The organism is Streptomyces sp. NPDC004732 (assembly GCF_040609235.1).
Classification (GTDB): domain Bacteria; phylum Actinomycetota; class Actinomycetes; order Streptomycetales; family Streptomycetaceae; genus Streptomyces.
Genome location: NZ_JBEXJR010000005.1, coordinates 536,253 through 592,706 on the forward strand (window position 1 = coordinate 536,253; position 56,454 = coordinate 592,706).

Annotated in this window: 53 protein-coding genes and 1 riboswitch (2 of these 54 running past the window's edge); of the genes, 43 read left to right on the forward strand and 10 right to left on the reverse strand. The window is 70.6% G+C overall.

Features of this window, described 5'->3' with window-relative positions; all coding sequences use genetic code 11:
* Together rnc and mutM are read left to right on the forward strand one after the other, a co-directional pair.
* Window positions 1–686 carry the 3' portion of a ribonuclease III gene (rnc, locus tag ABZV77_RS17880; RefSeq protein WP_055564478.1) on the forward strand. The gene continues 133 nt to the left of window position 1, outside the view, so only the last 686 of its 819 coding nucleotides appear in the window; its start codon lies beyond the left edge, outside the window; its stop codon occupies window positions 684–686.
* A 72-nt stretch (window positions 687–758) separates the two neighbouring features.
* Window positions 759–1,619 (forward strand): bifunctional DNA-formamidopyrimidine glycosylase/DNA-(apurinic or apyrimidinic site) lyase, encoded by an 861-nt coding sequence (gene mutM / locus ABZV77_RS17885; protein ID WP_356257184.1) that lies wholly within the window; start codon window positions 759–761, stop codon window positions 1,617–1,619.
* Here the strand turns inward: mutM and ABZV77_RS17890 are convergent.
* Both ABZV77_RS17890 and ABZV77_RS17895 read right to left on the reverse strand, forming a co-directional pair.
* Window positions 1,592–1,972, reverse strand: coding sequence for a helix-turn-helix domain-containing protein (locus tag ABZV77_RS17890; RefSeq protein WP_356257187.1), 381 nt, complete (start codon window positions 1,970–1,972; stop codon window positions 1,592–1,594). The two genes, mutM and ABZV77_RS17890, sit on opposite strands and share 28 nt — an antisense overlap.
* Window positions 1,973–2,033: 61 nt before the next feature.
* On the reverse strand, window positions 2,034–2,957 hold the full coding sequence (locus tag ABZV77_RS17895) for a CAP domain-containing protein (protein ID WP_356257190.1): 924 nt from the start codon (window positions 2,955–2,957) through the stop codon (window positions 2,034–2,036).
* Between the two features lie 128 nt (window positions 2,958–3,085).
* Between ABZV77_RS17895 and ABZV77_RS17900 the strand changes: the two genes are divergently transcribed.
* From ABZV77_RS17900 to ABZV77_RS17915, 4 genes are all read left to right on the forward strand, one after another.
* Window positions 3,086–3,367, forward strand: a complete 282-nt coding sequence (locus tag ABZV77_RS17900) for an acylphosphatase (protein WP_356257193.1) — start codon at window positions 3,086–3,088, stop codon at window positions 3,365–3,367.
* A 402-nt stretch (window positions 3,368–3,769) separates the two neighbouring features.
* A complete protein-coding gene (locus ABZV77_RS17905) occupies window positions 3,770–3,973 on the forward strand; it encodes a hypothetical protein (RefSeq protein ID WP_055551056.1) in 204 nt (67 codons plus the stop codon).
* 277 nt (window positions 3,974–4,250) lie between these two features.
* Window positions 4,251–7,835: a chromosome segregation protein SMC gene (gene smc, locus ABZV77_RS17910; RefSeq protein WP_356257197.1), complete on the forward strand. Its 3,585-nt coding sequence runs from the start codon at window positions 4,251–4,253 to the stop codon at window positions 7,833–7,835.
* Window positions 7,836–8,077: 242 nt separating this feature from the next.
* Window positions 8,078–9,502 (forward strand): sugar porter family MFS transporter, encoded by a 1,425-nt coding sequence (locus ABZV77_RS17915; RefSeq protein ID WP_356257200.1) that lies wholly within the window; start codon window positions 8,078–8,080, stop codon window positions 9,500–9,502.
* 53 nt (window positions 9,503–9,555) lie between these two features.
* Here the strand turns inward: ABZV77_RS17915 and ABZV77_RS17920 are convergent, their stop codons facing one another.
* Entirely contained in the window at window positions 9,556–10,539 is a 984-nt protein-coding gene (locus ABZV77_RS17920; protein WP_356257203.1) for an LLM class flavin-dependent oxidoreductase, read from the reverse strand.
* 114 nt (window positions 10,540–10,653) lie between these two features.
* On the reverse strand, window positions 10,654–12,108 hold the full coding sequence (locus tag ABZV77_RS17925; protein ID WP_356257206.1) for a cytosine permease: 1,455 nt from the start codon (window positions 12,106–12,108) through the stop codon (window positions 10,654–10,656).
* Between the two features lie 198 nt (window positions 12,109–12,306).
* On the opposite strand from ABZV77_RS17925, the gene ftsY reads away from it, so the two are divergent.
* Window positions 12,307–13,527, forward strand: a complete 1,221-nt coding sequence (ftsY, locus tag ABZV77_RS17930) for a signal recognition particle-docking protein FtsY (RefSeq protein WP_356257209.1) — start codon at window positions 12,307–12,309, stop codon at window positions 13,525–13,527.
* Between the two features lie 150 nt (window positions 13,528–13,677).
* On the opposite strand, the gene ABZV77_RS17935 is transcribed toward ftsY, so the two are convergent.
* Window positions 13,678–14,340 carry a bifunctional DNA primase/polymerase gene (locus ABZV77_RS17935; RefSeq protein ID WP_356257212.1) on the reverse strand — a complete coding sequence of 221 codons (663 nt, stop codon included), beginning with the start codon at window positions 14,338–14,340 and terminating at the stop codon, window positions 13,678–13,680.
* A gap of 420 nt (window positions 14,341–14,760) precedes the next feature.
* Here ABZV77_RS17935 and ABZV77_RS17940 point away from each other — a divergent pair, with 420 nt between their 5' ends.
* From ABZV77_RS17940 to ftsH, 7 genes are all read left to right on the forward strand, one after another.
* On the forward strand, window positions 14,761–16,233 hold the full coding sequence (locus ABZV77_RS17940) for a hypothetical protein (RefSeq protein WP_356257215.1): 1,473 nt from the start codon (window positions 14,761–14,763) through the stop codon (window positions 16,231–16,233).
* 267 nt (window positions 16,234–16,500) lie between these two features.
* On the forward strand, window positions 16,501–17,880 hold the full coding sequence (locus ABZV77_RS17945; protein ID WP_356257218.1) for an ammonium transporter: 1,380 nt from the start codon (window positions 16,501–16,503) through the stop codon (window positions 17,878–17,880).
* Window positions 17,877–18,215, forward strand: a complete 339-nt coding sequence (locus tag ABZV77_RS17950) for a P-II family nitrogen regulator (RefSeq protein WP_356257221.1) — start codon at window positions 17,877–17,879, stop codon at window positions 18,213–18,215. Before ABZV77_RS17945 ends, ABZV77_RS17950 begins: the two co-directional genes overlap by 4 nt.
* A gap of 56 nt (window positions 18,216–18,271) precedes the next feature.
* Window positions 18,272–20,818: a [protein-PII] uridylyltransferase gene (locus tag ABZV77_RS17955; protein ID WP_356257224.1), complete on the forward strand. Its 2,547-nt coding sequence runs from the start codon at window positions 18,272–18,274 to the stop codon at window positions 20,816–20,818.
* A 115-nt stretch (window positions 20,819–20,933) separates the two neighbouring features.
* Window positions 20,934–21,146, forward strand: a complete 213-nt coding sequence (locus tag ABZV77_RS17960) for a hypothetical protein (RefSeq protein WP_356257227.1) — start codon at window positions 20,934–20,936, stop codon at window positions 21,144–21,146.
* 88 nt (window positions 21,147–21,234) lie between these two features.
* Window positions 21,235–22,788, forward strand: coding sequence for a signal recognition particle protein (gene ffh / locus ABZV77_RS17965; RefSeq protein WP_356257230.1), 1,554 nt, complete (start codon window positions 21,235–21,237; stop codon window positions 22,786–22,788).
* Window positions 22,789–22,940: 152 nt separating this feature from the next.
* Window positions 22,941–24,875 carry an ATP-dependent zinc metalloprotease FtsH gene (gene ftsH, locus ABZV77_RS17970; RefSeq protein ID WP_356257232.1) on the forward strand — a complete coding sequence of 645 codons (1,935 nt, stop codon included), beginning with the start codon at window positions 22,941–22,943 and terminating at the stop codon, window positions 24,873–24,875.
* Between the two features lie 65 nt (window positions 24,876–24,940).
* On the opposite strand, the gene ABZV77_RS17975 is transcribed toward ftsH, so the two are convergent.
* Window positions 24,941–25,801 (reverse strand): SAM-dependent methyltransferase, encoded by an 861-nt coding sequence (locus tag ABZV77_RS17975; RefSeq protein WP_356257235.1) that lies wholly within the window; start codon window positions 25,799–25,801, stop codon window positions 24,941–24,943.
* Between the two features lie 215 nt (window positions 25,802–26,016).
* Between ABZV77_RS17975 and proS the strand changes: the two genes are divergently transcribed.
* From proS to ABZV77_RS18065, 18 genes are all read left to right on the forward strand, one after another.
* Window positions 26,017–27,447, forward strand: coding sequence for a proline--tRNA ligase (proS, locus tag ABZV77_RS17980; protein WP_356257238.1), 1,431 nt, complete (start codon window positions 26,017–26,019; stop codon window positions 27,445–27,447).
* A 270-nt stretch (window positions 27,448–27,717) separates the two neighbouring features.
* Entirely contained in the window at window positions 27,718–28,314 is a 597-nt protein-coding gene (locus ABZV77_RS17985; RefSeq protein ID WP_055569034.1) for a hypothetical protein, read from the forward strand.
* Between the two features lie 191 nt (window positions 28,315–28,505).
* The gene (gene rpsP / locus ABZV77_RS17990) at window positions 28,506–28,943 is read left to right on the forward strand and encodes a 30S ribosomal protein S16 (RefSeq protein WP_356257241.1); all 438 of its coding nucleotides are present in this window, start codon (window positions 28,506–28,508) and stop codon (window positions 28,941–28,943) included.
* 2 nt (window positions 28,944–28,945) lie between these two features.
* Complete coding sequence (locus ABZV77_RS17995; RefSeq protein ID WP_014176063.1) at window positions 28,946–29,185, forward strand: RNA-binding protein; 240 nt, start codon at window positions 28,946–28,948, stop codon at window positions 29,183–29,185.
* Between the two features lie 92 nt (window positions 29,186–29,277).
* Entirely contained in the window at window positions 29,278–29,820 is a 543-nt protein-coding gene (rimM, locus tag ABZV77_RS18000; RefSeq protein WP_356257244.1) for a ribosome maturation factor RimM, read from the forward strand.
* Window positions 29,820–30,641: a tRNA (guanosine(37)-N1)-methyltransferase TrmD gene (trmD, locus tag ABZV77_RS18005; RefSeq protein WP_356257247.1), complete on the forward strand. Its 822-nt coding sequence runs from the start codon at window positions 29,820–29,822 to the stop codon at window positions 30,639–30,641. Before rimM ends, trmD begins: the two co-directional genes overlap by 1 nt.
* 131 nt (window positions 30,642–30,772) lie before the next feature.
* Window positions 30,773–31,123, forward strand: a complete 351-nt coding sequence (gene rplS, locus ABZV77_RS18010) for a 50S ribosomal protein L19 (protein ID WP_356257250.1) — start codon at window positions 30,773–30,775, stop codon at window positions 31,121–31,123.
* Window positions 31,124–31,168: 45 nt separating this feature from the next.
* Window positions 31,169–31,891, forward strand: a complete 723-nt coding sequence (gene lepB, locus ABZV77_RS18015) for a signal peptidase I (RefSeq protein ID WP_356257253.1) — start codon at window positions 31,169–31,171, stop codon at window positions 31,889–31,891.
* Window positions 31,884–32,969, forward strand: a complete 1,086-nt coding sequence (gene lepB / locus ABZV77_RS18020) for a signal peptidase I (RefSeq protein WP_356257256.1) — start codon at window positions 31,884–31,886, stop codon at window positions 32,967–32,969. Before lepB (ABZV77_RS18015) ends, lepB (ABZV77_RS18020) begins: the two co-directional genes overlap by 8 nt.
* Window positions 32,854–33,831 carry a signal peptidase I gene (gene lepB / locus ABZV77_RS18025; RefSeq protein WP_356257259.1) on the forward strand — a complete coding sequence of 326 codons (978 nt, stop codon included), beginning with the start codon at window positions 32,854–32,856 and terminating at the stop codon, window positions 33,829–33,831. The genes lepB (ABZV77_RS18020) and lepB (ABZV77_RS18025) overlap by 116 nt, the downstream gene beginning before the upstream one ends.
* An 80-nt stretch (window positions 33,832–33,911) precedes the next feature.
* A complete protein-coding gene (gene lepB, locus ABZV77_RS18030) occupies window positions 33,912–34,667 on the forward strand; it encodes a signal peptidase I (RefSeq protein ID WP_356257262.1) in 756 nt (251 codons plus the stop codon).
* The gene (locus tag ABZV77_RS18035) at window positions 34,657–35,145 is read left to right on the forward strand and encodes an NUDIX hydrolase (protein ID WP_356257264.1); all 489 of its coding nucleotides are present in this window, start codon (window positions 34,657–34,659) and stop codon (window positions 35,143–35,145) included. Before lepB (ABZV77_RS18030) ends, ABZV77_RS18035 begins: the two co-directional genes overlap by 11 nt.
* A 55-nt stretch (window positions 35,146–35,200) precedes the next feature.
* Window positions 35,201–35,509: a DUF2469 domain-containing protein gene (locus tag ABZV77_RS18040; RefSeq protein WP_005311352.1), complete on the forward strand. Its 309-nt coding sequence runs from the start codon at window positions 35,201–35,203 to the stop codon at window positions 35,507–35,509.
* A 129-nt stretch (window positions 35,510–35,638) separates the two neighbouring features.
* A complete protein-coding gene (locus ABZV77_RS18045; protein ID WP_356257267.1) occupies window positions 35,639–36,034 on the forward strand; it encodes a YraN family protein in 396 nt (131 codons plus the stop codon).
* Between the two features lie 11 nt (window positions 36,035–36,045).
* A complete protein-coding gene (locus ABZV77_RS18050) occupies window positions 36,046–37,665 on the forward strand; it encodes a YifB family Mg chelatase-like AAA ATPase (protein WP_356257269.1) in 1,620 nt (539 codons plus the stop codon).
* On the forward strand, window positions 37,662–38,828 hold the full coding sequence (gene dprA / locus ABZV77_RS18055; RefSeq protein ID WP_356257271.1) for a DNA-processing protein DprA: 1,167 nt from the start codon (window positions 37,662–37,664) through the stop codon (window positions 38,826–38,828). Before ABZV77_RS18050 ends, dprA begins: the two co-directional genes overlap by 4 nt.
* A 325-nt stretch (window positions 38,829–39,153) precedes the next feature.
* Entirely contained in the window at window positions 39,154–39,996 is an 843-nt protein-coding gene (gene whiG / locus ABZV77_RS18060; RefSeq protein ID WP_356257273.1) for an RNA polymerase sigma factor WhiG, read from the forward strand.
* A gap of 105 nt (window positions 39,997–40,101) precedes the next feature.
* Window positions 40,102–40,659: a helix-turn-helix domain-containing protein gene (locus tag ABZV77_RS18065; RefSeq protein WP_356257662.1), complete on the forward strand. Its 558-nt coding sequence runs from the start codon at window positions 40,102–40,104 to the stop codon at window positions 40,657–40,659.
* Here ABZV77_RS18065 and ABZV77_RS18070 read toward each other — a convergent pair.
* On the reverse strand, window positions 40,613–41,242 hold the full coding sequence (locus ABZV77_RS18070) for a M23 family metallopeptidase (RefSeq protein WP_356257275.1): 630 nt from the start codon (window positions 41,240–41,242) through the stop codon (window positions 40,613–40,615). The genes ABZV77_RS18065 and ABZV77_RS18070 overlap by 47 nt on opposite strands.
* 394 nt (window positions 41,243–41,636) lie before the next feature.
* Between ABZV77_RS18070 and rpsB the strand changes: the two genes are divergently transcribed.
* The 10 genes from rpsB to ABZV77_RS18120 all read left to right on the forward strand — a co-directional run bounded on the left by rpsB (window position 41,637) and on the right by ABZV77_RS18120 (window position 52,445).
* Entirely contained in the window at window positions 41,637–42,572 is a 936-nt protein-coding gene (gene rpsB, locus ABZV77_RS18075) for a 30S ribosomal protein S2 (protein ID WP_356257277.1), read from the forward strand.
* Between the two features lie 101 nt (window positions 42,573–42,673).
* Window positions 42,674–43,510, forward strand: a complete 837-nt coding sequence (gene tsf, locus ABZV77_RS18080; protein WP_356257279.1) for a translation elongation factor Ts — start codon at window positions 42,674–42,676, stop codon at window positions 43,508–43,510.
* Window positions 43,511–43,695: 185 nt separating this feature from the next.
* Window positions 43,696–44,457: a UMP kinase gene (pyrH, locus tag ABZV77_RS18085; RefSeq protein WP_150215952.1), complete on the forward strand. Its 762-nt coding sequence runs from the start codon at window positions 43,696–43,698 to the stop codon at window positions 44,455–44,457.
* A 156-nt stretch (window positions 44,458–44,613) separates the two neighbouring features.
* Window positions 44,614–45,171, forward strand: a complete 558-nt coding sequence (frr, locus tag ABZV77_RS18090) for a ribosome recycling factor (protein WP_055565944.1) — start codon at window positions 44,614–44,616, stop codon at window positions 45,169–45,171.
* Between the two features lie 37 nt (window positions 45,172–45,208).
* The gene (locus ABZV77_RS18095; protein WP_356257282.1) at window positions 45,209–46,318 is read left to right on the forward strand and encodes a phosphatidate cytidylyltransferase; all 1,110 of its coding nucleotides are present in this window, start codon (window positions 45,209–45,211) and stop codon (window positions 46,316–46,318) included.
* 92 nt (window positions 46,319–46,410) lie between these two features.
* Window positions 46,411–47,517 (forward strand): 23S rRNA (adenine(2503)-C(2))-methyltransferase RlmN, encoded by a 1,107-nt coding sequence (gene rlmN, locus ABZV77_RS18100; protein ID WP_356257284.1) that lies wholly within the window; start codon window positions 46,411–46,413, stop codon window positions 47,515–47,517.
* A 62-nt stretch (window positions 47,518–47,579) separates the two neighbouring features.
* Window positions 47,580–47,696: riboswitch (TPP riboswitch) on the forward strand.
* 76 nt (window positions 47,697–47,772) lie between these two features.
* Complete coding sequence (locus tag ABZV77_RS18105; RefSeq protein ID WP_356257287.1) at window positions 47,773–48,858, forward strand: thiamine ABC transporter substrate-binding protein; 1,086 nt, start codon at window positions 47,773–47,775, stop codon at window positions 48,856–48,858.
* A gap of 77 nt (window positions 48,859–48,935) precedes the next feature.
* Window positions 48,936–50,546: an iron ABC transporter permease gene (locus tag ABZV77_RS18110; protein WP_356257664.1), complete on the forward strand. Its 1,611-nt coding sequence runs from the start codon at window positions 48,936–48,938 to the stop codon at window positions 50,544–50,546.
* On the forward strand, window positions 50,546–51,574 hold the full coding sequence (locus ABZV77_RS18115; RefSeq protein WP_356257290.1) for an ABC transporter ATP-binding protein: 1,029 nt from the start codon (window positions 50,546–50,548) through the stop codon (window positions 51,572–51,574). Before ABZV77_RS18110 ends, ABZV77_RS18115 begins: the two co-directional genes overlap by 1 nt.
* 70 nt (window positions 51,575–51,644) lie before the next feature.
* Entirely contained in the window at window positions 51,645–52,445 is an 801-nt protein-coding gene (locus ABZV77_RS18120) for a maleylpyruvate isomerase family mycothiol-dependent enzyme (protein WP_356257293.1), read from the forward strand.
* 36 nt (window positions 52,446–52,481) lie between these two features.
* Here ABZV77_RS18120 and ABZV77_RS18125 read toward each other — a convergent pair whose 3' ends face one another.
* Entirely contained in the window at window positions 52,482–53,153 is a 672-nt protein-coding gene (locus ABZV77_RS18125; protein ID WP_356257296.1) for a response regulator transcription factor, read from the reverse strand.
* A complete protein-coding gene (locus ABZV77_RS18130; RefSeq protein WP_356257299.1) occupies window positions 53,147–54,355 on the reverse strand; it encodes a histidine kinase in 1,209 nt (402 codons plus the stop codon). Before ABZV77_RS18130 ends, ABZV77_RS18125 begins: the two co-directional genes overlap by 7 nt.
* A gap of 142 nt (window positions 54,356–54,497) precedes the next feature.
* Between ABZV77_RS18130 and ABZV77_RS18135 the strand changes: the two genes are divergently transcribed.
* Complete coding sequence (locus ABZV77_RS18135) at window positions 54,498–55,652, forward strand: glycosyltransferase family 4 protein (RefSeq protein ID WP_356257302.1); 1,155 nt, start codon at window positions 54,498–54,500, stop codon at window positions 55,650–55,652.
* Between the two features lie 10 nt (window positions 55,653–55,662).
* On the opposite strand, the gene ABZV77_RS18140 is transcribed toward ABZV77_RS18135, so the two are convergent.
* A protein-coding gene (locus tag ABZV77_RS18140) for a Rossmann fold nucleotide-binding protein (protein ID WP_356257305.1) crosses the window boundary here: on the reverse strand, window positions 55,663–56,454 show its 3' portion. It continues 357 nt past the right edge of the window; 792 of the gene's 1,149 nt are visible here — the last part of the coding sequence; its start codon lies beyond the right edge, outside the window — the gene reads right to left on this strand; it ends in the stop codon at window positions 55,663–55,665.

Consider the following 56,454-nt stretch of genomic DNA (forward strand, 5'->3'; position numbering starts at 1 on the left):
TGACCCACCGTTCGTACGCGTACGAGAACGGCGGTCTGCCGACGAATGAGCGTCTGGAGTTCCTCGGGGACTCGGTGCTCGGTCTCGTCGTCACGGACACGCTGTACCGCACCCACCCCGACCTGCCCGAAGGCCAACTGGCCAAGTTGCGGGCCGCGGTGGTCAATTCGCGTGCGCTGGCGGAGGTCAGCCGTGGCCTCGAACTGGGCTCCTTCATCCGGCTCGGCCGTGGTGAAGAGGGCACGGGAGGCCGGGACAAGGCATCCATCCTCGCCGACACCCTCGAAGCGGTGATCGGCGCGGTCTATCTGGACCAGGGCCTGGACGCCGCGGGTGAGCTGGTGCACCGGCTCTTCGACCCGTTGATCGAAAAGTCCTCGAATCTGGGAGCGGGCCTGGACTGGAAGACCAGTCTCCAGGAGCTCACCGCGACGGAGAGCCTCGGCGTGCCCGAGTATCTCGTCACGGAGAGCGGCCCCGACCACGAGAAGACATTCACTGCTGCCGCCCGCGTCGGAGGCGTCTCGTACGGCACCGGCACCGGCCGCAGCAAGAAGGAAGCGGAGCAGCAGGCCGCAGAGTCCGCGTGGCGTGCGATTCGCGCCGCCGCGGACGAGCGGATCAAGGCGGCCGAGGCCGCCGCTGCCGCACAGTCCGAGGGGACCGCCGACACCCCCTCGGTCTGACCGCCGCCTATCCTTTGATGCCGGTCGTCCCCACTGGGGGCGACCGGCATCGTGCTGTGCCGAAGGAGACCCATGCCCGAGTTGCCCGAAGTCGAAGTCGTCCGGCGCGGTCTGGAGCGCTGGGTCAGTGGGCGCGTCGTCGCCGACGTGGAGGTGCTGCATCCGCGTGCGGTGAGACGGCACGTGGCGGGCGGCGAGGACTTCGGGAGCCGGCTGACGGGGCACCGGATCGGTCTCGTCCAGCGGCGCGGCAAGTACCTGTGGCTGCCGCTCGCCGATTCGGGGCAGTCCGTCCTGGCGCACCTGGGCATGAGCGGCCAGCTCCTGGTGCAGCCCCAGGCGGCGCCGGACGAGAAGCACCTGAGGATCCGGATGCGCTTCGCGGACGTGCAGGGCACCGAGCTCCGCTTCGTCGACCAGCGCACCTTCGGCGGTCTCTCGCTCCACGACAACACCCCGGACGGGCTGCCGGACGTCATCGCGCACATCGCGCGCGACCCGCTCGACACCGTGTTCGACGACGACGCCTTCCACCTCGCGCTGCGCCGTCGGCGTACGACGATCAAGCGGGCGCTGCTCGACCAGTCGCTGATCAGCGGCGTCGGCAACATCTACGCGGACGAGGCGCTGTGGCGCGCGAAGCTGCACTACGAGCGGCCCACCGGGGCGTTCACGCGCCCGCGCACGGCCGAACTCCTCGGCCACGTACGGGACGTGATGAACGCGGCCCTCGCCGTCGGAGGCACCAGCTTCGACAGTCTCTACGTCAACGTGAACGGCGAATCGGGCTACTTCGACCGGTCGTTGGACGCCTACGGCCGGGAGAACGAGCCGTGCCGCCGCTGTGGCGCCGCGATCCGCAGGCGCCCTTGGATGAACAGGTCCAGCTACTTCTGCCCGCGCTGTCAGCGGCCGCCGCGCGCCGCGTCGTAACGCTCCTGGGCCTTCACCACGTCGTCCTGTCGGCCCTCCACGAAGTGGATCAGGGCCAGCAGGCGCTCGGCGACCTCCCGCCCCAGCGGGGTGAGCGCATAGTCCACGCGCGGCGGGTTGGTCGGCTGTGCGTCACGGTGCACCAGGCCGTCGCGCTCCAGCGCGTGCAGGGTCTGGGACAGCATCTTCTCGCTCACGCCGTCGACACGGCGGCGCAGTTCGTTGAAGCGCAGCGTGCCGTCGTGCAGCGCGCCCAGCGTGAGCGCCCCCCAGCGTCCGGTGACGTGCTCCAGCGTGCCCCGCGACGGGCACTGGCGGGAGAACACGTCGTACGCCAGGTCCTTGGATTCCATCTTGACACCATACTCCCGCACAGCGCTTTCGAATAGTTAGCGCCGAGCTCGGGCGGCGGTCTCAGAAGCCGAAGTCCTGCGTCCACCACGGGCCGCCCGGCGCGAAGTGCGCCCCGACGCCGAGGGTCTTGTAGTCGCAGTTGAGGATGTTGGCGCGGTGGCCCGCGCTGTTCATCCAGGCGTCCATCACCGACTGCGCGTTGGCCTGGCCGCGGGCGATGTTCTCGCCGCCCAGGTTCTTGATGCCCGCCTTCTCGGCGCGGTCCCACGGCGTCGCGCCGTCCGGGTCGGTGTGGTCGAAGAAGTCGCGCGCCGCCATGTCGGCGCTGAAGTCACCGGCCAGCGCGGCGAGCCGGTCGTCGGCCCGCAGCGGACGGCAGCCCGCCTTGGCCCGCTCCTGGTTGACGAGCGTGAGCACCGCGGCCTCGGCTGTGCTCTCGTCGCTCTCGCCGGACGACGACGTGGAGCTCGCCGGGGGAGCCTTGGGCTTCTCCTCGGGCGTACGGGACGGGCTCGGCGTCGACTTGCCGTCCTTGTCACCCTTGCCGCCGTTGCCGGGCTTGTCGGCATCCTTCTTCGGCGCGGCGGGCGCCGACGACTTCTCGGACGGCGTCTTCGAAGGCTTCGGGTCGGCCTTGGAGGGAGTGGGCTCCGGCGCGTCGGAGCGGCCGGTGCCGCGGCTCGGCGACGGCTCGCCCCGGTCGGCGCTGTCGCCCTTGCCGCCCTGGGCGTCCACCTCGGTCGGCGCGGCCGCGGACCGCACCTTGCCGGGGTCGCCCCCGCCGCCCAGCTGGTAGTTGTCACTGCCAGGGAGCACGCCCGCGGCGACCGCGACGGCCCCCATCGCGACGGCGGCGGAAACACCGAGCAGGCCCGTGCGCACAGGGGTGGCGGCGCGGCCCTTGCGGCGGTGCGACACGGTCCCCGGGTGCTGCTCAGGGGTGGCGGCGGCCTGTCCAGCGCCGGAGCGTCGGTGGCGTCCCATCTCCTGGCCTTTCGTCCTAAGATCAGCGTGACTCACCCATATGAGTGAGGCTCATCGATTCGCGACTGTACGCGATGGCGCATGGGGACGAAGTGCTCACTGAGCAATTGGCCGGTTAGCGTGCACCCATGAACGAAGACGTACGACTCACCGCCTGGGTGCGCGGACGCGTGCAGGCCGTGGGATTCCGCTGGTTCACGCGGGCCAGGGCGCTGGAGATCGGCGGCCTGAGTGGTTTTGCTCTCAATCTGGAGGACGGCCGCGTGCAGGTCGTCGCCGAGGGGTCCAGGAAAGGCTGTCAGGAGCTGCTCGACTGGCTCCGTGACGGCGACACACCCGGCCGCGTCGACGGAGTCACCGAGATCTGGGACACACCACGTGGCATATACGAGACGTTCGCCATTCGCTGACCCTGACCCGGGCGAACGCGGTGGGACGGGTGCGCCGGGCCGCCGGACGCGTGTCCCAGGCAACTGCCTGAGGCAGAAAAGGCCTGGTGGTTGCCAAGAACCACTTGCCGTGGCAGGCTCCGCAAGTAAGGATGATCTCCACGCCCCCAGGGCCCCGAAGGAGTAGCAGCGCCGCCCGTTTCCGGGCCGCGTGCCCCCGGGTCGCCCGCCAATACGGGGTGTGATCGTGTTGACCGTCAAACTTTTTGGTGAGACTCTGGAAGCCCCGCGCACCTTAGCTGTTTGGCATGTGAGAACGGCCAGCAAGACCAAGCGAAACAAAGAGTGCCAAGCACCGCGGGTGCGATTCCCTCACGACCCACACCGCTTCGGTCGGTCACTCAGTGTGGAGGACCATCCATCATGGCAAAGGCGCTTCTCGGTTACGTCGGCGGCAGCGACCCGCGACTTCTCGCCGAGATGCGACGGCTCCAGCAGCGCGTCCAGGACCTGGAATCCGAGCTCGGCCGGATCCAGGCCGAGAACGACGCGCTCGCGGCTGCCGCTTCTCACGAATCGCTCCTGGAGAGCATCGACGTACCCCAGGCGGAGCCTGCGCTCACCTGACCCCTACCCGATCACGAACACAAGGGCCTCGCTCATGGGCCCGCGGTAAGCACAAGTGGTCAGGCTGTCAGTGTCAGCCGCTTGTCTTCAGATAGGCATCAGATATGCAAGGGACGCTTCGGCGTCCCTTCTTTCTTGCCCCCGCGTACGCTGTCGCCTTTACCGTCTGATGTGCCCTGCACCTTCATGGGTGAAACGGTCGAATCAAAAGGTGCGGCGCGCAGCGCCACCTACAAGGGCGGCGGTGGGAGGCGGGCGGGAGGTAGAGTCCGACGGCGTGCATCTCAAGGCCCTGACCCTGCGCGGCTTCAAGTCCTTCGCGTCGGCGACGACGCTGAAGTTCGAGCCGGGCATCACCTGCGTCGTCGGACCCAACGGCTCCGGCAAGTCCAACGTCGTGGACGCGCTGAGCTGGGTCATGGGCGAGCAGGGCGCCAAATCCCTGCGCGGCGGCAAGATGGAGGACGTCATCTTCGCCGGCACCACCGGGCGGCCCCCGCTCGGCCGCGCCGAGGTCTCGCTCACCATCGACAACTCCGACGGCGCGCTGCCCATCGAGTACGCCGAGGTCACCATCACGCGGATCATGTTCCGCAACGGCGGCAGTGAGTACCAGATCAACGGCGACACCTGCCGCCTCCTCGACATCCAGGAACTGCTCTCCGACTCCGGCATCGGCCGCGAGATGCACGTCATCGTCGGGCAGGGGCAGCTCGACGGGGTGCTGCACGCCGACCCGATGGGGCGGCGCGCGTTCATCGAGGAGGCCGCGGGCGTCCTCAAGCACCGCAAGCGCAAAGAGAAGGCGCTGCGCAAGCTCGACGCGATGCAGGCCAACCTGGCACGCGTCCAGGACCTGACGGACGAGCTGCGACGCCAGCTCAAGCCCCTCGGCCGCCAGGCCGCCGTGGCACGCAGGGCCGCCGTCATCCAGGCCGACCTGCGCGACACCCGCCTGCGACTGCTCGCCGACGACCTGGTGCGCCTGCGCACGGCGCTGAACGCCGAGGTCGCCGACGAAGCCGCGCTGAAGGAGCGCAAGGAGAGCGCCGAGGCCGAGCTGAAGGCCGCCCTGCACCGCGAGGCCCAGCTCGAAGAAGAGGTACGCCGCCTCACGCCACGGCTGCAGCGCGCCCAGCAGACCTGGTACGAGCTGTCGCAGCTGGCCGAGCGGGTGCGCGGCACCGTCTCGCTGGCCGACGCCCGGATCAAGAGCGCCACCGCCGCGCCGCCCGACGAGCGGCGCGGCCGCGACCCCGAGGACCTGGAGCGCGAGGCCGCCCGGATCCGCGAACAGGAGGCCGAGCTCGAAGCCGCGCTGGAGGCCGCCGAACACGCCCTGGACGACACGGTCACCCACCGCTCCGACCTCGAACGCCAACTGGCCGTCGAGGAACGCCGCCTCAAGGACGTGGCACGGGCCATCGCCGACCGGCGCGAAGGGCTCGCCCGGCTGACCGGGCAGGTCAACGCGGCCCGGTCGCGGGCGGCGTCCGCCCAGGCCGAGATCGACCGGCTCGCCGTCGCACGGGACGAGGCCGCCGAGCGCGCGGTCACGGCCCAGGAGGCGTACGAGCAGCTCAAGGCCGAGGTCGACGGGCTCGACGCGGACGACGCCGAGCTCGGCGAGCGGCACGACACGGCGAAGCGGCAGCTCACCGAGGCCGAGGCCGCGCTCACCGCGGCGCGGGAGGAAGCGACCGCCGCCGAGCGCAAGCGGGCCGCGGTCGCCGCCCGGCACGAGGCGCTCGCGCTCGGCCTGCGGCGCAAGGACGGCACGGGCGCGCTGCTCGCCGCCAAGGACCAGCTCACCGGGGTGCTCGGCCCGGCCGCCACCCTGCTCACCGTCGCCCCGGGCCACGAGGTGGCGGTCGCCGCCGCGCTCGGTGCCGCGGCCGACGCCGTCGCCGTGAACGGTCCCGGCACGGCCGCCGAAGCCATCCGGCTGCTGCGCAAGCAGGACGCGGGGCGTGCGGCGCTGCTGCTCGGCGGCGCCTGTGACGATGCACACGGGGCACGCGACGTACGAGACGTACAGCAGGAGCGTCCCGGCGGGCCGCCGTACGTCGCCGATCTCGTGCGGGGACCCGACGAGCTGATGCCCGGTGTGCGGCGGCTGCTGCGCGGGATCGTCGCCGTGGGCACGCTGGAGGACGCCGAGGACCTCATCCACGCGCGCCCCGAGCTGACCGCCGTCACCGCCGAAGGGGATCTGCTCGGGGCGCACTTCGCGCAGGGCGGGTCCGCGGGGGCGCCGAGCCTGCTCGAAGTGCAGGCGTCCGTCGACGAGGCCGCCGAGGAGCTCGAGCGGCTCGCCGCCCAGTGCGAGGAGCTGGCGCAGGCGCAGGAGCGTGCGGGGGAGCGGCGCAAGGAATGCGCGGCGCTCGTCGAGGAGCTGGGGGAGCGGCGCAGGGCCGCCGACCGGGAGAAGTCCTCCGTGGCGCAGCAGTTGGGGGCGCTCGCCGGACAGGCGCGGGGCGCCGCGGGCGAGGCCGAGCGCAGCACCGCCGCCGCGGCCAAGGCGCAGGACGCCCTTGACCAGGCCGTTCAGGACGCCGAGGAGCTCGCAGAGCGGCTCGTCGTCGCCGAGGAGGCGTCTCCCGACGGCGAGGAGGAGCCCGACACTTCCGTGCGCGACCGGCTCGCCGCCGACGGGGCCAACGCCAGGCAGACCGAGATGGAGGCCAGGCTCCAGGCGCGTACGCACGAGGAGCGGGTGAAGGCGCTCGCGGGCCGCGCCGACTCCCTGGACCGGGCCGCCCGCGCCGAACGTGAGGCACGCGCGCGTGCCGAGCAGCGCAGGGCGCGGCTGCGCCACGAGGCCGCGGTCGCCGAGGCCGTCGCGTCCGGCGGGCGTCAGCTGCTCGCCCACGTCGAGGTCTCGCTCGTCCGCGCGGACGAGGAGCGCACCGCCGCCGAGCGGGCCAAGGAGGTGCGGGAGCGGGATCTGCTCGCCGCGCGGGGCCAGGGCCGCGACCTCAAGGCCGAGCTCGACAAATTGACGGATTCAGTCCACCGGGGCGAGGTACTCGGAGCTGAGAAGCGGCTGCGGATCGAGCAGCTGGAGACCAAGGCACTGGAGGAGCTCGGTGTGGAGCCGGCGGGACTCGTGGCCGACTACGGCCCCGATCAGCCCGTGCCGCCCTCGCCCGCCGCCGAGGGCGAGGAGCTGCCGGAGGACCCGCAGCATCCGCGCAACCTGCCGGTGCCGTTCGTCCGGGGAGAGCAGGAGAAGCGGCTCAGGTCAGCCGAACGGGCGTATCAGCAGCTCGGGAAGGTGAACCCGCTGGCCCTTGAGGAGTTCGCGGCGCTGGAGGAACGCCACAAGTTCCTGAGCGAGCAGCTCGAAGACCTGAAGAAGACGCGGACCGACCTCCTCCAGGTGGTGAAGGAGGTGGACGAGCGCGTCGAGCAGGTCTTCACCGAGGCCTACTACGACACGGCCCGGGAGTTCGAGGGTGTCTTCTCGCGGCTGTTCCCCGGCGGTGAGGGACGGCTGATCCTGACGGATCCCGACAATATGCTCGCCACCGGTGTGGACGTCGAGGCCCGGCCGCCCGGCAAGAAGGTCAAGAGGCTCTCGCTGCTCTCCGGCGGCGAGCGGTCGCTGACGGCCGTCGCGCTGCTCGTTTCGATCTTCAAGGCGCGGCCCAGCCCGTTCTATGTGATGGACGAGGTCGAGGCGGCGCTCGACGACACCAACCTGCAGCGGCTCATCCGCATCATGCAGGAGCTGCAGGAGGCCTCGCAGCTCATCGTGATCACGCACCAGAAGCGCACGATGGAGGTCGCGGACGCGCTGTACGGCGTCTCGATGCAGGGCGACGGCGTCTCGAAGGTCATCAGCCAGCGCCTCCGCTAGACCTCCCCTGGGATCCCCCTCAGAGGGGCCCAGCGTCTCCTTTCAAGGCTTCAAGACTTGAACATACGTAGCCTCAGGGTGCCCATAAATTCACAGCAGCCCACCTATTGACTTCGAAACTTGAAGGCATAGTCTCTGCAACGTTGCTTTTACCTTCAGGTGGTGGGCGGCGTGAAGTTGTGCGCCACTTGAAGAGCTCGCCCCCACCCCCGGCAACGCTGCCGGTGGCCCGAGGAGTACACGTGACCAGCACATCGCAGGCGCCTGAGTCCGGAGCCAGAGAGGCTCACCCGGACCATCTCGGCCATGTCATCTTCATTACGGCAGCCGCCGCGATGGGTGGCTTCCTCTTCGGCTACGACAGTTCGGTGATCAACGGCGCCACCGTCGCCATCCAGCACCGTTTCGATGTCGACGCCAACATGCTCGGCTGGATCATCGCCACCGCACTCCTCGGCTGTGCCGTCGGTGCCGCCGTGGCCGGACGCATCGCCGACCGCATCGGCCGCATCCGCTGCATGCAGATCGCCGCCGTCCTCTTCGCGGCCAGCGCCGTCGGCTCGGCCCTGCCGTTCGCCGCCTGGGACCTCACGATGTGGCGCCTCATCGGCGGCATCGGCATCGGCATGGCCTCGGTCATCGGCCCGGCCTACATCGCCGAGGTCGCGCCGCCCGCCTACCGCGGCCGCCTCGCCTCGTTCCAGCAGGCCGCCATCGTCATCGGCATCGCCGTCTCCCAGCTGGTCAACTGGGGCATCCTGAACATGGCCGACGGCGACCAGCGCGGCAAGATCGGGGGCCTCGAGGCCTGGCAGTGGATGCTCGGCGTCATGGTCGTCCCTGCGGTCCTCTACGGCCTGCTGTCCTTCATCATTCCCGAGTCGCCGCGCTTCCTGATCTCGGCGGGACGGCACACCGAGGCGCGCAAGGTGCTCGGCGAGGTCGAGGGCACGGGCATCGACCTGGACGCCCGCGTCACCGAGATCGAACGCGGCATGGACCGGGAGCACAAGCCGTCCTTCAAGGACCTGCTCGGCAAGGTCGGCTTCCTGCCGATCGTCTGGATCGGCATCGGCCTCTCGGTCTTCCAGCAGCTCGTCGGCATCAACGTGATCTTCTACTACTCGAACCAGCTGTGGCAGTCGATCGGCAAGGACCCGAGCAGCTCGTTCCTGTACTCGTTCGAGACGTCGATCGTGAACATCGTCGGTACGGTCATCGCGATGATCTTCGTCGACCGCATCGGCCGCAAGCCCCTCGCCATCATCGGCTCCGCGGGCATGGCCGCGGCCCTGTTCACCATGGCGTGGGCGTTCTCGTACCGGACCGGCTCCGGTGACACCGTCGCGCTGCCGAACGCGCAGGGCCTGACCGCGATCATCGCCGCCAACGCCTTCGTGCTCTTCTTCGCGCTGTCCTGGGGCGTCGTCGTCTGGGTGCTGCTCGGCGAGATCTTCCCGAACCGGATCCGCGCCGCCGCGCTCGGTGTGGCCGCCTCCGCCCAGTGGCTCGCCAACTTCGCGATCACCAAGACCTTCCCGAGCATGTCCGAGTGGTCGCTGACCGGCTCGTACATCATCTACGGCGCCTTCGCCGCGATCTCGATCCCCTTCGTCATGAAGTTCGTCAAGGAGACGAAGGGCAAGGCCCTGGAGGAGATGGGCTAAACCCCGCTGCCCCCCTCCTCTTCAGGAAGCTGCCCCGGCCGAAGGACTCGTGCTCACTTGTCCTTCAGCCGGGGCAGTACGTTTTCGCAGAAGTGATGCAGGCTCCGCCAGCCCTCGTCGATCGGCATACCGCCCGCGAGCGGGTGCAGGATGAGGCTGCCGGTGCCGCTCTTCGCGTATTCGACGCACTGATCGGGCGTCAGGATGCGGTAGACGCCCTCGGCGCGCAGCTCCTCCACCGTGGTGGCCGCCGACTTCACCGCCGAGCGGATGTCCTTGGACTGCCAGGAGGCATAGGTGCGGGCCTCGTGCAGGAAGTGCTCGCCGTGCTTGGCCCAGGTGCGGTCCGGGTCGTCGGCGACGTGCAGCAGCGGAGTCTCGGCGGCGGGCATCATCGTCCAGCCCTCGGTGCCGTGCGCCACGAGCTGTTCCTGGTAGTACGCCTCGATGTCGGGCAGATGGGCGCTCGGGAAGAACGGCAGTCCGAGCCGGGCCGCGCGCCGGGCTGCCGCCTTCGACGAGCCGCCGACGAGCAGCAGCGGATGGGGCCGGGTGAAGGGGCGCGGCGTGATCCGCACCGTGCGGCCGCGGAAGGCGAAGGGCTCGCCCGTCCAGGCCGCAAGCAGCGTCTCCAGGAGCTCGTCCTGGAGCTTGCCGCGACTACTCCAGTCGACGCCTGACTGCTCGTACTCCTCGGGCCGGTAGCCGATCCCTGCGACCGTGACCAGGCGTCCCGCGCTCAGCAGGTCGAGCACGGCGATGTCCTCGGCGAGCCGCAGCGGGTCGTGCAGCGGGCCGATGATCGCGGACACCGTCACCGCGATGCGCCGGGTCGCGCCGAAGACCGCGCCCGCGAACGTGAAGGGCGAGGAGATCCAGTTGTTCTCGGCGCCGTGGTGCTCCTCCGTCTGGATCGTGGAGATGCCGCGGTCGTCCGCGTACGTGGCCATCTCCAGGGCGGCCCGATAGCGCTCGCTCAACGAGGCGGGTGTCGCGGCGGGATCGACGAGGTTGAACCGTACGACTGTGGCGGGCATGGAAACGTCCCCCTTCACCGTGCGTGGGCGGCGAAGGGGGACGGTAGTTGACGCAGTGTCAGATGGGTAGCCCCGTGCGGAAGTCGGCGGACTTCGCGGGGAAGTTGGCGAGGATCAGGCGGAGACCAGCTCGGCCTCTCCGTCGTCCTTGCCCGCGGCCGCGGTCTCGACCAGGGGGGTCTTCGGCAGGACCGCGTACAGCACGGCCGCGATCACGATCGTGGTCAGCCAGCCGAGGCCGTGGCGCCCGATCCAGGACGTGGCGAGCGGGCCGCTGAACCAGTCGACCTTGGTGAAGAGCAGGCCCCCGACGAGGGCGACCGCCCACGCCGTCATGGCCTGCCAGGCGAAGCCTGCCTTGTACCAGTAGGCGCTCGTGCGCGTGGTGTCCATCAGGGCCGTGCCGTCGTACGTCTTGCGGCGCAGCATGTCGATGCCGAAGACGCCGATCCAGGCGGAGAACGCGACCGCGAGCAGGGTGAGGAAGGAGATGAACGAGCCCATGAAGCTCGTCGCCACGTTCATCAGGATGTAGCCGAAGATCAGGCTGATGACCGCGTTCACACTGACCGCCCACGCGCGCGGGACCTTGATGCCGAGCGTCATGGCGGTGAAGCCCGCGGAGTACATCGACATCGAGTTGATCAGCAGCATGCCGATCAGCGCCATCAGCAGGTACGGCACCGCGATCCACATGGGGAGCAGCTCGCCGAGGAAGGAGACCGGGTCCTGCGCCGAAGAGAGCTTCGGGTCGGAGACCGCCATGACGGCGCCCATCAGGACCATCGGGACGACGACGATGCCCGCGCCCCCGATGGCGTGGCCGATCAGCGGCTTGTTCGAGGCGGCGCGCGGGAGGTAGCGGGTGAAGTCCGGGCCGGTGGGGACCCAGCTGATGCCGCCCGCGGCGATCGTGCCGACGCCCGCGACCATCATCGCGGTGGAGCCCGCGGGCTTGTCGAAGACGGCCGACCAGTCGGTCTCCGCGATGAGGTAGACCAGCACGAGCACGCTGAAGGCGCCGAAGGCGTACGTCGACCAGGTGCTGCAGATGTGCAGGATCTTCCGGCCGAGACCGCTGATCAGGAACGTGCAGGAGACGAAGGCGACCAGCGTGACGACGGTCAGCCAGGTGCTGGACTCCACGCCGAAGCAGATGTTCAGGACCGTGATGATCGCGTACGCGCCCGTGACCGCGTTGATCGTCTCCCAGCCCCAGCGGGCCACCCAGATCAGCGCGCCCGGGAAGAGGTTGCCGCGCTGCCCGAACACCGCACGCGAGAGCGTCATGCCCGGCGAGCCGCCGCGCTTGCCCGCGATGGAGATGAGGCCGACCATGCCGTAGCTCAGCAGGGGCGAGACGAGCGCGACGACCAGGACCTGCCAGATGTTCAGGCGGTTGGAGACGATCAGGCCCGCACCCATGGTGAGCAGCAGGACGCTGATGTTGGCCGCTACCCAGGTGGGGAACAGCTCGCGGGTCTTGCCCGTGCGCTCGGCGTCCGGGACGGGCTCAAGGCCGCGCGTCTCGAGGGCGCCTTCGGATTCGGCAGTGGTGCTGCTGCTCATGGGGGTGGGTCCGTGCCTCTCGCTCGGCTCGCAACGTCGCGATCCGTCGGTGGGGGTGATCGCGATGGACTCTACGCGCGTTGATGCGGCGAGCTCCATCGTACTTTAGTCCGAGTAGTGCCCTCCCTAGGCATATGTTCTTTGGAGGAAAACACAAGCTGGGCCTCTCCGGGGGCCATGGCCGATACTGGACGGGTTATGGAAATCGTCATCCTTGCTGTAGTCATCGCCGTGGTCGTGATCGGCGCGCTCGGCGGGCTCGTGATCGGCAGCCGCAAGAAGAAGCAGCTGCCCCCGCAGGCCCCGTCCAGTACGCCCACCATCACCGCCCCTCCCGCCGAACCGAAGGTCGGCGACGAGGCCGAGACGCCGCGCGACGAACCGCGCCGCACGATCGAGGAGGTGGAACTCCCGGGCGCCGAGCCGTCGGCGTCGGCGCCGGTTGTCGAGGAACCGGCCGTCGAAGAGCCGGCCGCACCGGAGATCGAGACCCCGGAGCCCACGGCAGGTCGCCTGGTCCGTCTGCGCTCGCGCCTTTCGCGTTCGCAGAACGCACTCGGCAAGGGGTTGCTCACGCTCCTCTCCCGCGAGCACCTGGACGAGGACACGTGGGAGGAGATCGAGGACACGCTCCTCACCGCCGACGTCGGCGTCGCGCCCACCCAGGAACTGGTCGAGCGCCTCCGCGAGCGCGTCCGCGTGCTCGGCACCCGCACCCCGGACGAACTGCGCAACCTCCTGCGCGAGGAGCTCGTGGCGCTGGTCGGACCGGAATTCGACCGTACGGTCAAGACCGAGTCGGGCCTGGAGACGCCCGGCATCGTGATGGTCGTCGGTGTGAACGGCACCGGCAAGACCACCACCACCGGCAAGCTCGCACGCGTCCTCGTCGCCGACGGCCGCTCGGTCGTCCTCGGCGCCGCGGACACCTTCCGCGCGGCCGCCGCCGACCAGCTGCAGACCTGGGGCGAGCGCGTCGGCGCCCGCACGGTGCGCGGCCCCGAGGGCGGCGACCCGGCGTCGATCGCCTTCGACGCGGTCAAGGAGGGCATCGCGGACGGCGCGGACGTCGTCCTCATCGACACCGCGGGCCGGCTGCACACCAAGACCGGTCTCATGGACGAGCTCGGCAAGGTCAAGCGCGTCGTCGAGAAGCACGCCCCGCTCGACGAGGTGCTGCTCGTCCTCGACGCCACGACCGGACAGAACGGCCTGGTGCAGGCGCGGGTCTTCGCCGAGGTCGTCGACATCACGGGCATCGTCCTCACGAAGCTCGACGGCACCGCCAAGGGCGGCATCGTCGTCGCCGTGCAGCGCGAGCTGGGCGTGCCGGTCAAGCTGATCGGCCTCGGTGAGGGCGCGGACGACCTGGCGCCGTTCGAGCCCGAGGCGTTCGTCGACGCGCTCATCGGGGACTGAGAGTCAGCACTCCTCGTCTGAAGTGATCCGTACGAAGTGATCCGTACGAAGTGAAGGGCCCCCTCGCATGGTGCAGATGCGAGGGGGCCCTTCCGTCCCCCGGACCGGATGGCGCTGTGCGACGGCTCGTGGGCGGGTCGGGGTGGGGCGCTATGCGGGGGAGCGGTGCGCCACGTACGCCAGGGTTCCGAGCAGCAGGCGGGCCTGTGGCGGGTTCGTCGCCGAGTCGAGCTCGGGCGAGCGGAGCCAGTGGACCGGGCCGAGGCCGCCGCGGTCGGACGGGGGTGCGGTGATGTGGGTGCCCTGGCCCAGCCCGTGCAGGTCCAGGGCGGCGTCGTCCCAGCCCATGCGGTAGAGCAGCTGGGGGAGTTCGGCCGCGGCGCCGGGTGCGACGAAGAACTGTGCCCGGCCGTCCGGCGTGACCGCCACCGGCCCCAGGGGGAGGCCCATCCGCTCGAGCCGGACCAGAGCGCGCCGCCCCGCGGCCTCCGCCACCTCGATGACGTCGAAGGTGCGCCCCACCGGCAGCAGGACCGCCGCGCCGGGGAACTCCGCCCAGGCTTTCGCCACTTCGTCGAGCGTGGCGCCCGCCGGGACCTCAGGGGCGAAACCCAGGGGGTGGGCGCCGGGAGTGGCGCAGTCGGCCGCTCCGCACGAGCAGACGCCGTTCAGGGCGCGGGCGCCGGGCACCGCGTCCCATCCCCACAGCCCGGTGTACTCCGCCACCGCGGTGCAGTCCGACGTGCGGCCGCGCCGCCTTGATCCGGCCCGGGGCCTGTCGGTTCCCCGGGTGCCGCCGATCGTGAAGCCCATGCCCCCTCCAACGGGTCGAGCGTGCCGCGGTTACGTGACGGAATCGGATCGTGACCCTCTGTTCCTGACGGCGCTCGGTGGTCCAGCAGGTGGTGCGCCCGGTGTCATGCGCCCCGGCGCGCTCCTCTGCGCCCACTTTCCTTCGTCCTATGTCAAGTGAATCGCTTGTGGCGGCAAGGGAGTTCATTCGAAGGGGTGGCGAATGGTGGCGTTTCCGCGATCGCCCTCGCCGGAGGGGTGATCGTAGGATTACTTTCAGTACACGGCCCTGGAAGTTCGAGCACTCGCGGGTATGCCGGAGGCAAGTCGGTTTCCTGTTCGATGGGTGACGTTCTCCGGACGGACAGCGGCGAGTAGCGGCATTCTGTTAGGGCTAGCCGTGTACAGCGCACAGGTGTCTTGAAGGATGGGGGCGTTCCAATGAGCGGCAATGGCGGAGGCGGCGCGAACGCGGAGAAGCGCCCCAACGAGATGCTCACGTCGTGGTTCGTGCGCAGCGGTTGGTCCAAGGGCGAGCTGGCCCGGCAAGTCAACCGCAGAGCACGGCAGTTGGGTGCACACCACATTTCCACGGACACCTCACGGGTGCGCCGCTGGCTGGACGGCGAGAATCCGCGCGAGCCGATTCCCCGCATCCTTTCGGAGCTGTTCTCCGAGCGGTTCGGCTGCGTCGTCGCCGTCGAGGACCTGGGCCTGCGCGCCGCCCACCGCACGCCCGCGACCTCCGGGGTCGACCTGCCCTGGACCGGGCCGCAGACGGTCGCCCTCATCAGCGAGTTCTCGCGCAGCGACCTGATGCTCGCCCGCCGCGGCTTCCTCGGCACCTCGCTCGCCCTCTCCGCGGGGCCCGCCCTCATCGAGCCCATGCAGCGCTGGCTGGTGCCCTCGCCCGCCACGCCGCGCGAGGACCCCGAGCCCGCCGTGTCGCGCCGCCCGGCCCGGCTCTCCAAGCCGGAGCTGGACCTCCTGGAGTCCACGACGGTGATGTTCCGCCAGTGGGACGCCCAGTGCGGGGGAGGGCTCCGGCGCAAGGCCGTCGTCGGTCAGCTGCACGAAGTGACGGACCTGCTGCAGGAGCCCCAGCCCGAAGCCACCTCCAAGCGCCTCTTCAAGGTCGCGGGCGAACTGGCCGAACTGGCGGGCTGGATGAGCTACGACGTGGGACTCCAGCCCACCGCCCAGAAGTACTTCGTCCTCGCGCTGCACGCCGCGAAGGAAGCGGGCGAGAAGCCCCTCGGGTCGTACATCCTCTCCAGCATGAGCCGTCAGATGATCCACCTGAACCGGCCCGACGACGCGCTCGAACTGATCCACCTCGCGCAGTACGGCAGCCGGGACTGCGCAGGACCGCGCACCCAGGCCATGCTGTATGCGATGGAGGCCCGGGCGTACGCGAGCATGGGCCAGCCCGGCAAGTGCAAGCGGGCCGTGCGGATGGCCGAGGACACCTTCGCCGACGCCGAGGACTTCGGGGAGCCCGAGCCGGACTGGATCCGCTTCTTCTCCGAGGCCGAGCTGAACGGGGAGAACGCCCACTCGTTCCGCGACCTGGCCTATGTGGCGGGCCGCAGCCCGACGTACGCCTCGCTCGCCGAGCCCGTCATGGAGCGAGCCGTGGACCTCTTCCAGAAGGACGTCGAGCACCAGCGTTCGTATGCGCTGAACCTCATCGGCAAAGCCACCGTCCACCTGCTCCAACGCGAGCCCGAGCAGAGCACGGTGCTCGCCGGACAAGCGCTCGACATCGCCAAGAAGGTGCGCTCCGAGCGGGTCAACACCCGTCTGCGCAAGACCGTGGACACCGCCGTTCGGGACTTCGGTGACGTCGCCGAAGTCGTGGGGCTCACCGATCGGCTCGCCATCGAGATGCCGGAGACCGCGGAGGCGGTCTGACGTCCGGCACGACCGGCCCCGGCCGCGGCAGGACCATCCCTAACAGCCCGACTCGGCTCCCCCACGCCAGGTCAGCCGGATGGCCGCCGCGGCCGGTTCTAGTACCGCGCACAGGGGTGATCGGTACACCCCGTGCGACCCGGCAGTTCATGGCCGCGTAACACGCACGACCTCTTCGTCACTGCGGTGAAACACCGAGGGGCCCCCGCCGAAACGGCGCTCGGCCAGTCTCTGGCGCACAACCGGCCCCACAGCGAGGAGACGCCGATGCCCCCAGGCATCACGATCGCCGCAGACGCCCCCGAGCTGTCTGCCGCCAACACCGGCTTCATGCTCATCTGCTCCGCCCTGGTGATGCTCATGACGCCGGGCCTCGCCTTCTTCTACGGAGGCATGGTCCGCGTCAAGAGCACCCTGAACATGCTGATGATGAGCTTCATCAGCCTCGGGATCGTCACCATCCTCTGGGTGCTGTACGGCTTCTCCGTAGCGTTCGGCACCGACCACGGCAGCCTCTTCGGGTGGGAGGGCGACTACATAGGGCTCAGCGGGCTCGGCATCAATCAGCTCTGGGACGGCTACACCATCCCGGTCTACGTCTTCGCCGTTTTCCAGCTGATGTTCGCCGTCATCACGCCCGCACTGATCAGCGGTGCCCTCGCGGACCGCGTGAAGTTCACGGCCTGGGCGCTGTTCATCGCCCTGTGGGCCACGATCGTGTACTTCCCCGTCGCGCACTGGGTGTGGGGCACCGGCGGCTGGGCCTTCGAACTCGGCGTCATCGACTTCGCGGGCGGCACGGCCGTGCACATCAACGCCGGAGCCGCGGCGCTCGGCGTCATCCTCGTCATCGGCAAGCGCGTCGGCTTCAAGAAGGACCCGATGCGACCGCACTCGCTGCCGCTCGTGATGCTCGGCGCGGCCCTGCTGTGGTTCGGCTGGTTCGGCTTCAACGCCGGATCGTGGCTGGGCAACGACGACGGCGTCGGCGCGCTCATGTTCGTCAACACGCAGGTCGCGACCGCCGCCGCCATGCTCGCCTGGCTGCTCTACGAGAAGCTCAGGCACGGCGCGTGCACCACGCTGGGCGCCGCCTCCGGAGCCGTCGCGGGCCTCGTCGCCATCACCCCGTCCGGCGGCTCCTGCTCGCCGCTCGGCGCCATCGCCATCGGCGCCATCGCGGGTGTGCTGTGCGCCATGGCGGTCGGACTCAAGTTCCGGTTCGGGTACGACGACTCCCTCGACGTCGTCGGGGTCCACCTGGTCGGCGGCGTCGCCGGATCGCTCCTCGTCGGCTTCTTCGCCACCGGCGGCGGGCAGTCCAAGGCCCAGGGCCTCCTCTACGGAGGCGGCCTGGATCAGCTGTGGAAGCAGCTCGCCGGTGTCGGAGCCGTCCTCGCGTACTCCCTCGTCGCCTCCGCGGTCCTCGCCTTCCTCATCGACAAGACGATCGGCATGCGGGTCGACGAGGACGACGAGGTCGCGGGCATCGACCAGGTCGAGCACGCGGAGACCGCATACGACTTCAGCGGGGCGGGCGGCGGCACGCTGCCGCGTACGGCGGTGCCCGCGCCGGGCGCGGACGGGGCGCAGGGAACGGCTCAGGGGCAGCGCAACAAGAAGTCGGACAAGAAGGTGGACGCATGAAGCTCATCACCGCGGTCGTCAAGCCGCACCGGCTCGACGAGATCAAGGAAGCGCTGCAGGCCTTCGGCGTCCACGGCCTGACCGTCACCGAAGCCAGCGGATACGGACGCCAGCGCGGCCACACCGAGGTCTACCGGGGCGCCGAGTACACCGTCGATCTCGTACCGAAGATCCGCATCGAGGTCCTGGCCGACGACGACGACGCCGAACAACTCGTCGAGGTCGTGGTGAAGGCCGCCCGCACCGGCAAGATCGGGGACGGCAAGGTCTGGAGCGTCCCGGTCGACACGGCCGTGCGGGTGCGGACCGGGGAGCGCGGCCCCGACGCGCTGTGAGCGGGGCCGGGGGGCCGAGCAGGGTCGACTGAGCAGAACCGAACGGGAGTTGCCGGGTGACGAGTGTGGACGTACGTACTGAAGCGGATGACTCCGGACCCAGCGGCTACGCGGCGGCCCGGCTGCGGCTCCTCCACGAGGAGTCGCGGTCCGGGCCGCCGCGCCGTTCCGCCCTCGCCGAACTGACGGACGACTGGCTGGCCGGACTCTTCGAGGCGGGGGGCGGCTCCGCGGGCGTTCCCCGGGGCGCCGCGCTCGTCGCCGTCGGCGGCTACGGGCGGGGCGAGCTGTCGCCGCGCAGCGACCTGGACCTCCTGCTGCTGCACGACGGGAGCGCCGACCCCAAGGAGCTCGCCGCGCTCGCCGATCGCCTCTGGTACCCCGTGTGGGACCTCGGGCTCGCCCTCGACCACTCCGTGCGCACGCCCGCGGAGGCCCGCAGGACCGCGGGCGATGACCTCAAGGTGCACCTCGGGCTGCTCGACGCCCGCCACCTCGCCGGGGACCTCGGGATGACCGCGGCGCTCCGCACGACCGTGCTCGCCGACTGGCGCAACCAGGCCCCCAAACGCCTGCCCGAGCTGCGCGAGCTCTGCGAGGAACGCGCCGAGCGCCAGGGCGAGCTGAGCCACCTGCTCGAACCCGACCTCAAGGAGGCGCGGGGTGGACTGCGCGACGTGACCGCGCTGCGGGCCGTCGCCGCGTCATGGCTCGCGGACGCGCCCCGCGAGGGACTCGACGAGGCCAGGCGCCGCCTCCTCGACGTGCGGGACGCGCTGCACCTGACGACGGGCCGCGCCACCGACCGGCTCGCCCTCCAGGAACAGGACCAGGTCGCCGCCGAGCTCGGTCTGCTGGACGCCGACACACTGCTGCGCCAGGTGTACGAGGCCGCGCGCGTCGTCTCGTACGCCGGTGACGTCACCTGGCGGGAGGTCGGGCGCGTGCTGCGGGGGCGCGCCGGGCGGCCTCGGCTGCGGGCGATGCTGGGCGGCAGGGGCGCAGACGGCGGTCGGGGTGCCGCGGCCGAGCGGTCGCCGCTGGCCGAGGGGGTCGTGGAGCAGGACGGGGAGGCGGTGCTCGCCCGGGCCGCCAGGCCCGAGCGGGACGCCGTGCTGCCGCTGCGGGCCGCCGCGGCCGCCGCGCAGGCGGACCTCCCGCTCTCCCGGCACGCCGTACGCCGCCTCGCCACCTCGACGCGGCCCCTCGCCACGCCGTGGCCCGCCGAAGCGCGCGAGCAGCTCGTGACGCTGCTCGGGGCGGGGCGGCCGATGGTGCAGGTGTGGGAGGCGCTGGAGGCCGAAGGGCTCGTCACCCGGCTCCTTCCCGACTGGGAGCGGGTGCGGTGCCGTCCGCAGCGCAACGCCGTCCACACCTGGACGGTCGACCGGCACCTGGTCGAGACGGCGGTGCGGGCCTCCGCGCTGACGCGGCGGGTGGGGCGGCCCGACCTGCTGCTCGTGGCCGCGCTGCTGCACGACATCGGGAAGGGGTGGCCCGGCGACCACTCCGCGGCCGGGGAGATCATCGCCCGGGATGTCGCGGCGCGGATCGGCTTCGACGCGGGTGACGTGGCGGTCGTCGCGCGCCTGGTCAGGCACCACCTGCTGCTCGTGGAGACCGCCACGCGGCGCGACCTCGACGACCCCGCGACGCTGCAGGGCGTCGCCGAGGCGGTGGGCTCCGTCGGCACGCTGGAGCTGCTGCACGCGCTGACCGAGGCGGACGCGCTGGCCACCGGGCCCGCGGCCTGGTCGGCGTGGCGGGGGGCGCTCGTCGCCGACCTGGTGAAACGGGTGACGGCCGTGCTGTCCGGTGAGGCGCCGGAGGAGAAGACCACGGAGGACGCGGCGCCGACGGCGGAGCAGGAGAGGCTCGCGGTGGAGGCGTTTCGTACGGGTGGGCCGGTGCTTTCGTTGCGGGCGCGGGTGGAGGGGGGCGAGGGGGCTGACTCGGGGGGCTCGGGGGGCTCGGCGGGGGCGGATCCGGAGCCGCTCGGGGTGGAGCTCGTGGTCGCGGTGCCGGAACGGCCGGGGGTGCTGTCCGCGGTCGCCGGGGTGCTGGCGATGCACCGGCTCGCCGTGCGGACGGCGGAGCTGAGGGAGCTGACGCTGCCGTCCGACCTGGGGAATCCGGCACGGACCAATCCGGCACGGACCAATCCGGCACGGACCTCGGTGCTGTTGCTCAGCTGGCGGGTTGCGGCTGAGTACGGCTCGATGCCGCAGGCGGCGCGGTTGCGGGCCGATCTGGTGCGGGTCCTTGACGGTTCGCTGGACATCGAGGCACGGCTCACCGAACGGGAGGCCGCCTATCCCCGGCGCCGGGGAACGGTCGCGCCCCCGGCCCGGGTGACGGTCGCACCGGCGGGCTCGCGGCTCGCCACGGTGATCGAGGTACGGGCCCAGGACGCACCGGGCCTCCTGCACCGGATCGGGCGGGCGCTGGAGGCGGCGGAGGTGGTGGTGCGGAGTGCGCACGTGTCGACGCTGGGGGCGAACGCGGTGGACGCGTTCTATGTGACGGGGGTGGACGGGGCGCCGTTGGCGGGGGAGGGGGCCGCGGGGGTGGCTCGGGGAGTGGAGGAGGCGCTGCGAGGCTAGTACTGGCGGGGTAGTTGGGTAGCGGGTTAGTTGGGGGCTGGCGTGACGACGGCGGCCCCTAAGGTGTGTCCTCGGGTTCATTCCGGGGCGTTCCCGATGGTGTGGGCCACCGTCCTTGCCGCCGTGGCCGTCGTGGCCGTCGTGGCCGTCGCCCAAGCTCCTCGCCGGTGAGCTGCTGCCCCCGGCCCAGCAGCGGCAGTTGCGCTCCGCGACCCGGACGCTCGCTTCGGCGGACGGCCGACGCGTCATGACCATGAACCGCAACGGCGACCGAGGCGAGCAGCGCCTGGAGGACGAGGCCGTCGAGACGGAGTTCTGCGACCGCTGACCGCCCAGCGCCCCGGGCACCCGCCATCGACAGATACTCTGGAAGGCGACCTGTCCCCCTTCCCCCGACCCGAGGATTCGCGACCGCCGTGTTCGATACTCTCTCCGACCGCCTCGCAGCGACATTCAAGAACCTCCGGGGCAAGGGCCGCCTGTCCGAGGCGGACATCGACGCCACAGCGCGCGAGATCCGCATCGCCCTGCTCGAGGCGGACGTGGCCCTGCCCGTCGTCCGCGCCTTCATCAAGCAGGTCAAGGAGCGCGCGGCCGGTGCCGAGGTCTCCCAGGCCCTCAATCCCGCCCAGCAGGTCATCAAGATCGTCAATGAGGAGCTCATTGGCATTCTGGGTGGTGAGACGCGTCGCCTCCGGTTCGCCAAGACCGCGCCGACCGTCATCATGCTCGCGGGTCTGCAGGGTGCCGGTAAGACGACCCTCGCCGGAAAGCTCGGCCTCTGGCTGAAGGGGCAGGGCCACTCGCCGCTCCTGGTGGCGTGCGACCTGCAGCGCCCCAACGCCGTCAACCAGCTGAGCGTGGTCGCCGAGCGCGCGGGCGTCGGTGTCTATGCGCCGGAGCCGGGCAACGGCGTCGGCAACCCCGTTCAGGTCGCCAAGGACTCCATCGAGTTCGCGCGGACGAAGCAGTACGACATCGTCATCGTCGACACCGCGGGCCGCCTCGGCATCGACCAGGAGCTGATGCAGCAGGCCGCGGACATCCGCGACGCGGTCAGCCCCGACGAGGTCCTCTTCGTCGTCGACGCCATGATCGGTCAGGACGCCGTGAACACGGCGGAGGCCTTCAGGGACGGCGTCGGCTTCGACGGCGTCGTGCTCTCCAAGCTCGACGGCGACGCCCGCGGTGGTGCCGCCCTGTCGATCGCGCAGGTCACCGGCCGCCAGATCATGTTCGCCTCGAACGGCGAGAAGCTGGACGAGTTCGACGCGTTCCACCCGGACCGCATGGCGTCCCGCATCCTCGGCATGGGCGACATGCTCACGCTGATCGAGAAGGCCGAGCAGACCTTCTCGCAGCAAGAGGCCGAGAAGATGGCCTCGAAGCTGGCCTCCAAGAAGGGCCAGGACTTCACCCTCGATGACTTCCTGGCCCAGATGGAGCAGGTCAGGAAGATGGGCAGCATCAGCAAGCTGCTCGGGATGATGCCCGGCATGGGGCAGATCAAGGACCAGATCAACAACCTCGACGAGCGTGACGTCGACCGGACCGCCGCCATCATCAAGTCGATGACGCCCACCGAGCGTCAAGAGCCGACGATCATCAACGGCTCGCGCCGTGCCCGTATCGCCAAGGGCTCCGGTGTCGACGTCAGTGCGGTGAAGAACCTCGTCGAGCGGTTCTTCGAGGCGCGGAAGATGATGTCCCGCATGGCCCAGGGCGGCGGCATGCCGGGTATGCCCGGGATGCCGGGCATGGGTGGTGGTCCCGGCAAGCAGAAGAAGAAGCAGAAGCAGGCCAAGGGCAAGCGGCAGTCGGGCAACCCGATGAAGCGCAAGCAGGAGGAGCAGGAGGCCGCGGCTCGCCGCGAGGCCGCGAACCAGGCGGGCTCCGCCCTCGGGCTGCCGGGCGCGCAGCCTGGCAAGGACTTCGAGTTGCCGGACGAGTTCAAGAAGTTCATGGGCTGAGCTCGGACCTGGTCGTACGCCGCTTGGGGCGCCCCTCTGGTGAGGGGCGCCCCAAGCGTTTTCCGGGAGGTGCTTTCCGGGAGGCGTTTCCTGGAGGTGCCTTCCGAGGGGGAGCGGGTGCCCGGGGCAGGTTTGTGTCGTAACGTCCGGATATGAGCAACCCCGTGCCGCCGGACCGCGCGCCCGACAAGCCGTGGCGCTCCGAGGGCGCGCCCTCGCCCGAGCCCGCACCGCCGCCGAAGAAGAAGATGCCGGGCGGCTGGGGCGGTCTGATCCTGACGGCGCTGATCGTCTACCTCATCGCCAACCTCGTGCTCTCCTTCTTCAACGACGGCGACGAGCCGACCATCTCGTACACGGAGTTCAGCAAGCAGGTCGACTCCGGCAACGTCACGAAGATCTACTCCAAGGGCGACGCGATCCAGGGGCAGCTCAAGAAGGAGCAGTCGAGGCCGGACGGCGAGAAGGGGAAGTACACCAAGTTCACCACCCAGCGACCCGCCTTCGCCGACGACAAGCTCTGGGACGACCTGACCAAACACAAGGTCACCGTCACCGCCGAGCCCGTCGTGCAGGAGCGCAGCTTCCTGTCGAACCTCCTCATCTCCCTTGCCCCGATGCTCCTGCTCGTCGTGCTGTGGATCTTCATCGCACGGCGCATGAGCGCGGGGATGGGCGGCGGGGGCGGCATGCTCGGCCGCAAGACACCGCCCAAGCCGGTCGAACTGGAGCCCGGCGCGCAGCGGACCACCTTCGAGGACGTGGCGGGGATCGACGAGGTCGAGGGCGAGCTCAATGACGTCGTCGACTTCCTGAAGAACCCCGACGTCTATCGAGAGATGGGCGCCAAGATGCCGCGCGGCGTGCTCCTCGCCGGGCCGCCGGGCACCGGCAAGACCCTGCTCGCACGCGCCGTCGCCGGAGAGGCGGGCGTGCCCTTCTTCTCGGCCTCCGCCTCGGAGTTCATCGAGATGATCGTGGGCGTCGGCGCCTCGCGCGTACGGGAGCTCTTCGCCGAGGCCCGCAAGGTCGCGCCGTCGATCATCTTCATCGACGAGATCGACACCATCGGACGCGCCCGGGGCGGCGGCAGCGGCATGGGCGGGCACGACGAGCGCGAGCAGACGCTGAACCAGATCCTCACCGAGATGGATGGTTTCTCGGGCGCGGAGGGCGTGATCGTCCTCGCCGCCACCAACCGGGCCGACATCCTCGACCCCGCCCTCACCAGGCCGGGGCGGTTCGACCGGGTCGTCAACGTCTCGCCGCCCGACCGCGGAGGCCGCGAGGCCATTCTCAAGATCCACACGCGGCCCATCCCGCTCGCCGATGACGTCGACCTCGCCCAGGTCGCCCGTACGACACCGGGCATGACCGGCGCCGAGCTCGCCAACCTCGCCAACGAGGCCGCCCTCATCGCGGTCAAGCGCAAGCAGCGTACGGTCACGCAGTCCGACCTCTCCGAAGCCATGGAGAAGGTGCAGCTCGGCGCCGAGCGCCCGTTGGTGATGCCCGAGGAGGAGCGTCGGCGCACCGCCTATCACGAGAGCGGGCACGCCCTGCTCGGCATGCTCCAGCCCGGCGCCGACCCCGTCCGCAAGATCACGATCGTGCCGCGCGGGCGCGCACTGGGCGTGACGCTCTCGACCCCGGACTCCGACAAATACGCCTACACCGAGGAGTACCTCCGTGGGCGCATCATCGGCGCCCTGGGCGGCATGGCCGCCGAACACGTCGTCTACGGAGTCATCACCACCGGCGCGGAGAACGACCTGGAGCAGGTCACCAACATCGCCCGCGGCATGGTCGCCCGCTGGGGCATGAGCGAGCGGGTCGGCCGACTCTCCGCCCTGCCGAGCGACGCCCAGCAGGCGTACGGTCTCGCGGCCGCCCCGGAGACCCTCGACACGATCGACGGCGAGATGCGGCGCATCGTGGACGAGTGCTACCAGAGCGCCTGCCGACAGCTGCGCGACCACCGTGGCCAACTGGACGCCCTGTCCGCCGCGCTGCTGGAGAACGAGACGCTGGAGGAGGCGGCGGCGTACCGGATCGCGGGCATCACTCGGCTGACCAAGAGCGGCTGACGTGCCACGCCCTTACGGAGAGGACCGGCGTACCCCGCCCCTACGGAGAGGGCCGATACTCCTCCCTACGGGGTACGCGCGATCAAGTACCGGAAGATGTTCGGCATCCACACCGTCCCGTCCCTGCGCCGATGCGGATGCAGCGCCTCCGTCAGCTCCTTGTCGACCTGCGCCTGATCCGTCGCCCGCGCCGCCGCGTCGAACAGCCCTGTCGAGAGCAGCCCGCGTGCCGCGCTCTCCACGTCCGCGTACCCGAAGGGGCATGCGACCCGGCCCGACCCGTCCGGCTTGAGCCCCGCCCGTTCGGCGACCACCTCCAGGTCGTCCCGGAGCGCGGGGCGCCAGCTGCCCGTGTTCCGGAGCGGGTCGGCGAGCTTCGTCGCCACCCTCAGCACGGACGAGGTCGAGCAACGCTCCGGAGGCCCCCAGCCGGCGAGCACCACTGGAGTGCCGTGCCCGGCGAGCGGGGACGCCGCTTCCAGGAGGTCGGACAGCCCTTCGGAGTCACCCGCCATACAGCCGATCGGCTGGAAGGCCGTGATGAGGTTGTACGCGGGCAGGTCCGGGTCCGCCGCGTCCGCGGGGCCGCCCTCCACCAGGCGGGTGCCCGCACGCGCGCGTGCGTCCCCCGTCGCCTCCGGCAGCAGGCGGTCGCGCGCGAGAGCGAGCCGTTCGGGCTGCGACGGGTCGACGCCGGTGACCGCGGCGCCCCGTGAGGCCGCCATCAGCAGAGCGAGTCCGGAACCGCAGCCGAGGCCGAGGAGCCGGGTGCCGTCTCCCACTTCGAGCCGTTCATACACCGCTTCATAGAGCGGGACCAGCATCCGTTCCTGGATTTCCGCCCAGTCACGCGCGCGTGCACACAGGTCCACACGGGGCGCCGCGCCCGCGCGTGGGGAGTGCGACTGCACGAGTGTTGGTGTCATCGAATGCGCCCCAATCAGCCGAGAGTTAGTGCCGTGACGTAATCCAATGGTTCGTCCGCCCCCGTGCCGTGCGCTCGCACTCCCCCCGTATGTCAGAGAACTCCGCATCCGTCGTGGAGTCCAGGGGTTGTGGGCCAATGCTTGCGTTCCACCGTCGTGCGCCCCCTGCGATAAACATGCGCGCTCTCCGCAGGCCCGCCCCTACCATGCGCGCCATGGCCAAGACACCCGTGCTCACGCCCCAGGCGGACGACTTTCCCCGCTGGTACCAGGACCTGATCAACAAGGCCGAGCTGGCCGACAACGGCCCGGTGCGCGGCACCATGGTGATCCGGCCGTACGGCTACGGGCTGTGGGAACGGATGCAGCAGGACATGGACGCCCGCATCAAGGAGACGGGTACGCAGAACGCGTACTTCCCTCTCCTCATCCCGCAGTCGTATCTCACCCGGGAGGCGGAGCACGTCGAAGGCTTCGCCCCGGAACTCGCCGTCGTCACGCACGGCGGCGGCAAGGAGCTGGAGGAGCCGGTCGTCGTCCGCCCCACGTCGGAGACGATCGTCAACGAGTACTTCTCCAAGTGGGTGCAGAGCTACCGCGACCTGCCGCTGCTGATCAACCAGTGGGCCAACGTGGTCCGCTGGGAGATGCGCCCCCGCCTGTTCCTGCGGACGTCGGAGTTCCTCTGGCAGGAGGGCCACACCGCGCACGCGACGTACGAAGAGGCCCGTGACTTCGCCGCCCGCATCCACCGCCACGTCTACGGAGACTTCATGCGAGACGTCCTCGCCATGGACTTCGTGCTGGGCCGCAAGACCGCCAAGGAGCGCTTCGCAGGCGCCATCAACACCCTCACCCTCGAAGGCATGATGGCCGACGGCAAGGCCCTCCAGCTCGGCACCAGCCACGAGCTGGGCCAGAACTTCGCCAAGGCCTTCGACACCCGGTACCTGTCCAAGGACGGCAAGCAGGAACTCGTCTGGCAGACCTCCTGGGGCAGCACGACCCGCATGATCGGCGCACTGGCGATGATGCACGGCGACGACGACGGGCTGCGCGTGCCGCCCCGCCTCGCCCCCGTCCAGGCCGTCGTCCTCGCCATCAAGGCCGACGACGCCGTACTCGCCAAGGTCCACGAGATCGGCGACACCCTGCGGGCCGCCGGCCTCCGCGTCCAGGTCGACGACCGCACGGACACCCCCTTCGGGAGGCGCGCCGTGGACTGGGAGCTCAAGGGCGTCCCCGTACGCGTCGAGGTCGGCCCGCGCGACCTGGAGAACGGCACCGCGATGCTGGTCCGCCGCATCGTGGGCAAGCACGCTCCCGGTGGCAAGGAGCCGGTCGCGATCGACGCCCTCGCCGCCCTGCTGCCCACCGTCCTCGAAGAGGACCAGGCGCTGCTCCTGACCCAGGCCCGCGCCCGCCGGGAGTCCCGCACCTCGGACGTCCGCACGGTCGACGAGGCCGTGGAGGCCACCGCCGACGGCGGCTGGGCGCGCGTCCCGTGGGCCGCCCTCGGCGAAGAAGGCGAGGCCAGGCTGGCCGAGCGCGCCGTGACCGTACGGTGTCTGGTCACGGAGGACGGGGCGGTGCCGGACGCCGATGAGACCCCGGGTAACGTCGCTCTCGTGGCCCGCTCCTACTGAGGACGGTGCCTTCGGTGCCTTCGGTACCGACGCGCTCGATCTCGGCTCGTACGCCTGCCCGAGCCACTCGGGCCCCGGCGTGAAAGATTGCTCTACGCGCCGGGGCGTACGCGCCACTACGTACCGGCTTGGTGCGAGCTGTGAGACTTCTCCGCAGATCAGCGCACCCGCCCTCGTCCGGACGCATCAACGGCAACTGACGGGTACGTGCAAATTATTTGGGATGCCCCGGAATGGAACCCCCAGGGCCCTCGGCTCGTTGTTCACGACGTGAGCACGACACCACCTGTTCTCGCCGCAGAGCTGGCACAGGCGTGGGCCGACATTCAGCGGCACCACCCCGAGCTGCCCGACCTTGCCGCGCCCGAATCCCTGATCGGAGAGTCGTCGTCCGCCTGCGGCGCCGAGCTCTCCTTCGAGCGACTGCTTCATGAGGCAGTCCATGGCATCGCCGCCTCGCGCGGCGTACGCGACACCTCACGTGCCGGCCGTTATCACAACCGCAGATTCCTCGCGATCGCCGAGGAGCTGGGGCTGGACCACCCCGAGGAGCCACACCCGAGCAGTGGCTTCTCGCTGGTCACGCTGAACCCCGAGGCAAAGAAGCGCTATCGCCCGACGATGGACCGACTGCAGCGGGCCCTGAAGGCACACACCGCAGCGACGACGGCGGACACCGCGCGCAGCTTCCGGGGGCCTGCCGCACGGCACGGCTCCTCCGGCGGCGGCGTGCGCGTGAAGGCGGTCTGCGACTGCGGGCGCAACGTCCGCGTCGTTCCTTCCGTGCTCGCCCAGGCGCCGATCATGTGCGGCGGCTGCGGAAAGCCCTTCCGAATCCCGGAAGGGGTCGCAGTGGGCGTGGGCTGAGCTGGAGCGGGGCGCCCGGTGCGGGTGCGGGCGCCCCGCCGACGTATGGCACAATGGCTAGCTGTACTCGACAGTCGCATAGGACCCCTCTCTCCTCCGGCTGACGCGTCCATCGGGCACTCGAGTACCGCAACCCCACGCGGTCATCACCGTTGTGCCCACCCACGTCAAGACCAGGAGACACCACTCCCGTGGCAGTCAAGATCAAGCTGAAGCGTCTGGGCAAGATCCGTTCGCCTCACTACCGCATCGTCGTCGCCGACTCCCGTACCCGCCGTGACGGCCGGGCCATCGAGGAGATCGGTCTGTACCACCCGGTGCAGAACCCCTCGCGCATCGAGGTCAACTCGGAGCGTGCCCAGTACTGGCTGTCCGTCGGCGCCCAGCCGACCGAGCCCGTCATGGCCATCCTGAAGCTCACCGGCGACTGGCAGAAGCACAAGGGCCTGCCGGCCCCGGCGCCGCTGAAGGTTGCCGAGCCCAAGGACAAGCGCGCTGCGTTCGAGGCCTTCACCAAGGGTCTCGAGGGTGACGACGCCAAGGGTGAGGCCATCACCCAGAAGGCCAAGAAGGCTGACAAGAAGGCGGACGAGGCTGACGCCTCGGCCACCGAGTCGACCGAGGCCTGAGCATGCTCGAGGAGGCTCTCGAGCACCTCGTGAAGGGCATCGTCGACAACCCCGACGACGTGCAGGTCGCCTCGCGCAACCTGCGCCGCGGGCGCGTCCTCGAGGTCCGGGTTCACCCCGACGACCTCGGCAAGGTGATCGGCCGTAACGGCCGCACCGCGCGCGCTCTGCGCACCGTCGTGGGCGCAATCGGCGGCCGCGGTGTCCGCGTCGACCTCGTCGACGTGGACCAGGTTCGCTGAACCGGGTTCGCAGAACCACAGCAGCACCGGCTCGGGCCGGGGAGGGCTTCAGGGCCTTCCCCGGCCCGTAGTCGTGGATGAGGAGAAACGCAGTGCAGTTGGTAGTCGCCCGCATCGGCCGTGCCCACGGCATCAAGGGTGAGGTCACCGTCGAGGTCCGCACCGACGAGCCCGAGCTGCGGCTCGGCCCCGGCGCCGTGCTCGCCACCGACCCCGCGGCCACGGGGCCGCTGACCATCGAGACCGGCCGGGTGCACAGCGGCCGCCTCCTCCTGCGCTTCGAGGGCGTGCGCGACCGCACGGGCGCCGAAGCGCTGCGCAACACCCTCCTGATCGCCGAGGTGGACCCGGAAGAGCTCCCTGAGGAAGAGGACGAGTTCTACGACCACCAGCTGATGGACCTCGACGTCGTCACCAAGGACGGCGAGGAGGTCGGCCGGATCACCGAGATCTCGCACCTGCCCTCGCAGGACCTCTTCATCGTGGAGCGGCCCGACGGCAGCGAGGTGATGATCCCCTTCGTCCAGGAGATCGTCGTCGAGATCGACCTGGAGGAGCAGAAGGCCGTCATCGACCCGCCGCCCGGGTTGATCGACGACCGCGCCGAGATCGCGTCCACGCGGGACGAGGCGTAATGCGGCTCGACGTCGTCACGATCTTCCCCGAGTACCTGGACCCCCTGAACGTCTCCCTCGTGGGCAAGGCACGCGCGCGTGGGCAGCTCGACGTCCATGTGCACGACCTCAGGGAGTGGACATACGACCGGCACAACACGGTCGACGACACCCCCTACGGCGGTGGCCCCGGCATGGTCATGAAGACCGACCCCTGGGGTGCGGCCCTCGACGACGTGCTGGCCGACGGGTACGAGAAGGGGGCCCACGGGCCCGTCCTGGTCGTCCCCACGCCCAGCGGCCGCCCCTTCACCCAGGAACTCGCCGTGGAGCTCTCGGAGCGCCCCTGGCTGGTCTTCACGCCCGCGCGCTACGAAGGCATCGACCGCCGCGTCACGGACGAGTACGCGACCCGCATGCCCGTCTACGAGGTCTCCATCGGCGACTACGTCCTCGCGGGCGGGGAAGCCGCCGTCCTGGTCGTCACCGAGGCCGTGGCCCGGCTCCTGCCCGGTGTCCTCGGCAACGCCGAGTCCCACCAGGACGACTCCTTCGCCCCCGGAGCCATGGCCAACCTCCTGGAGGGCCCGGTGTACACCAAGCCTCCCCAGTGGCGCGGGCACGGCATCCCCGACGTCCTCGTCAGCGGGCACCACGGCAAGATCGCGCGCTGGCGGCGGGACGAGGCGCTCCGGCGTACGACCCGCAACAGGCCCGATCTCATTGAGCGTTGTGACCCCAAGGCCTTCGACAAGAAGGACCGCGAGATGCTCTCGATCCTGGGGTGGCGGCCGGGGCCGGACGGCCGATTTGGGCGAGACCCCGAGGCCGTGGAAGAATAGAACGCTGCTGTACGTCCAGCGTGCGCCCCTGCCACAGGGGGAACGACGCCCGCCCGACGCGATCAGCTACCGAAACCTCATCAACACGTACCGCTGATGACCTGTGGCATCAGTGAAGAAAGCAGACGATCATGGCTAACCTGCTCGACTCCGTCGACAGCGCGTCGCTGCGCAGCGACATCCCGGCCTTCCGCCCGGGTGACACCGTCAACGTCCACGTCCGCGTCATCGAGGGCAACCGCTCCCGTGTGCAGCAGTTCAAGGGCGTAGTCATCCGTCGCCAGGGTGCCGGCGTGCGCGAGACCTTCACGGTCCGCAAGGTCTCCTTCTCCGTCGGCGTCGAGCGCACCTTCCCGGTGCACACCCCGATCGTCGAGAAGATCGAGCTCGTCACCCGCGGTGACGTGCGTCGCGCGAAGCTGTACTACCTCCGTGACCTGCGCGGCAAGGCCGCGAAGATCAAGGAGAAGCGCGAGCGCTGAGCTCCCGCACGGGTCCACAGCGGGGCCGGATAGCATCTGGCCCCGATGGACACCGAAGCACACCACACGGAGCGCGACCGCTCCTCCACACCCTCCGATTCCGGAGACGTCCCGCACGTCGCCGAAGCATCCGAGGAGACGGAGGAACGGTCGCGTTCCGTTTTTGCGTCGCTCGTCGACCGGCTGCCCGGGGGCGGGCTCACCCTGACGTTCCTGCTGTGCATCGGGGCCCTGCTCCTGGTCAGTGCCTTCGTGGTGCAGCCCTTCCAGATCCCGAGCGGCTCCATGGAGCCCGCGTTCCGCTCCGGGGACCGGGTACTCGTCAACAAGTTGGCGTACCGTTTCGGTTCCGAGCCACAGCGGGGAGACGCGGTCGTCTTCGACGGACGCGGCTACTTCGGAGAGGCCGACTACATCAAGCGGGTCGTGGGCACAGGGGGAGACCGGGTGGTCTGCTGCGACAAGCGGGGGAGGGTAGAGGTGAACGGCGAGCCGATCGACGAGCCGTACCTGTACCCGGGGGACGTCGCCTCCCGGGTGCCCTTCGACGTCGTCGTCCCCGAGGACAGCCTCTTCCTCCTCGGCGATCACCGCAGCGACTCCCGTGACTCCCGCGACCATCTCGGACAGCCCGGCGGCGGCATGATCCCCGTCGACGCGGTCATCGGCAGGGCCGACTGGATCGCCTGGCCGATCGGCCGGTGGACCTCCCTGGAGCGCCCCGACAGCTACGCGCGCGTGCCCGCACCGGGCGGCGCCCATGGGTAGCCGCGGCCGCACCCGTGGCGCCGGTCACCGGGTCGACACCCGGCTGCCCACGGGATCCCGGCCGACCGATGGCCCCGTCCTGCCGGGCCGGGCCGAGCGGCGCAAGCTCGCGAAGAAGGTCAAGCGGCGCAGACAACGCTCGGCGATCAAGGAGATACCCCTCCTCATAGGCGTGGCGCTGCTGATAGCCCTCGTCCTGAAGACCTTCCTGGTGCAGGCCTTCGTGATCCCCTCGGGGTCCATGGAGCAGACGATCCGGGTCGGTGACCGGGTCCTGGTCGACAAGCTCACCCCCTGGTTCGGATCGAAGCCGGAGCGCGGTGACGTCGTCGTCTTCAAGGACCCCGGCAGCTGGCTGGAAGAGGAACAGGGCAAGAAGAAGGACGACCCGGTGGTCGTCAAGCAGCTCAAGGAAGGCCTGACCCAGATCGGCCTGCTGCCGTCCGACAGCGAACGGGACCTCATCAAGCGGGTGGTCGGCGTCGGCGGCGACACCGTGAAGTGCTGCGACAAGAACGACAAGGTCACCGTCAACGGCGTGCCGCTGGACGAGCCCTACATCAACCCGGGGGACAAGCCCTCCGACTTCGAGTTCCAGGTGAAGGTCCCCGAGGGGCGCCTGTTCATGATGGGCGACCACCGGAGCGACTCGGCCGACTCCCGCTTCCACCGCACCGAGAAGTTCAGCGGCACGATTTCCGAGGACCAGGTGGTGGGGCGCGCCATGGTCATCGCTTGGCCCTTCGGCCACTGGCGCAAGCTGGAAGCACCGGACACATATGCGTCGGTTGCCGACGCGCGTGCGGGATCGGACATCGTCACAGGAGCGTCGCATAGGCTGACCCCTGACGATCGATACGGATTGATCCGGCTCCCGACCCCTGCGGAACTCCCGCTCGTTATGGGAGTGGTGGGCCTGCATCGCATCTGGGGCAGGCGGCGGCACGGACTGAGGAGTGGATGTGGGGGATTTGGCGGTCGGCGCACGATCCGGACACGAGGGGCCCGAAGATCGGCCGGGACGATCCGACGAGCCTGGCGTCGACGCCGTCACGGACGGTACGCCCCCCGGGAGTGACGCCGTGGGCGGCGACGGCGGCGACAGCGGCGCGACGCGCGAGCAGGACCCCGAGCGACCGAAGAAGAAGGCCCGGTCCTTCTGGAAGGAGCTTCCGCTCCTCATCGGCATCGCACTGGTCTTGGCGCTGCTCATCAAGACTTTCCTGGTCCAGGCGTTCTCGATTCCCTCGGACTCGATGCAGAACACGCTGCAGCAGGGCGACCGCGTCCTCGTCGACAAGCTGACGCCGTGGTTCGGTTCCGAGCCCGAGCGCGGCGAAGTCGTCGTCTTCAGGGACCCCGGCCACTGGCTGGACGGCGAGCCCACGCCCGACCCGAACGCGATCCAGCGGGTCCTCGGCTGGGTCGGCCTGATGCCGTCCGCCGACGAGAAGGACCTCATCAAGCGCGTCATCGGCGTCGGTGGCGACACGGTGGAGTGCAAGGGCACCGGCCCGGTGAAGGTCAACGGCAAGGCGCTGAACGAGCCGTACGTGTTCGCGGGCAACACCCCCTGCAGCGTCGACGACCAGGGCGGCCAGTTCAAGGTGACCGTCCCCAAGGGCAAAATCTGGGTCATGGGTGACCACCGGCAGAACTCGCTGGACTCCCGCTACCACCAGAAGCAGCCCGGCGGCGGCGCCGTCCCCGTGGACAACGTCGTGGGACGCGCCATCGTGATCGCCTGGCCGCCCACCCGCTGGGCGACGCTGCCCAAGCCCGACACCTTCGACCAGCCGGGCATCAACGCGCTCTCCAGCGCGGCGCCGGGCGCCCTCGGGCTCGCGGGTGCCGTGCCGCTCGTGCTGTGGCGCAGGCGCCGTCTCACGGTGGCTGCCGCGCGCGCCGCGAGGGTTTCTGGCGGCAGTACCGCCGGGTAGGGTGCCGTCCCAGATCGCCGATCTTCCGCCGTCCGTACGCACGGGCGGCGGGGTCGTCTCCGGAACAGGGGAGCACTGGGATGAGCAGGACACAACGGACGAACGAGGGCCACGGACGGCTCGGCAGCGTGCTGTCGGGCATCGCCGTGGCCCTCGGCTGTGTGCTCTTCCTCGGAGGCTTCGTCTGGGGCGCCTTCCTGTACCAGCCGTACACCGTCCCCACCGGGTCGATGACGCCGACGATCGGCTCGGGCGACCGCGTGCTCGCGCAGCGGATCGACGGCGACGAGGTGCGCCGTGGTGACGTCGTCGTCTTCGAGCAGTCCACCTGGGGCGACCTGCCCATGGTCAAGCGCGTCGTCGGCATAGGCGGCGACCGGATCGCCTGCTGCAAGGACGGCAAGCTGACCGTGAACGGCAAGGAAGTCGCAGAACCGTATCTTCCCGAGGGCAAGGGCGCCGCGGCCACCGGCATCCCCGCCACGACGGTCCCCAAGGGGCGCCTGTTCCTGCTCGGCGACGAGCGCAGCGGTTCGCTGGACTCCAGCGTGCACCTGGGCGACGGGGAGCACGGTTCGGTGCCGCGTGACGCGGTGCAGGCGCGGGTCGACGCGGTGGCCTGGCCGATGGACAAGTTCGGGATGCTGGAGCGGCCCGACGGCTTCGCCGACATGTCGGGCGGCATCTCCGAGCCCGGACCGCTGCGCATGATGGTGATCGCGATCGTGGCGGGCATGGTTCTCGTCCTGGGCGGCGCGGCCTACGGGCCGGTGGCCAAGCGCATGGGCCGTCGGCGGGCCGGCAGCCGTGCGCAGGAGACCGCCGGTGTCGGCTGACCTGCGCAGGGTCGCGCGGGTGATCCTGCTCGACCCGAGCGACCGCATCCTGCTGCTGCACGGCTATGAGCCGGAGGACGCGTCGAACGACTGGTGGTTCACGCCGGGCGGCGGTGTGGAGGGCGACGAGACGCGGGAGCAGGCGGCCCTGCGCGAGCTGCGGGAAGAGACCGGCATCACCGAGGTCGAGCTCGGCCCGGTCCTGTGGCGGCGCGTCTGCTCGTTCCCGTTCGCGGGGCGGCGCTGGGATCAGGACGAGTGGTACTACCTGGCACGTACGTCGCAGACCGCGATCGTCGCCGAGGGCCTCACGGAGCTGGAAAGGCGCAGCGTCGACGGAGCACGTTGGTGGACGTGCCGAGAACTGACCGAGGCTCATGAGACGGTGTATCCGACCAGGCTCGCCGAGCTGCTTCGCAGACTGCTCGACGAGGGGCCCCCGGAAAGGCCCGAGATCCTCGACACGGAAATCGTGTAGGGGCTCGCGGGGCTGACGCACAATAGGGGGACGCACGGCTGAAGGGGAACATGCCATGAGCGCCGAGGACCTCGAGAAGTACGAGACCGAGATGGAGCTGAAGCTCTACCGGGAGTACCGCGATGTCGTCGGGCTGTTCAAATACGTGATCGAGACCGAGCGTCGCTTCTACCTCACCAATGACTACGAGATGCAGGTGCACTCGGTTCAGGGCGAGGTCTTCTTCGAGGTCTCGATGGCGGACGCCTGGGTGTGGGACATGTATCGGCCCGCCCGGTTCGTCAAGCAGGTGCGCGTGCTCACGTTCAAGGACGTGAACATCGAGGAGCTCAACAAGAGCGATCTCGAGCTACCGGGCAGCTGAGCGGCGGCACGGCCCCGGCCCGGCCCGGCCCGGCCCCGGCACGGCACGGCGAAGTTCACTCGCGGGGGTGGCGGAGTTTTCCACAACCGGCGAGTAGTGCACCAAGATCCAATAGGTGCGGGCCGAGCCGTGACCGTGGATGTCGGAGGTGGTGCCGACATGAACGCACGGGGAGCACTCGGCAGGTACGGCGAAGATCTGGCCGCCCGACGGCTGGTCGACGCGGGGATGACGGTCCTGGAGCGCAACTGGCGCGCGGGCCGGACCGGTGAGATCGACATCGTGGCGATGGACGGCGAGGCCCTCGTCGTCTGCGAGGTCAAGACACGCAGAGGGGGCCGGGGCGGCTCCGCTCCCTTCGAGCATCCGATGGCGGCCGTCGGCCGGACCAAAGCGGAGCGGCTGCGCAGGCTCGCCGAGCGCTGGATCGAGGAGCGCGGCGGCCCACCGCCGGGCGGCGTCCGCATCGACCTGGTCGGAGTCCTCGTCCCGCGGCGCGGCGTTCCCGTGGTCGAGCACGCGTGAGGGGTGGCCTGATGGGCTTCGCGCGTACGTGTTCGGTGGCGCTGGTGGGCGTCGAGGGCGTGGTCGTCGAGGTGCAGGCCGATCTGGAGCCCGGGGTCGCGGCATTCACGCTGGTCGGGTTGCCGGACAAGAGCCTCACCGAGAGCCGTGACCGGGTCAGGGCGGCCGTGGTCAATTCCGGTGGCGAGTGGCCGCAGAAGAAGCTCACGGTCGGGCTGAGTCCCGCGTCGGTGCCGAAGGGCGGCAGCGGTTTTGATCTTGCTGTCGCCTGTGCCGTCCTCGGGGCGGCGGAGCGGATCGATCCACGGGTCCTCGCCGACATCGTGATGATCGGCGAGCTCGGACTCGACGGCAGGGTGCGGCCGGTCCTCGGGGTGCTGCCCGCGGTCCTCGCGGCGGCCGACGCGGGGTACGAACAGGTGGTCGTCCCGGAGTGCACGGCCGCGGAGGCCTCGCTCGTGCCGGGCATCTCGGTCCTCGGGGTGCGCAGCCTGCGGCAGCTCATCGCGGTGCTCACCGACGAGCCGGTGCCCGAGGAGGAGCCGGACGAGCCGGGGCGGCCCGATCCGATGCTCGCCGGGCTCTGCGTGCCGGGCACCGGCATCGGCACGGGCCTCGGCGGCGCCATGGACGACGCCCACGCGCTCGATCTGGCCGACGTCGTCGGACAGGCGGCGGCAAGGACTGCCGTCGAAGTGGCCGCCGCGGGCGCGCACCACCTCTTCCTGCAAGGACCACCCGGCGCGGGCAAAACCATGCTCGCGGAGCGCCTCCCGGCCGTCCTGCCCCGGCTGACGCGGGAGGAGTCCCTGGAAGTGACGGCGGTCCACTCGGTGGCGGGCATGCTGCCCCCGGGCAGACCGTTGGTGGACATCGCGCCGTACTGCGCACCCCACCACTCCGCGACCATGCAGTCGCTCGTGGGCGGCGGCAAGGGAATCGCACGGCCGGGCGCGGTGTCGCTCGCTCATCGAGGGGTGCTCTTCCTCGACGAGGCGCCCGAGTTCAGCAGCCGGACCCTGGACTCGCTGCGCCAGCCCCTGGAATCGGGGCACGTGGTGATCGCGCGCAGCGCGGGAGTGGTGCGGCTGCCCGCCAAGTTCCTCATGGTGCTCGCGGCCAACCCCTGCCCCTGCGGTCGGCACACACTGCTGGGCGACGGCTGTGAGTGCCCGGCATCCGTCATCCGCCGCTATCAGGCCCGCCTGTCGGGCCCCCTGCTCGACCGCGTCGACCTGAAGGTGGAGGTGGAGGCAGTCACCCGCTCCGAACTGGCCGGGTTCGGCACACCGGGGGAGTCCACCCGAACGGTCGCCGACCGGGTGCGCGCCGCGCGCGAGAGAGCGGCGGCTCGCCTGGACGGCACCGGATGGCGGACCAACAGCGAGGTCGCGGGACATGCGCTGCGCACCCGCTGGCCCGCGGCGCCCGGCGCGCTTGACGCGGCCGAACTGGACCTGGAGCGCGGATTCCTGACGGCCCGGGGCCTGGACCGCGTCCTGCGGGTGGCCTGGACCGTCGCCGACCTGGCGGGGCACGACAGGCCCCGCGCCCAGGACGTCGCCCTTGCGCTGCAGTTGCGCACGGGGGTCGCCCGGGGCGTGCCGATGGTCATCGGGGCGCCCTCGTGAGCGCCGATCCGCCGTCGGACGAGGAGCGACTCGCCCGCGTCGCGTTGACGCGGGTCCTGGAGCCGGGGGACGCGGTCGGCGGGCGGTGGTTGTGCGAGGTCGGGGCCGGTGAGGTGCTGCGGCGGCTCTCCGGACCGGAGGGCGAGGAGCGGCTGCCGGGGGTGACGGCGCGGCGGTGGGCAGGGCTGCGGGCGCGGGCCGTCGCGGTGCGGCCGGCGCGGGATCTGGAGGCGGCGCGGGACGTCGGGGCGCGGTTCGTGTGCCCGGGGGACGCGGAGTGGCCGGTGACCCTGGACGACCTGGGGGACGCGCGTCCGGTCGGGCTCTGGGTGCGGGGGCGGCCGTCCCTGCGGATGTGGGCCCTGCGGTCGGTGGCCGTCGTCGGCTCACGGGCCTGTTCGGGGTACGGCGCGCACATGGCGGGAAGTCTCGCCGCGGGGCTCGCGGAGCGCGGATGGGTGGTGATCTCCGGAGGGGCGTACGGCGTGGACGGTGCCGCACACCGAGGGGCGCTCGGGGCGGGCGGTGCAACCGTGGCTGTCCTGGCCTGCGGGGTCGACCGGCCCTATCCGCGCGGGCACGCCGGGCTGATCGGGCGGATCGCGGAACAGGGCCTCGTGGTGGGTGAGTTGCCGCCGGGGGACCATCCGACGCCGAGCCGGTTCATCCTGCGGAACAGAGTGATCGCGGCGCTGACCAGGGGAACCGTGGTGGTCGAGGCCGCGTATCGCAGCGGGGCGCTCGCCACGGCGCGCAGTGCCCAGGAGTTGGGGCGCTTCACCATGGGGGTGCCGGGGCCCGCGACCAGCGGCCTGTCGGCCGGGGTGCACGAACTGCTGCGGGGTGCGGGCGTGCTCGTGACCGATGCCGCCGAAGTCGTCGAGCTGGTCGGCGACATGGGGGAGCTCGCCCCGGCCCGGCGGGGGCCCGTGGTGCCGCGTGACCTGCTGGCTTCCGGGGTGCAGCGCGTCCTCGCCGCGCTGCCCGCGCGGGGGCGGGCGGCCGTGCGGGACGTCGCGATGGGCGCGGGGACGACCGAGGACGACGCGGTAGCGCGACTGTACGAACTTCAGTCGTTGGGGTTCGTCGAACGACACGGCGACGGCTGGCAGTTGACACGCCAGGCGATTCTGTCCGTCTTCGCTGGTGGAGGTGAATCGTGACCGAGCGTGTTCCGCCGGACGGATGACCCCCGACGACCTTGGGAAATCGTGGAGTTGGCGCATTAGCGCCGTCACGCAGAGCGACGGCGCCGACGCTCGGAGGGAGGTAGCGGAACGTATCTGCGCACGTGCGATCCCATACTCTTCGCACACTGCGACACTTCAGTCACGCTACGCTCACACAGATTCCGACGCGGACAGGCAACAGACGGACGACCTCATTCACTCCACGCACGCTCTTCACCGCTCCGGCGCGAGCGACTCCGATGATTCCACCGGCTCGCGCGACCTCCCCAGTTCACGGCAGAACGGCTCAAGGCGACGAATGCCCCAGCACACCTCAGGGTCCGATCGGGCAGCGGTTCCCCCCGCCGCCCGTAGCGGCGAGCAGGAGCGGCCCCCCGCGCCCTCGTCGCTGGACGAGTTGTGGCGGTCGTACAAGGACACGGGCGACGGGCGGCTGCGGGAGCAGCTGATCCTGCATTACTCGCCGCTGGTGAAGTACGTCGCGGGCCGGGTGAGCGTGGGGCTGCCGCCCAATGTCGAGCAGGCCGACTTCGTGTCGTCGGGGGTGTTCGGGCTGATCGACGCGATCGAGAAGTTCGACATCGAGCGGTCCATCAAGTTCGAGACCTATGCGATCACGCGCATCCGTGGGGCGATGATCGACGAACTGCGGGCGCTCGACTGGATCCCGCGCTCGGTGCGGCAGAAGGCCCGCAACGTCGAGCGGGCCTACGCCACGCTGGAGGCGCAGCTGAGGCGTACTCCCTCGGAGAGCGAAGTCGCCGCCGAGATGGGGGTCGCGCTGGAGGAACTGCACGCGGTTTTCAGCCAGTTGTCGCTGGCGAACGTGGTGGCGCTGGAAGAGCTGCTGCACGTCGGGGGTGACGGCGGTGACCGGCTCAGTCTGATGGACACGCTCGAGGACCACGCGGCCGACAATCCCGTGGAGGTCGCCGAGGACCGGGAGCTGCGGAGGCTGCTCGCGCGGGCCATCAACACGCTGCCGGAGCGTGAGAAGACCGTCGTCACGCTCTACTACTACGAGGGCCTCACACTCGCCGAGATCGGCAACGTACTTGGTGTGACCGAGAGCCGGGTCAGCCAGATCCACACCAAGTCCGTACTGCAGCTGCGCGCGAAGCTGGCGAGTTTTGGCCGCTGAGTGCGCTGAATCGTCCCTGCCCGGAGGGCGTGAGCGCGGGAGCGGCTCCCGCCCGCGGCGTCCCGTCCGTAAAGTGGAGCTGTGCCAAGGATTCGAGCGGCCTCCGTGGCCGAGCACCGGTCGATGCAACGCGGCGCCCTGCTGGACGCCGCGCGTTCCCTGCTGTCCGAAGGCGGTACGGAGGCGCTGACCTTCCCCGCACTCGCCGAGCGCACCGGGCTCGCCCGGTCCTCCGTGTACGAGTATTTCCGGTCGCGGGCGGCCGTGGTCGAAGAGCTGTGCGAGGTCGACTTCCCCGTCTGGGCGGCGGAGGTCTCGGCGGCGATGGAGTGCGCGGGATCGGCCGAGGGCAAGGTCGAGGCCTATGTGCGGCGGCAGCTGGCCCTGGTCGGGGACCGGCGGCACCGCGCCGTGGTCGCCATCTCCGCGAGCGAGCTCGACGCCGGGGCGCGGGAGAAGATCCGCGCCGCGCACGGCGGCCTCATCGCGATGATCGTCGAGGCGCTAGAGGACCTGGGCCACGAGCAGCCCCGGATGGCCGCGATGCTGCTGCAGGGCATCGTGGACGCCGCCGTGCGGCGCATCGAGCTCGGGGTGGCGGAAAAGCCGGACGCGATCACGGAGGCAGCCGTGGCCATGGCGCTGCGGGGAGTCCGGGGCTGAGCCCTCGCCCGTAGGCGTACAGCCCTCGCTCGTGGACGTACCACTCTCGTCCGTAGGCGTATGGGGGTGGCCGCAGTGGGCCCTGTGTCGGCAGTAGGCGTGAAGGGCCGTGGTGTTGCAGCCATGGGGGCAGGAGCGTCATCGGGTTCAGGTAGGTCTCGGCTCTGCGCAGGCCCCAGTGGAGACAGCTCGTCGGGCAGTGGCCCGTAGGGCGCTCCAGGAAGCCCACCGGGGCGCCCGCCGCGACCTCCGCGCCCTTCTTCACCGTGGCTCGCACCGGTTCGTACGTCGTGCGCAGGGGCGGGTCCCCCGTACCGTCCAGTTCCACCACGACGACGCCCCGGCCCGCCACCGGACCCGCGAACGAGATGCGGCCCGGCGCCACCGCCCGCACCGCGGCGCCCGGCTCGGCGGTCAGGTCCACGCCTCGATGGCCCGCGCCGTACGCGGTCGCCGGAGGGCTCCAGCCGCGGACGACCGGGGGTCGGGTGCCCACCGGCCAGGTCGAGGCCGGGGCCGGGGCCGGGGGCAGAAAGGTCACGAGCAGGGCCGCCAGCGTCGGCAGCAGCAGTTCTGGGCGCATGCGAGAACCGTCCCGTGCCGGGCCCGTCCGCAGGGATCATGGACCGATTCTGTGGACGATCTGCCGGTTGTGGAAAACCCCGTCACCCGTGCAGGGGAAGCGCTGCCACCCGTGCAGGGGAAGCGCCGTCACCCGGGCTGGGGGAGCGCCGCCACCCGGTCGCGGGAAGCGGCTCACCTGGTCAAGGGAAGCGGCGTCACCCGGTACCTCGCGGGTCCCGTACACTTCTTGTGGCGATCCGGGTCACCGGGTCGACTTCGCACGCCCCGACATCTGGCCATGAAAAGCCGGTGTCAGCGCCCCTCGGTCCCTTGTGGCAAGGCGCAACGCGGGCGTCAGGCGCGAGTGCCGTCCGGCACACGCGGCACAACCGAGAAAATCAAGGAGAACGGCCATGGCCGTCGTCACGATGCGGGAGCTGCTGGAAAGCGGCGTCCACTTCGGTCACCAGACCCGTCGTTGGAACCCGAAGATGAAGCGCTTCATCTTCACGGAGCGCAACGGCATCTACATCATCGACCTGCTCCAGTCGCTGTCGTACATCGACCGCGCCTACGAGTTCGTCAAGGAGACCGTTGCCCACGGCGGCACGGTCATGTTCGTCGGCACGAAGAAGCAGGCGCAGGAGGCCATCGCGGAGCAGGCCACCCGCGTCGGCATGCCCTACGTGAACCAGCGCTGGCTGGGCGGCATGCTCACCAACTTCTCGACCGTCTACAAGCGTCTGCAGCGCCTCAAGGAGCTCGAGCAGATCGACTTCGAGGACGTCGCCGCTTCCGGTCTCACCAAGAAGGAGCTTCTCGTGCTCTCGCGCGAGAAGGCCAAGCTGGAGAAGACCCTCGGTGGTATCCGCGAGATGTCCAAGGTGCCCAGCGCCGTCTGGATCGTGGACACCAAGAAGGAGCACATCGCGGTCGGCGAGGCCCGGAAGCTCAACATCCCGGTCGTCGCCATCCTCGACACCAACTGTGACCCCGACGAGGTCGACTACAAGATCCCGGGCAACGACGACGCGATCCGCTCCGTCACCCTGCTCACCCGCGTGATCGCCGACGCCGTCGCCGAGGGCCTCATCGCCCGTTCCGGCGTTGCCACCGGTGACTCGAAGCCGGGCGAGAAGGCCCAGGGCGAGCCGCTGGCCGAGTGGGAGCGCGACCTGCTCGAGGGCGAGAAGAAGGCCGAAGAGCCGAAGGCCGACGAGCCCAAGGCCGAGGAGCCGAAGGCCGCCGAGGCCGAGGCCGAGGTTCAGAAGTCCGCCGAGACGGAGAAGGCTGCCGACGCCGAGGAGGCCGAGGCCCCCGCCGCGGCCGCGGACGCCGAGCAGGCCTGACCTCACAGGTTCGGTAGTTGACGGCGGGGGCCCGATCGGCCCCCGCCGTTCACCCGTAGACCTCCGTAGATCTTTCAGACTTCGAGAGAGAATTTTCGATCATGGCGAACTACACCGCCGCCGACGTCAAGAAGCTCCGTGAGCTCACGGGCGCCGGCATGATGGACTGCAAGAAGGCGCTCGACGAGGCCGAGGGCGACGTCGACAAGGCCGTTGAGGCGCTCCGTATCAAGGGCCAGAAGGGCGTCGCCAAGCGCGAGGGCCGCTCCGCCGAGAACGGTGCCGTCGTCTCCCTCATCGCCGACGACAACACCTCCGGTGTCATCGTCGAGCTGAAGTGCGAGACGGACTTCGTCGCCAAGGGCGAGAAGTTCCAGGCCGTGGCGAACAACCTCGTCGCCCACGTCGCCAAGACCTCCCCGGCCGACCTCGAGGCGCTGCTCGCGTCCGAGATCGAGGCCGGCAAGACCGTCCAGGCGTACGTCGACGAGGCCAACGCCAACCTCGGCGAGAAGATCGTCCTGGACCGCTTCGCGCAGTTCTCCGGCACCTACGTGACCGCGTACATGCACCGCACGATGCCCGACCTGCCCCCGCAGATCGGTGTCCTCGTCGAGCTGGACAAGGCCGACGCCGGCCTGGCCAAGGGCATCGCGCAGCACATCGCCGCCTTCGCGCCGAAGTACCTCACCAAGGAGGACGTGCCGGCCGACGTCGTCGAGTCCGAGCGCCGCGTCGCCGAGGAGACCACTCGCGCCGAGGGCAAGCCCGAGGCCGCGCTCCCGAAGATCGTCGAGGGTCGCGTCAACGGCTTCTTCAAGGAGGCCACCCTCCTCGGTCAGCCGTACGCGCTGGACAACAAGAAGTCGGTCGAGAAGGTTCTCGCCGAGGCCGGTGTCACCCTGAAGCGCTTCTCGCGCATCAAGGTCGGCATCTGAGTCCGTACCGCGATCGACGGTAGACCCAGATAGGGTCGACAGCGGTCGCCCGCGCACGGTCCTCGTGCGCGACGTACGACCGCAGGATCTGACGAGGAGGCCACTGCCGAGCATGGGATGCGAACGACACCCCACCGGCAGTGGCCTTCTTCGTATGTGTGCCGAGTAAGAGAAGCGAGAACCACATGACCACCCAGGCCGACTCGAAGAGTGATGACGGCAAAGTTGCCGGACGCTTCCTGCTGAAGCTCTCCGGCGAGGCGTTCGCCGGTGGGGGAGGCCTCGGGGTCGACCCCGACGTGGTGCACGCCATCGCCCGCGAGATCGCCGCCGTCGTCCGTGACGGCGCCCAGATCGCCATCGTCATCGGCGGAGGCAACTTCTTCCGCGGTGCCGAGCTCCAGCAGCGCGGCATGGACCGGGCCCGCTCCGACTACATGGGCATGCTCGGCACCGTCATGAACTGCCTCGCGCTGCAGGACTTCCTGGAGAAGGAAGGCATCGACTGCCGCGTCCAGACCGCCATCACGATGGGACAGGTCGCGGAGCCGTACATTCCGCTGCGTGCCGTGCGCCACCTGGAGAAGGGCCGCGTGGTCATCTTCGGTGCCGGTATGGGCATGCCGTACTTCTCCACCGACACCACCGCCGCACAGCGCGCCCTGGAGATCGACGCCGAGGCGCTGCTGATGGGCAAGAACGGCGTGGACGGCGTCTATGACTCCGACCCGAAGACCAACCCCGACGCGGTGAAGTTCGACTCCCTCGGCTACGGCGAGGTCATCACGCGCGACCTCAAGGTCGCCGACATGACCGCGATCACGCTGTGCCGGGACAACAAGCTGCCCATCCTGGTCTTCGAGCTGCTCTCCGAGGGCAACATCGCGCGGGCCGTCAAGGGTGAGAAGATCGGCACACTCGTGGGCGACCAGGGAAGCCGGGCCTGACCCCGAAGGACCTGGGCCAGCCTCAAGGAACGTACGCGAGACGGCCCTTGAGGGGATGGACAAAGCCCTGCCGGTCGGACACCGTGCAGGAAAGAGACGCGACGCAGCCGGCCGCCCCGTGCTAGCCGGGCCACTCAAGACACGCAGGAGCAAGTGGTGATCGAAGAGACCCTCCTCGAGGCCGAGGAGAAGATGGAGAAGGCCGTCGTGGTCGCCAAGGAGGACTTCGCCGCGATCCGCACCGGCCGTGCGCACCCGGCGATGTTCAACAAGATCGTGGCTGACTACTACGGCGCGCTGACGCCGATCAACCAGCTGGCCTCGTTCTCGGTGCCCGAGCCGCGGATGGCCGTGGTGACCCCGTTCGACAAGAGCGCGCTGCGCAACATCGAGCAGGCGATCCGGGACTCCGACCTCGGCGTCAACCCGAGCAACGACGGCAACATCATCCGGGTGACCTTCCCCGAGCTTACCCAGGACCGCCGCAAGGAGTACATCAAGGTCGCCAAGACCAAGGCCGAGGACTCCAAGATCTCGATCCGGTCGATCCGTCGCAAGGCCAAGGAGGCCTTCGACAAGGCGATCAAGGACGGCGACGTCGGCGAGGACGAGGGGCGCCGCGCCGAGAAGGAGCTCGACGACACCACCGCGAAGTATGTCGCCCAGGTGGACGAGCTGCTCAAGCACAAGGAAGCCGAGCTGCTCGAAGTCTGAGCCGAGGCTCGAGTCCGAGGAATCAGGGAATCCATCCGTGAACGACTCTTCCTGGGGGGCGCCGCCCAGATCCGGGTATTCGGGGCCGTCCTACCAGGGGCCCGGCCAGGGGGCGACCCCGCCAGGTCCCGCGTACGATGCGCAGGACGCGCTGTTTCCGTCTGAGACGCAGCCCATGCCCATCGTGCCCGACGTACCCGTGAACGGCGGAGACCAGGACGACGACCGGGGGGCCACTCGGATGGGCGGCCCCCTGTTCCGTGACGAGCCTCCGCAGGAGCCCATGCCCAGCGCACCACAGCCGCAGCCCGCCCCGGCAGCACCGCAGAAGAAGAGCGCGGGCCGCGATCTCGGGGCAGCCATAGGAGTCGGTGTAGGACTCGGCGCGGTCATCGTCGCGTCGCTGTTCATCGTGAAGGCCGTCTTCATCGGCGTCATAGCGGTCGCAGTCGTGGTCGGCCTCTGGGAGCTCACCTCCCGCCTGGAGGAGCGCAAGGGCATCAAGGCGCCGCTCGTGCCGCTCGCGGTGGGCGGCGCGGCGATGGTCGTCGCGGGATACGTCCGCGGGGCCGAGGGCGCGTGGGTCGCGATGGCCCTCACCGCGCTCGCCGTCCTGGTCTGGCGCATGACCGAGCCGCCCGAGGGCTATCTCAAGGACGTCACGGCGGGGGTTTTCGCCGCCTTCTACGTTCCTTTCCTCGCCACCTTCGTGGCGCTGATGCTCACCGCGGACGACGGCCCGCAGCGGGTGCTCACCTTCCTGCTCCTGACCGTGGTCAGCGACACCGGTGCGTACGCGATCGGCTGGCGCTTCGGCAAGCACAAGCTGGCCCCGCGCATCAGCCCCGGCAAGACCCGCGAGGGCCTGGTCGGCGCAGTCACCTTCGCGATGGCCGCGGGCGCGCTGTGCCTGCAGTTCCTCATCGACGACGGCGCGTGGTGGCAGGGTCTCGTGATCGGTTTCGCGGTCGCGGCGAGCGCCACGCTCGGCGACCTCGGCGAGTCGATGATCAAGCGTGACCTCGGCATCAAGGACATGGGCACGCTGCTGCCCGGCCACGGCGGCATCATGGACCGCCTGGACTCCCTGCTGCCGACGGCGCCGGTGGTGTGGCTGCTCCTCGTGGCCTTCGTCGGCACCGGCTGATACCTGGTCTGACCTGCGTAGATGTGCGTGAGGGGTCCGTTGTCCACAGGGCGGCGGGCCCCTTGCCGTATGTCTGCGACACTGGAAGGACCATGCCTGTACCCGGAGAACTCACTTTCGTCGCGCCCCGCGGTGCCAAGAAGCCCCCGCGGCACCTCGCCGACCTCACGCCCGCCGAGCGCAAGGAAGCCGTCGCCGCCATCGGCGAGAAGCCGTTCCGTGCCAAGCAGCTCTCGCAGCACTACTTCGCGCGGTATGCGCACGACCCGGCCGAGTGGACCGACATCCCGGCCGGGGCGCGCGAGAAGCTGCGCGAGGCGTTGCTGCCCGATCTGATGTCCGTGGTGCGGCACATCAGCTGTGACGACGACACGACGCGCAAGACGCTGTGGCGGCTCTTCGACGGGACGCTCGTCGAGTCCGTGCTCATGCGGTATCCGGACCGGGTCACCATGTGCATCAGCTCGCAGGCGGGCTGCGGCATGAACTGCCCGTTCTGTGCCACGGGGCAGGCCGGTCTCGACCGGAACCTGTCCACCGGTGAGATTGTGCATCAGATTGTCGACGGCATGCGGGCGCTCCGGGACGGCGAGATTCCTGGTGGGCCTGCCCGGCTGTCGAACATCGTGTTCATGGGCATGGGTGAGCCGCTGGCCAACTACAACCGGGTGGCCGGGGCCATTCGCCGCCTCACCGACCCGGAGCCCGACGGGCTCGGTCTCTCGCAGCGCGGGATCACCGTGTCGACGGTGGGCCTCGTGCCCGCCATCCACCGGTTCTCCGACGAGGGCTTCAAGTGCCGCCTCGCGATCTCGCTGCACGCGCCGGACGACGAGCTGCGCGACACCCTCGTGCCGGTGAACACGCGCTGGCAGGTGCGGGAGGTGCTCGACGCCGGATGGGAGTACGCGGCCAAGTCCGGGCGCCGGCTCTCCATCGAGTACGCGCTGATTCGCGACATCAATGACCAGGCGTGGCGCGGTGACCGGCTCGGGCGGCTGCTCAAGGGCAAGCCGGTGCACGTGAACCTCATTCCGCTGAACCCGACGCCGGGCTCGAAGTGGACGGCCTCGCGGCCCGAGGACGAGAAGGCCTTCGTGGAGGCCATCGCCGCCCATGGTGTGCCGGTCACGATTCGGGACACCCGGGGTCAGGAGATCGACGGGGCGTGCGGCCAGCTCGCCGCTGCCGAGCGGTAGGCGAGCGGCAGGCGAGAGGTAGTCTGGCGGGCGTACGGCTCCGTACGAGTACACACATCTGCATATTCCGACAGGGGAGCGCCACAGCGCTGAGAGTGCGGCACCTTGGACAGGTGGGCCGCAGACCCTCTGAACCTCGCCCAGGTCATTCTGGGTAGGAAGTTCGGGCATCACTCAAGCTGTAGCGCCCTGCCCGCGTGCCGTCGGTGCGCGGGCGGGGCCGCGTCTTCTCCTGGTCACCCAGGAGGAAATTCAGTGAGCACCACCAAGAAGGTCTCGTTCACCGCCGTGGCGGTGGGCATCGGGCTCGTCGCCGTCTCCGCGTGCGGCAGCTCCGACGGCGGGTCGGGGAAGGCCGACTCCAAGAGCGTGACGCTCGTCAGTCACGACTCCTTCAACGTCTCCAAGGACGTGCTGCAGGACTTCGAGAAGCGGTCCGGGTACAAGGTCAAGGTCCTCAAGGACGGTGACGCGGGCGCCGCCGTGAACAAGGCGATCCTCTCCAAGGACAACCCGCAGGGCGATGTCTTCTTCGGGGTCGACAACACGCTGCTGTCCCGGGCGCTCGACAACGGGCTCTTCCAGTCGTACGAGGCCAAGGGCTCGGACAAGATCAAGCCCGCGGTCCGGGCCGACGGGGACAAGCACCGGGTCACGCCCGTCGACAGCGGTGACATCTGCGTCAACTACGACAAGAAGTACTTCGCCGACAAGAAGCTGGCGCCGCCGAAGTCCTTCGAGGACCTGACGAAGCCCGCGTACAAGAACCTGCTTGTCACCGAGAACGCCTCGACCTCCTCTCCCGGCCTCGGCTTCCTGCTCGGCACCGCCGCCAAGTACGGGGACGACGGCTGGGAGAGCTACTGGAAGAAGCTCAAGGCCAACGGCGTCAAGGTCGTCGACGGCTGGGAGCAGGCCTACAACGAGGAGTTCTCCGGGTCCGCGGGCGGCAAGAAGGCCAAGGGCGACCGGCCGCTCGTCGTCTCCTACGCCTCCTCGCCGCCCGTCGAGGTCCTCTACGCCGATCCGCAGCCGAAGCAGGCGCCGACCGGCGTCGCGACCGGCACCTGCTTCCGCCAGGTCGAGTACGCGGGCCTGCTCAGCAACGCAGGGAACGAGAAGGGCGGCAAGGCGCTCCTCGACTTCCTCGCGGGCCAGGAGTTCCAGGAGGACATGCCGCTGAAGATGTTCGTGAACCCGGTGCGTGAGGGCACCAAGCTGCCGAAGCTGTTCACGGAGCACGGCGTGACGGTGGACAAGCCCGAGACGCTGGACCCGAAGAAGATCGCCGACAACCGCGAGCCGTGGATCAAGTCGTGGACCTCGCTCGTACTGAAGTAACCGAAGGAGCCGACGACACGGCCAAGTCCCGCCTTCGTGGCGGGTCCGGTCGCGGGAGCGCGGCGCGGCTCGGCCTGATGGCCGTGCCCGTCGCGTTCTTCGCGCTCTTCTTCGCCTACCCGGTCACGGCGATCGTCGCGCGCGGGCTGCACATCGACGGCGGCTGGCAGTTCGGGCGGATCACGGACGTCCTCGGGCAGTCCGACATCCGGCACGTGCTGTGGTTCACCACCTGGCAGGCGCTCGCGTCGACGGTGCTCACGCTGCTGATCGCGCTCCCCGGCGCGTATGTCTTCGCGCGCTTCGACTTCCCGGGCAAGCGGGTGCTGCGGGCCGTCGTCACCGTTCCTTTCGTGCTCCCGACGGTCGTCGTCGGTACGGCCTTCCTCGCGCTGATCGGGCGGGGCGGGCTCTTCGACGAGCTGTGGGGCGTACGCCTGGACACCACGGTGTGGGCGATCCTGCTCGCGCACGTCTTCTTCAACTACGCGGTCGTCGTACGGACCGTGGGCGGGCTGTGGTCGCAGCTCGACCCGCGGCAGGAGGAGGCCGCGCGGATGCTCGGCGCCTCCCGCTGGAGGTCGTGGCGGACGGTGACGCTGCCCGCGCTCGCACCGGCGGTGGCCGCGGCCGCGCTCATGGTCTTCCTCTTCACCTTCACCTCCTTCGGCGTCGTGCAGATCCTCGGCGGTCCCGCGTACTCGACGCTCGAAGTGGAGATCTACCGGCAGACCGCGCAGCTCCTCGATCTGCCGACGGCCGCCGTCCTGACCCTCGTGCAGTTCGCCGCGGTCGGGCTGATCCTGGCGATCCACGCATGGACGGTGCGGCGGCGCGAGAGCGCGCTGAAGCTCGTCGACGCCTCGGCGGTGGCGCGCAGGCCGCGCGGCGCCGGGCAGTGGACGCTGCTCGGGTTCGTCATGGCGACGATCGCCCTGCTGATCCTGTTGCCGCTCGGTGTGCTGATCCAGCGCTCCTTCGATGGCCCCGACGGGTTCGGGCTCGCGTATTACAGGGAGCTCACCTCGGCGGACGGCGGTGCCTTCCTGGTGCCGCCGATCGAGGCGATCTGGAACTCACTGCAGTACGCGGTCGTGGCCACGGCCATCGCCGTGCTGATCGGGGGGCTCGCGGCCGCCGCCCTCACCCGGCGCGCGGGCCGACTCGTGCGCGGGTTCGACGCGCTGCTCATGCTGCCGCTCGGCGTCTCCGCGGTGACCGTCGGCTTCGGGTTCCTGATCACACTCGACAAGCCGCCGCTGGATCTGCGGGCCTCCTGGATCCTGGTGCCGCTCGCCCAGGCCCTGGTCGGTGTGCCCTTCGTCGTACGCACCATGCTGCCCGTCCTGCGTGCGGTGGACGGGCGGCTGCGTGAGGCGGCGGCCGTGCTCGGGGCGTCGCCGCTGCGGGCGTGGCGCGAGGTCGACCTGCCGATGGTGTGGCGGGCGCTGCTGATCGCCGCCGGGTTCGCCTTCGCCGTCTCGCTCGGCGAGTTCGGGGCGACGGTCTTCATCGCGCGGCCCGACAACCCGACGCTGCCGGTCGCCGTGGCACGGCTGCTCGGCCGCGCGGGTGACCTCAACTACGGCCAGGCGATGGCCCTCTCGACGATTCTCATGGTGGTGTGCGCGGTGTCCCTGCTGCTCCTGGAACGCGTCCGGACCGACCGCACCACGGGGGAGTTCTGATGACGGACGCCTTGCTGAGCCTGCGGGACGCGACGGTGCGTTTCGGGGCGCGGGCCGTGCTCGACGCCGTCGACCTCGATGTCGCCGAGCACGAAATCGTCTGTGTGCTCGGGCCGAGCGGCAGCGGCAAGTCGACGCTGCTGCGGGCGGTCGCCGGGCTGCAGGGGCTCGATGCCGGTCAGGTCCTCCTGGGCGGGCGCGACCAGCGCGGGGTGCCCGCGCACAAGCGGGGCGTCGGCCTGATGTTCCAGGACCACCAGCTCTTCCCGCAGCGCGACGTGGCGGGCAACGTCGCCTTCGGGCTGCGCATGCACGGCGCCTCGCGCGGCGAACAGGCCGACCGGGTCGCCGAGTTGCTGGACCTCGTCGGCCTCCCCAAGGCGCAGCGGCGCGCGGTCGCCTCGCTCTCCGGGGGCGAGCAGCAGCGCGTGGCGCTGGCGCGGGCGCTCGCGCCGCGGCCCCGGCTCCTGATGCTCGACGAGCCCCTCGGCCAGCTCGACCGCTCGCTGCGGGAGCGCCTCGTCGTCGAGCTCAGGGAACTCTTCGACGAGCTGGGCACGACCGTGCTGGCCGTCACGCACGACCAGGGCGAGGCGTTCGCGCTCGCCGACCGCGTCGTCGTCATGCGGGACGGGCGGATCGCCCAGTCCGGCACCCCGCTGGAGGTGTGGCAGCGCCCGGCCGACGAGTTCGTGGCGCGCTTCCTCGGTTTCGACAACGTCGTGCGGGCGGCCGTGGAGGGCGCGGCCGCCGACACGGTGTGGGGCAAGGTCCCCGTCCCCGACGGCGTCCCGGCCGGGCAGCACAAGATCCTGGTGCGGCCTGCCGGGGTGCGGCTCGTGTCCGCCGAGGACGGGCTGCCGTGCGTGGTCACGGCGCGCACCTTCCGCGGCACCCATGTCGCCGTCCATCTGCAGCCGGTGGAGGGGCCGCGCCTGGAGGCGGCGTGCGCGCTGCGCCGGGCGCCGGAGGTCGGGGAGACGGTGGGCGTCGGGTTCGACGCGGAGGACGTGGTGGTGCTCGGCTGAGTGCGGCGGCTCGAACAGCGAGGTGCTAAACGCGGGTGTCATTCAGCCCGTGTCGATCTAGTGTTCGGCCATGACGACACTCGGCCACGAGCGGTACTGCGACGAAGTCGCCCGGCAGCTCGACCTCTTGCGCACCACACTGACCGGGGCCGACCTCTCGGTCACCGTGCCGACCTGCCCCGACTGGACACTGGCCGAGCTCGTGCGGCACATGGGCGGCGCGGTGCGCTGGAGCGAGCGCCTGGTCGCGACGCGTGCCGAGCAGGACATCCCGGAGGAGGACATCCCGGAGTGCGAGGGCCCCGAGGGCCCCGAGCGCGACGATCCGGCCGCCCTGGACGCCTGGCTGGCCCGCACCGCGGAGCTCGGCGCGACGACGTTCCGCACCGCGGGCGCCGACGCCGCCGTCTGGTCGTGGGCCGACGACCGGAGCGCCGCGTTCTGGGCGCGCCGCATGACGCACGAGCTGGCCGTGCACCGCGCCGACGCGGCCATCGCGGCCGGTATCGCGTACGAGGTCGAGCCCGACGTCGCCGCGGACGCGATCGACGAATGGCTGGACCTCGTCGCGCACGCGCAGCGCACCGACCCCGAGGACAGCGCGTCCGAGCTCAGGGGCGCGGGGCGCAGCATCCACCTGCACGCGACCGACGCGCCCGCGGGCCTCGACGCCGAGTGGCTCATCGAGTTCGGCGACGACGGGTTCACCTGGCGGCGCGGCCACGCGAAGGCGACGGTTGCGCTGCGCGGCCCGCTCACGGAGGTGCTGCTCGCCTTCTACCGTCGGCGGCCGCTGGACAGCGGGTACGTGGAGGTCCTGGGGGAGCGGGAGCTGCTGGACTTCTGGCTGGAGCGGGCCTCGTTCGGCTGACCGAGGTCCGGCTGGTCCAGTGCTCCAGCGGCCGCGTCACCTGGGCGCCGACGGCCTGACCAGCCCCAGTTCGTACGCGAGGATCACCGCTTGCGCCCGGTCGCGCAGCCCCATCTTGGTGAAGAGGCGGTTGATGTGCGTCTTCACGGTGTGGTCGGTGATCGTGAGCCGTTGGGCGATCTCCGCGTTCGACAGGCCCTGCGCGATGAGGACGAGCACCTCGGCCTCGCGGGCGGTGAGCCCGTCGACGTCACCCGCGGGGGCCGGGGGCGCGGCGGCCCGCTGACGGGTGAACTCCGCGACCACGCGCCGGGTGATCTCGGGGGAGAGCAGCGCGTCACCGGCCGCCACGACCCGCACCGCGTGCAGGAGTTCGGGGAACGTGGCGTCCTTGAGCAGGAAGCCGGAGGCCCCGGCCGCCAGCGCCTCGTACACGTACTCGTCGAGTCCGAACGTCGTCAGCATCAGCGCCTTCGTCGCGCCTTCGGACGCGGCGAGGATCTCGCGGGCGGCGTCGATGCCGTTCATGTGCGGCATGCGGATGTCGAGGAGGACCAGGTCGGGGCGGTGCTCGGCGGCGAGGCGGACGGCCTGGACGCCGTCCTCGGCCTCGGCGACCACCTGGATGTCGTCCTGGGTGCCCAGCAGGTTGACGAAGCCGGTGCGGACGACGGCCTGGTCGTCGGCGACGAGGGTCCTGATCACCACGGCAGTTCCGCCTCCACCGCGAAGCCGCCGGTCCGGCCCGCGCCCGCGCTGAGGGTGCCGCCGACGAGGGCGGCGCGTTCGCGCATGCCGGTCAGGCCGTGGCCCGTCGGGGAGCTGCCGGGTCCCGGCGGTTCCGGGGGTCCGGGTCCGTCGTCGGTCACGCGGAGCGTCAACCGGTCCTTGCGGTAGCCGAGTTCGACCGTGGCGCGGGCGCCGGGCGCGTGCTTGCGGGCGTTCGTCAGCGACTCCTGCACGATGCGGTACGCGGACAGCTCCCATGCGGCGGCCAGCGGCACGCGCTGCCCGGTCACGCGCAGCTCCGCGCTGCCGCCCACCGCCCGGTGCTGCGCGAGGAGGTCGTCGAGGCGGTCGAGGGTGGGCTGCGGGGAGGTCGCGGCCGCCGTCCCGTCGCGCTGCGGGGTGCGCAGGACGCCGAGGAGGCGGCGCAGCTCCGCCATCGAGTCGCGGGCCGTCCCTGCGATCTGCTGGAAGCCGTCCCTGGCCTGCGGGGTCAGCCCCGGAGTCGTGTACGTCGCGCTCTCCGCCTGCACCGCGATCATCGACACCGAGTGCGAGACGATGTCGTGCAGTTCGCGGGCGATCGCCGCACGCTCCGCCTCGGCGGCCCGACGCCGCTCCACCGCGATCAACTGGGCCTGCGCGAGCGCGCGTTCGTGCCGCGTCTCCTCGCGGGCGCGCACCGCGTCGCCCATACTGACGGCGCCGAGGATCACCGCGGAGAGCCCGAACGCCTCCGCGAAGAGGCCCAGCGAGCCCGCGTTGCCGAGCGCGGGCACGTCGGGCAGCCGGTCGTCCCGCGCCCAGCTCAGGATGTGCCAGAGATTCGCCGCCACGGCGCCGAGCGCGCCGCCCGTCACGAGCAGTGCCGGGTGCAGGACGCGGTGGCGGGCGAGCACGTAACAGCCGATGAGCCCGCTGACCATCACGGCGATGGACAGCGAGGTGTCGGCGCCGAAGCTCAGCAGTCCCGCGGCCACGGTGACCAGGGCGACCGGCGGGAAGGCGCGGCGCCACATCAGGGAGGCGGTGGAGAACAGGATGGCGGTCGCGTTGGTCAGCGAGCCGGGGAACGCCACGAGTTCGGCGGCCGCCCCCACGGTGAGGGCCGCGCCCGTGAGCCACGGGTAGGCGGGGGCGTCGGTCAGCGCGCGCAGGCGCCGACGCAGGGTCGTCGTGCTCATGCCCCTGATTCTTCCGGGCCGCGCGGTGCGGGTGCGTCGGCGTCAGGGTGGAGGCCGGAGCCCGATGTCATGCCACGGGTTGACCTCCGGGTGCGGAGCCTCGTGCGACGCGCCGCGGGCCAGGGGTTCCTAGCGTCGGAGCATGCCCCGCACTTCTTCCCGCACCCTTGTCGTCACCAATGACTTCCCGCCCCGGCAGGGCGGCATCGAGACCTTCGTGGACACGCTCGTACGACGCTTCCCGCCCGGTGCCGCCGTCGTCTACACCTCGGCCGAGCCGGGCGACGGGACGTACGACCGTACGTTCCCCCATCCCGTCGTACGCGACCGGGCGCGCACCCTCCTGCCGACGCGGCGCACGGGGGACCAGGCCGTCGCCCTCGCCCGGCAGTACGGCTGCGACAGCGTCTGGTTCGGTGCTGCCGCGCCGCTCGGGCTGCTCGCCGGGCGGCTGCGGCGGGAGGCGTCGGTGCGCACGGTGGTCGCCACGACGCACGGGCACGAGGTGTGGTGGGCCCGCACGCCGGGCGCCCGTGCGCTGCTCCGGCGGATCGGGGCGGGTGCCGACCGCGTCACGTACCTGGGGGAGAGCACGCGGGGGCCCGTGCGGCGGGCCATGGATCCCGGGGTGCGGTTCGAGCGGCTGGTGCCCGGTGTCGACGCGCGGGCGTTCAGGCCAGGCCTGGACGGGCGGCCGGTGCGCGAGCGGTACGGGCTCGGCGACGGCAGGCCCGTCGTCCTGTGCGCCGCGCGCCTCGTGCCGCGCAAGGGGCAGGACACCCTGATCGAGGCCCTGCCGATGGTGCGCAGGGCCGTCGCCGACGCCACGCTGCTGTTCGTGGGCACGGGCCCGCATGAGGCGCGGCTGCGCGAACTGGCCGCGGAGGAGGGCGTGGCGGACGACGTGGTCTTCGCGGGCGGCCACCCGCACGACGCGATGCCGCACTTCTACGCCGCCGCCGACGCCTTCGCGATGCCGTGCCGCACGCGCAGGCGCGGCCTGGAGGTGGAGGGGCTCGGCATCGTCTTCCTGGAGGCGGCCGCGGCCGGACTGCCGGTCGTGGCGGGCGACTCCGGGGGCGCGCCGGACGCCGTGCTGGACGGCGAGAGCGGTTACGTGGTCGACGGCCGCTCCCCGGCGGCCGTCGCGGACCGCCTCGTACGGCTCCTGCGGGATCGCGCACTCGCCCGCGGGATGGGGGAGAAGGGGCGGGCGTGGGTGTGCGAGGAGTGGGACTGGGGGCGGTCGTACGAGGTGCTTGCGGGGCTGCTGCAGCGGTGCGGACCGACCCCCTGACCCCGGCGGCTCAGCCCGTGCCGGCCGCCGCCCCGAGCCTGCGCAGCGCGTCCGGCGCCTCCGTCACGTCGTCCACCAGCGCGATCCGCGACTCCATCGACCGGCCGCGGGCCAGCGACTGCAGCAGCGGCCACACCGGCAGGTGCTCGGTCCAGTGGGCGCGGTCGACGAGGACCATCGGGGTGGGCTCGCCACGGGACTCGTAGTAGTTGGGGGTCGCGTTGTCGAAGACCTCCTGGACGGTGCCCGCCGCGCCGGGGAGGAAGACGACGCCCGCGTTCGAGCGGGCCAGGAGGCCGTCCTCGCGGGTGGCGTTGGCGAAGTACTTCGCCAGGTGCGAGGCGAACGCGTTCGGCGGCTCGTGGCCGTAGAACCAGGTGGGGATGCCCACCGAGGCGCCGCCGTCCGGCCACCGCTCGCGGACCGCGAAGGCCGCCTGGGCCCAGTCGGTGACCGACGGCGTGAACGACGGGGACTCGGCCAGGAGTTCGAGGGCCTTGTCCAGCATCGGGTCGTCGAAGGGGGCCGCGTAGGCGCCGAGGTTCGCCGCCTCCATCGCGCCGGGGCCGCCGCCCGTCGCGACCGTGAAGCCCGCGCGGGCCAGCGCGCGGCCGAGCCGGGCCGCTCCCGCGTACGCCTCGGTGCCGCGGGCCATCGCATGGCCGCCCATGACGCCGACCACCCGCGACCCGACGAGGAGTTCGTCGAGGGCGTCGGAGATGGAGTCGTCGTGTATGGCGCGCAGCATCGAGGAGAAGACGTCGCCGTCGGCCTTGGTGCGCTGGAACCAGTCGTACGCGTG

Bases quoted from the DNA above. Each gene is read 5' to 3' on its own strand.
- mutM (WP_356257184.1), top strand. From the start codon at position 759: ATGCCCGAGTTGCCCGAAGTCGAAGTCGTCCGGCGCGGTCTGGAGCGC.
- ABZV77_RS17890 (WP_356257187.1), bottom strand. From the start codon at position 1,972: ATGGAATCCAAGGACCTGGCGTACGACGTGTTCTCCCGCCAGTGCCCG.
- ABZV77_RS17895 (WP_356257190.1), bottom strand. From the start codon at position 2,957: ATGGGACGCCACCGACGCTCCGGCGCTGGACAGGCCGCCGCCACCCCT.
- ABZV77_RS17900 (WP_356257193.1), top strand. From the start codon at position 3,086: ATGAACGAAGACGTACGACTCACCGCCTGGGTGCGCGGACGCGTGCAG.
- ABZV77_RS17905 (WP_055551056.1), top strand. From the start codon at position 3,770: ATGGCAAAGGCGCTTCTCGGTTACGTCGGCGGCAGCGACCCGCGACTT.
- ABZV77_RS17920 (WP_356257203.1), bottom strand. From the start codon at position 10,539: ATGCCCGCCACAGTCGTACGGTTCAACCTCGTCGATCCCGCCGCGACA.
- ABZV77_RS17925 (WP_356257206.1), bottom strand. From the start codon at position 12,108: ATGAGCAGCAGCACCACTGCCGAATCCGAAGGCGCCCTCGAGACGCGC.
- ftsY (WP_356257209.1), top strand. From the start codon at position 12,307: ATGGAAATCGTCATCCTTGCTGTAGTCATCGCCGTGGTCGTGATCGGC.
- ABZV77_RS17935 (WP_356257212.1), bottom strand. From the start codon at position 14,340: ATGGGCTTCACGATCGGCGGCACCCGGGGAACCGACAGGCCCCGGGCC.
- ABZV77_RS17940 (WP_356257215.1), top strand. From the start codon at position 14,761: ATGAGCGGCAATGGCGGAGGCGGCGCGAACGCGGAGAAGCGCCCCAAC.
- ABZV77_RS17945 (WP_356257218.1), top strand. From the start codon at position 16,501: ATGCCCCCAGGCATCACGATCGCCGCAGACGCCCCCGAGCTGTCTGCC.
- ABZV77_RS17950 (WP_356257221.1), top strand. From the start codon at position 17,877: ATGAAGCTCATCACCGCGGTCGTCAAGCCGCACCGGCTCGACGAGATC.
- ftsH (WP_356257232.1), top strand. From the start codon at position 22,941: ATGAGCAACCCCGTGCCGCCGGACCGCGCGCCCGACAAGCCGTGGCGC.
- ABZV77_RS17975 (WP_356257235.1), bottom strand. From the start codon at position 25,801: ATGACACCAACACTCGTGCAGTCGCACTCCCCACGCGCGGGCGCGGCG.
- proS (WP_356257238.1), top strand. From the start codon at position 26,017: ATGGCCAAGACACCCGTGCTCACGCCCCAGGCGGACGACTTTCCCCGC.
- ABZV77_RS17995 (WP_014176063.1), top strand. From the start codon at position 28,946: ATGCTCGAGGAGGCTCTCGAGCACCTCGTGAAGGGCATCGTCGACAAC.
- trmD (WP_356257247.1), top strand. From the start codon at position 29,820: ATGCGGCTCGACGTCGTCACGATCTTCCCCGAGTACCTGGACCCCCTG.
- rplS (WP_356257250.1), top strand. From the start codon at position 30,773: ATGGCTAACCTGCTCGACTCCGTCGACAGCGCGTCGCTGCGCAGCGAC.
- lepB (WP_356257253.1), top strand. From the start codon at position 31,169: ATGGACACCGAAGCACACCACACGGAGCGCGACCGCTCCTCCACACCC.
- lepB (WP_356257256.1), top strand. From the start codon at position 31,884: ATGGGTAGCCGCGGCCGCACCCGTGGCGCCGGTCACCGGGTCGACACC.
- lepB (WP_356257262.1), top strand. From the start codon at position 33,912: ATGAGCAGGACACAACGGACGAACGAGGGCCACGGACGGCTCGGCAGC.
- ABZV77_RS18040 (WP_005311352.1), top strand. From the start codon at position 35,201: ATGAGCGCCGAGGACCTCGAGAAGTACGAGACCGAGATGGAGCTGAAG.
- ABZV77_RS18050 (WP_356257269.1), top strand. From the start codon at position 36,046: ATGGGCTTCGCGCGTACGTGTTCGGTGGCGCTGGTGGGCGTCGAGGGC.
- whiG (WP_356257273.1), top strand. From the start codon at position 39,154: ATGCCCCAGCACACCTCAGGGTCCGATCGGGCAGCGGTTCCCCCCGCC.
- ABZV77_RS18070 (WP_356257275.1), bottom strand. From the start codon at position 41,242: ATGCGCCCAGAACTGCTGCTGCCGACGCTGGCGGCCCTGCTCGTGACC.
- rpsB (WP_356257277.1), top strand. From the start codon at position 41,637: ATGGCCGTCGTCACGATGCGGGAGCTGCTGGAAAGCGGCGTCCACTTC.
- tsf (WP_356257279.1), top strand. From the start codon at position 42,674: ATGGCGAACTACACCGCCGCCGACGTCAAGAAGCTCCGTGAGCTCACG.
- pyrH (WP_150215952.1), top strand. From the start codon at position 43,696: ATGACCACCCAGGCCGACTCGAAGAGTGATGACGGCAAAGTTGCCGGA.
- rlmN (WP_356257284.1), top strand. From the start codon at position 46,411: ATGCCTGTACCCGGAGAACTCACTTTCGTCGCGCCCCGCGGTGCCAAG.
- ABZV77_RS18110 (WP_356257664.1), top strand. From the start codon at position 48,936: ATGGCCGTGCCCGTCGCGTTCTTCGCGCTCTTCTTCGCCTACCCGGTC.
- ABZV77_RS18115 (WP_356257290.1), top strand. From the start codon at position 50,546: ATGACGGACGCCTTGCTGAGCCTGCGGGACGCGACGGTGCGTTTCGGG.
- ABZV77_RS18120 (WP_356257293.1), top strand. From the start codon at position 51,645: ATGACGACACTCGGCCACGAGCGGTACTGCGACGAAGTCGCCCGGCAG.
- ABZV77_RS18130 (WP_356257299.1), bottom strand. From the start codon at position 54,355: ATGAGCACGACGACCCTGCGTCGGCGCCTGCGCGCGCTGACCGACGCC.
- ABZV77_RS18135 (WP_356257302.1), top strand. From the start codon at position 54,498: ATGCCCCGCACTTCTTCCCGCACCCTTGTCGTCACCAATGACTTCCCG.